General features: G+C 66.0%; 55 protein-coding genes and 1 riboswitch (2 of these 56 running past the window's edge). Of the genes, 21 read left to right on the top strand and 34 right to left on the bottom strand.

All coding sequences use genetic code 11. The annotated features are described in order from the left end of the window. Positions 1–46: the beginning of a magnesium and cobalt transport protein CorA gene (locus AC07XB_RS07270; protein WP_492376215.1), read on the bottom strand. 926 nt of this gene lie to the left of the window's left edge; only the first 46 of its 972 coding nucleotides appear in the window; it begins with the start codon at positions 44–46; the stop codon falls past the left edge of the window. Positions 47–190: 144 nt separating this feature from the next. Between AC07XB_RS07270 and minC the strand changes: the two genes are divergently transcribed. The 4 genes from minC (at position 191) to AC07XB_RS07250 (ending at position 3,592) form a co-directional block, all read left to right on the top strand. Beyond that, entirely contained in the window at positions 191–1,006 is an 816-nt protein-coding gene (minC, locus tag AC07XB_RS07265; protein ID WP_492831514.1) for a septum site-determining protein MinC, read from the top strand. 62 nt (positions 1,007–1,068) lie between these two features. Further along, positions 1,069–1,884 carry a septum site-determining protein MinD gene (gene minD / locus AC07XB_RS07260; RefSeq protein ID WP_043342744.1) on the top strand — a complete coding sequence of 272 codons (816 nt, stop codon included), beginning with the start codon at positions 1,069–1,071 and terminating at the stop codon, positions 1,882–1,884. A 15-nt stretch (positions 1,885–1,899) separates the two neighbouring features. Continuing rightward, positions 1,900–2,154 carry a cell division topological specificity factor MinE gene (gene minE, locus AC07XB_RS07255; protein WP_006164360.1) on the top strand — a complete coding sequence of 85 codons (255 nt, stop codon included), beginning with the start codon at positions 1,900–1,902 and terminating at the stop codon, positions 2,152–2,154. Positions 2,155–2,506: 352 nt separating this feature from the next. Then, positions 2,507–3,592, top strand: a complete 1,086-nt coding sequence (locus AC07XB_RS07250) for a porin (protein ID WP_492376213.1) — start codon at positions 2,507–2,509, stop codon at positions 3,590–3,592. A 93-nt stretch (positions 3,593–3,685) separates the two neighbouring features. On the opposite strand, the gene AC07XB_RS07245 is transcribed toward AC07XB_RS07250, so the two are convergent. Further along, on the bottom strand, positions 3,686–4,540 hold the full coding sequence (locus AC07XB_RS07245; protein WP_492376212.1) for a hypothetical protein: 855 nt from the start codon (positions 4,538–4,540) through the stop codon (positions 3,686–3,688). Further along, positions 4,537–5,235: a response regulator transcription factor gene (locus tag AC07XB_RS07240; protein ID WP_492376211.1), complete on the bottom strand. Its 699-nt coding sequence runs from the start codon at positions 5,233–5,235 to the stop codon at positions 4,537–4,539. Before AC07XB_RS07240 ends, AC07XB_RS07245 begins: the two co-directional genes overlap by 4 nt. 232 nt (positions 5,236–5,467) lie before the next feature. Between AC07XB_RS07240 and AC07XB_RS07235 the strand changes: the two genes are divergently transcribed. Next, positions 5,468–6,160 (top strand): response regulator transcription factor, encoded by a 693-nt coding sequence (locus tag AC07XB_RS07235; RefSeq protein ID WP_492831513.1) that lies wholly within the window; start codon positions 5,468–5,470, stop codon positions 6,158–6,160. Positions 6,161–6,177: 17 nt separating this feature from the next. Here the strand turns inward: AC07XB_RS07235 and AC07XB_RS07230 are convergent, their stop codons facing one another. From AC07XB_RS07230 to AC07XB_RS07220, 3 genes are all read right to left on the bottom strand, one after another. Then, on the bottom strand, positions 6,178–7,182 hold the full coding sequence (locus AC07XB_RS07230) for a Bug family tripartite tricarboxylate transporter substrate binding protein (RefSeq protein ID WP_492376209.1): 1,005 nt from the start codon (positions 7,180–7,182) through the stop codon (positions 6,178–6,180). 126 nt (positions 7,183–7,308) lie between these two features. Beyond that, positions 7,309–7,599 carry a hypothetical protein gene (locus tag AC07XB_RS07225; protein WP_150985467.1) on the bottom strand — a complete coding sequence of 97 codons (291 nt, stop codon included), beginning with the start codon at positions 7,597–7,599 and terminating at the stop codon, positions 7,309–7,311. Positions 7,600–7,665: 66 nt separating this feature from the next. After that, positions 7,666–8,673, bottom strand: a complete 1,008-nt coding sequence (locus AC07XB_RS07220) for an EamA family transporter (protein ID WP_492831512.1) — start codon at positions 8,671–8,673, stop codon at positions 7,666–7,668. A 121-nt stretch (positions 8,674–8,794) separates the two neighbouring features. On the opposite strand from AC07XB_RS07220, the gene AC07XB_RS07215 reads away from it, so the two are divergent. The 3 genes from AC07XB_RS07215 to AC07XB_RS07205 all read left to right on the top strand — a co-directional run bounded on the left by AC07XB_RS07215 (position 8,795) and on the right by AC07XB_RS07205 (position 12,053). Then, a complete protein-coding gene (locus tag AC07XB_RS07215) occupies positions 8,795–9,373 on the top strand; it encodes a MarR family winged helix-turn-helix transcriptional regulator (protein ID WP_492376207.1) in 579 nt (192 codons plus the stop codon). A 124-nt stretch (positions 9,374–9,497) separates the two neighbouring features. Further along, entirely contained in the window at positions 9,498–10,817 is a 1,320-nt protein-coding gene (locus AC07XB_RS07210; protein WP_492809310.1) for a M20/M25/M40 family metallo-hydrolase, read from the top strand. A gap of 171 nt (positions 10,818–10,988) precedes the next feature. Further along, complete coding sequence (locus AC07XB_RS07205; RefSeq protein ID WP_492831511.1) at positions 10,989–12,053, top strand: cache domain-containing protein; 1,065 nt, start codon at positions 10,989–10,991, stop codon at positions 12,051–12,053. A 156-nt stretch (positions 12,054–12,209) separates the two neighbouring features. Here AC07XB_RS07205 and AC07XB_RS07200 read toward each other — a convergent pair whose 3' ends face one another. Next, the gene (locus AC07XB_RS07200) at positions 12,210–13,466 is read right to left on the bottom strand and encodes an MFS transporter (RefSeq protein WP_492376204.1); all 1,257 of its coding nucleotides are present in this window, start codon (positions 13,464–13,466) and stop codon (positions 12,210–12,212) included. 109 nt (positions 13,467–13,575) lie between these two features. On the opposite strand from AC07XB_RS07200, the gene AC07XB_RS07195 reads away from it, so the two are divergent. Beyond that, complete coding sequence (locus AC07XB_RS07195) at positions 13,576–14,448, top strand: AraC family transcriptional regulator (RefSeq protein ID WP_492809308.1); 873 nt, start codon at positions 13,576–13,578, stop codon at positions 14,446–14,448. An 818-nt stretch (positions 14,449–15,266) separates the two neighbouring features. Here the strand turns inward: AC07XB_RS07195 and AC07XB_RS07190 are convergent. The 3 genes from AC07XB_RS07190 to AC07XB_RS07180 all read right to left on the bottom strand — a co-directional run bounded on the left by AC07XB_RS07190 (position 15,267) and on the right by AC07XB_RS07180 (position 18,522). Continuing rightward, a complete protein-coding gene (locus tag AC07XB_RS07190; protein WP_492833169.1) occupies positions 15,267–16,532 on the bottom strand; it encodes a M20 aminoacylase family protein in 1,266 nt (421 codons plus the stop codon). A gap of 422 nt (positions 16,533–16,954) precedes the next feature. After that, a complete protein-coding gene (locus AC07XB_RS07185) occupies positions 16,955–17,797 on the bottom strand; it encodes a fumarylacetoacetate hydrolase family protein (protein ID WP_492833171.1) in 843 nt (280 codons plus the stop codon). Then, on the bottom strand, positions 17,794–18,522 hold the full coding sequence (locus tag AC07XB_RS07180) for a GntR family transcriptional regulator (RefSeq protein ID WP_492376704.1): 729 nt from the start codon (positions 18,520–18,522) through the stop codon (positions 17,794–17,796). Before AC07XB_RS07180 ends, AC07XB_RS07185 begins: the two co-directional genes overlap by 4 nt. A 181-nt stretch (positions 18,523–18,703) precedes the next feature. Between AC07XB_RS07180 and AC07XB_RS07175 the strand changes: the two genes are divergently transcribed. From AC07XB_RS07175 to AC07XB_RS07155, 5 genes are all read left to right on the top strand, one after another. After that, positions 18,704–20,002 carry an MFS transporter gene (locus tag AC07XB_RS07175; protein ID WP_183035833.1) on the top strand — a complete coding sequence of 433 codons (1,299 nt, stop codon included), beginning with the start codon at positions 18,704–18,706 and terminating at the stop codon, positions 20,000–20,002. A 94-nt stretch (positions 20,003–20,096) separates the two neighbouring features. Then, positions 20,097–20,825 carry a maleate cis-trans isomerase family protein gene (locus AC07XB_RS07170; protein WP_416050134.1) on the top strand — a complete coding sequence of 243 codons (729 nt, stop codon included), beginning with the start codon at positions 20,097–20,099 and terminating at the stop codon, positions 20,823–20,825. Between the two features lie 13 nt (positions 20,826–20,838). Further along, the gene (gene hydA / locus AC07XB_RS07165) at positions 20,839–22,254 is read left to right on the top strand and encodes a dihydropyrimidinase (RefSeq protein ID WP_492376702.1); all 1,416 of its coding nucleotides are present in this window, start codon (positions 20,839–20,841) and stop codon (positions 22,252–22,254) included. Between the two features lie 377 nt (positions 22,255–22,631). Beyond that, positions 22,632–23,369, top strand: coding sequence for an aspartate/glutamate racemase family protein (locus tag AC07XB_RS07160; protein ID WP_416050132.1), 738 nt, complete (start codon positions 22,632–22,634; stop codon positions 23,367–23,369). Between the two features lie 76 nt (positions 23,370–23,445). Beyond that, positions 23,446–23,919 carry an isochorismatase family protein gene (locus AC07XB_RS07155; RefSeq protein ID WP_150985420.1) on the top strand — a complete coding sequence of 158 codons (474 nt, stop codon included), beginning with the start codon at positions 23,446–23,448 and terminating at the stop codon, positions 23,917–23,919. A gap of 8 nt (positions 23,920–23,927) precedes the next feature. Here the strand turns inward: AC07XB_RS07155 and AC07XB_RS07150 are convergent, their stop codons facing one another. Further along, positions 23,928–24,923: an NmrA family NAD(P)-binding protein gene (locus AC07XB_RS07150; RefSeq protein WP_492827374.1), complete on the bottom strand. Its 996-nt coding sequence runs from the start codon at positions 24,921–24,923 to the stop codon at positions 23,928–23,930. A 93-nt stretch (positions 24,924–25,016) separates the two neighbouring features. Between AC07XB_RS07150 and AC07XB_RS07145 the strand changes: the two genes are divergently transcribed. Further along, positions 25,017–25,910 (top strand): LysR family transcriptional regulator, encoded by an 894-nt coding sequence (locus AC07XB_RS07145; RefSeq protein WP_492375474.1) that lies wholly within the window; start codon positions 25,017–25,019, stop codon positions 25,908–25,910. A gap of 18 nt (positions 25,911–25,928) precedes the next feature. On the opposite strand, the gene AC07XB_RS07140 is transcribed toward AC07XB_RS07145, so the two are convergent. After that, the gene (locus AC07XB_RS07140; protein ID WP_492375475.1) at positions 25,929–26,840 is read right to left on the bottom strand and encodes a LysR family transcriptional regulator; all 912 of its coding nucleotides are present in this window, start codon (positions 26,838–26,840) and stop codon (positions 25,929–25,931) included. Positions 26,841–26,975: 135 nt separating this feature from the next. On the opposite strand from AC07XB_RS07140, the gene gstA reads away from it, so the two are divergent. Further along, complete coding sequence (gene gstA / locus AC07XB_RS07135) at positions 26,976–27,602, top strand: glutathione transferase GstA (protein WP_492827376.1); 627 nt, start codon at positions 26,976–26,978, stop codon at positions 27,600–27,602. Between the two features lie 21 nt (positions 27,603–27,623). Here gstA and AC07XB_RS07130 read toward each other — a convergent pair whose 3' ends face one another. From AC07XB_RS07130 to AC07XB_RS07115, 4 genes are all read right to left on the bottom strand, one after another. Then, entirely contained in the window at positions 27,624–28,415 is a 792-nt protein-coding gene (locus tag AC07XB_RS07130) for an oxygen-binding di-iron domain-containing protein (RefSeq protein WP_492375477.1), read from the bottom strand. Between the two features lie 262 nt (positions 28,416–28,677). Then, positions 28,678–29,316 carry a glutathione peroxidase gene (locus AC07XB_RS07125; RefSeq protein ID WP_441639140.1) on the bottom strand — a complete coding sequence of 213 codons (639 nt, stop codon included), beginning with the start codon at positions 29,314–29,316 and terminating at the stop codon, positions 28,678–28,680. Between the two features lie 75 nt (positions 29,317–29,391). Next, on the bottom strand, positions 29,392–30,882 hold the full coding sequence (locus AC07XB_RS07120; protein WP_492375479.1) for an MDR family MFS transporter: 1,491 nt from the start codon (positions 30,880–30,882) through the stop codon (positions 29,392–29,394). Positions 30,883–31,593: 711 nt separating this feature from the next. Further along, a complete protein-coding gene (locus tag AC07XB_RS07115; protein WP_492375480.1) occupies positions 31,594–32,043 on the bottom strand; it encodes a CBS domain-containing protein in 450 nt (149 codons plus the stop codon). Between the two features lie 256 nt (positions 32,044–32,299). On the opposite strand from AC07XB_RS07115, the gene AC07XB_RS07110 reads away from it, so the two are divergent. Continuing rightward, positions 32,300–32,947, top strand: a complete 648-nt coding sequence (locus AC07XB_RS07110) for a CDGSH iron-sulfur domain-containing protein (protein ID WP_492809304.1) — start codon at positions 32,300–32,302, stop codon at positions 32,945–32,947. Here the strand turns inward: AC07XB_RS07110 and AC07XB_RS07105 are convergent. After that, the gene (locus tag AC07XB_RS07105; RefSeq protein ID WP_492809303.1) at positions 32,922–33,641 is read right to left on the bottom strand and encodes a TetR/AcrR family transcriptional regulator; all 720 of its coding nucleotides are present in this window, start codon (positions 33,639–33,641) and stop codon (positions 32,922–32,924) included. The genes AC07XB_RS07110 and AC07XB_RS07105 overlap by 26 nt on opposite strands. Positions 33,642–33,703: 62 nt before the next feature. On the opposite strand from AC07XB_RS07105, the gene AC07XB_RS07100 reads away from it, so the two are divergent. Together AC07XB_RS07100 and AC07XB_RS07095 are read left to right on the top strand one after the other, a co-directional pair. Beyond that, positions 33,704–34,867: a DUF2855 family protein gene (locus AC07XB_RS07100; protein ID WP_492827378.1), complete on the top strand. Its 1,164-nt coding sequence runs from the start codon at positions 33,704–33,706 to the stop codon at positions 34,865–34,867. Positions 34,868–35,042: 175 nt separating this feature from the next. After that, positions 35,043–35,609, top strand: a complete 567-nt coding sequence (locus tag AC07XB_RS07095) for an acyloxyacyl hydrolase (RefSeq protein WP_492809301.1) — start codon at positions 35,043–35,045, stop codon at positions 35,607–35,609. A gap of 24 nt (positions 35,610–35,633) precedes the next feature. On the opposite strand, the gene AC07XB_RS07090 is transcribed toward AC07XB_RS07095, so the two are convergent. The 5 genes from AC07XB_RS07090 to AC07XB_RS07070 form a co-directional block, all read right to left on the bottom strand. Further along, complete coding sequence (locus AC07XB_RS07090) at positions 35,634–36,482, bottom strand: PA4780 family RIO1-like protein kinase (RefSeq protein WP_492375485.1); 849 nt, start codon at positions 36,480–36,482, stop codon at positions 35,634–35,636. Between the two features lie 64 nt (positions 36,483–36,546). Next, complete coding sequence (dbpA, locus tag AC07XB_RS07085) at positions 36,547–37,968, bottom strand: ATP-dependent RNA helicase DbpA (protein ID WP_492375486.1); 1,422 nt, start codon at positions 37,966–37,968, stop codon at positions 36,547–36,549. 79 nt (positions 37,969–38,047) lie between these two features. Next, positions 38,048–38,920: a DUF72 domain-containing protein gene (locus AC07XB_RS07080; protein ID WP_492827380.1), complete on the bottom strand. Its 873-nt coding sequence runs from the start codon at positions 38,918–38,920 to the stop codon at positions 38,048–38,050. 53 nt (positions 38,921–38,973) lie between these two features. After that, complete coding sequence (locus tag AC07XB_RS07075; RefSeq protein ID WP_492827382.1) at positions 38,974–40,128, bottom strand: WD40/YVTN/BNR-like repeat-containing protein; 1,155 nt, start codon at positions 40,126–40,128, stop codon at positions 38,974–38,976. Positions 40,129–40,171: 43 nt separating this feature from the next. Beyond that, positions 40,172–40,441, bottom strand: coding sequence for a MoaD/ThiS family protein (locus AC07XB_RS07070; protein ID WP_043342689.1), 270 nt, complete (start codon positions 40,439–40,441; stop codon positions 40,172–40,174). Positions 40,442–40,686: 245 nt separating this feature from the next. On the opposite strand from AC07XB_RS07070, the gene AC07XB_RS07065 reads away from it, so the two are divergent. Beyond that, entirely contained in the window at positions 40,687–41,238 is a 552-nt protein-coding gene (locus AC07XB_RS07065) for a glutathione peroxidase (RefSeq protein ID WP_492827384.1), read from the top strand. 87 nt (positions 41,239–41,325) lie between these two features. Here the strand turns inward: AC07XB_RS07065 and AC07XB_RS07060 are convergent, their stop codons facing one another. Further along, complete coding sequence (locus tag AC07XB_RS07060) at positions 41,326–42,807, bottom strand: M81 family metallopeptidase (RefSeq protein ID WP_492827386.1); 1,482 nt, start codon at positions 42,805–42,807, stop codon at positions 41,326–41,328. A 260-nt stretch (positions 42,808–43,067) separates the two neighbouring features. On the opposite strand from AC07XB_RS07060, the gene AC07XB_RS07055 reads away from it, so the two are divergent. Then, positions 43,068–43,562: a hypothetical protein gene (locus AC07XB_RS07055; protein WP_492375490.1), complete on the top strand. Its 495-nt coding sequence runs from the start codon at positions 43,068–43,070 to the stop codon at positions 43,560–43,562. Positions 43,563–43,640: 78 nt separating this feature from the next. Here AC07XB_RS07055 and AC07XB_RS07050 read toward each other — a convergent pair whose 3' ends face one another. The 11 genes from AC07XB_RS07050 to AC07XB_RS07000 form a co-directional block, all read right to left on the bottom strand. After that, positions 43,641–43,976 (bottom strand): nucleotide pyrophosphohydrolase, encoded by a 336-nt coding sequence (locus tag AC07XB_RS07050; RefSeq protein ID WP_150985404.1) that lies wholly within the window; start codon positions 43,974–43,976, stop codon positions 43,641–43,643. 149 nt (positions 43,977–44,125) lie between these two features. Next, positions 44,126–45,397 carry a DUF445 domain-containing protein gene (locus tag AC07XB_RS07045; RefSeq protein ID WP_492827389.1) on the bottom strand — a complete coding sequence of 424 codons (1,272 nt, stop codon included), beginning with the start codon at positions 45,395–45,397 and terminating at the stop codon, positions 44,126–44,128. Positions 45,398–45,532: 135 nt separating this feature from the next. Beyond that, a complete protein-coding gene (locus tag AC07XB_RS07040; protein WP_492827391.1) occupies positions 45,533–46,657 on the bottom strand; it encodes an ADP-ribosylglycohydrolase family protein in 1,125 nt (374 codons plus the stop codon). Positions 46,658–46,685: 28 nt separating this feature from the next. Next, positions 46,686–46,791, bottom strand: a riboswitch (SAM-I-IV-variant riboswitch). Between the two features lie 173 nt (positions 46,792–46,964). Then, positions 46,965–47,549 carry a helix-turn-helix domain-containing protein gene (locus tag AC07XB_RS07035; RefSeq protein ID WP_253929463.1) on the bottom strand — a complete coding sequence of 195 codons (585 nt, stop codon included), beginning with the start codon at positions 47,547–47,549 and terminating at the stop codon, positions 46,965–46,967. A 96-nt stretch (positions 47,550–47,645) separates the two neighbouring features. After that, on the bottom strand, positions 47,646–48,938 hold the full coding sequence (locus tag AC07XB_RS07030) for a M20 family metallo-hydrolase (protein ID WP_492827393.1): 1,293 nt from the start codon (positions 48,936–48,938) through the stop codon (positions 47,646–47,648). Between the two features lie 40 nt (positions 48,939–48,978). Then, on the bottom strand, positions 48,979–50,268 hold the full coding sequence (locus AC07XB_RS07025; RefSeq protein ID WP_492827395.1) for an amidase: 1,290 nt from the start codon (positions 50,266–50,268) through the stop codon (positions 48,979–48,981). Between the two features lie 12 nt (positions 50,269–50,280). Beyond that, a complete protein-coding gene (locus AC07XB_RS07020) occupies positions 50,281–51,006 on the bottom strand; it encodes an ABC transporter ATP-binding protein (RefSeq protein WP_492827397.1) in 726 nt (241 codons plus the stop codon). Next, positions 51,003–51,788, bottom strand: a complete 786-nt coding sequence (locus AC07XB_RS07015) for an ABC transporter ATP-binding protein (protein ID WP_492827399.1) — start codon at positions 51,786–51,788, stop codon at positions 51,003–51,005. Before AC07XB_RS07015 ends, AC07XB_RS07020 begins: the two co-directional genes overlap by 4 nt. Then, on the bottom strand, positions 51,785–52,978 hold the full coding sequence (locus AC07XB_RS07010) for a branched-chain amino acid ABC transporter permease (RefSeq protein WP_493688032.1): 1,194 nt from the start codon (positions 52,976–52,978) through the stop codon (positions 51,785–51,787). Before AC07XB_RS07010 ends, AC07XB_RS07015 begins: the two co-directional genes overlap by 4 nt. Positions 52,979–52,982: 4 nt before the next feature. Beyond that, positions 52,983–53,912 (bottom strand): branched-chain amino acid ABC transporter permease, encoded by a 930-nt coding sequence (locus AC07XB_RS07005; RefSeq protein ID WP_043342660.1) that lies wholly within the window; start codon positions 53,910–53,912, stop codon positions 52,983–52,985. A 135-nt stretch (positions 53,913–54,047) separates the two neighbouring features. Beyond that, a protein-coding gene (locus AC07XB_RS07000) for a branched-chain amino acid ABC transporter substrate-binding protein (RefSeq protein ID WP_150985396.1) crosses the window boundary here: on the bottom strand, positions 54,048–54,779 show its 3' portion. It continues 444 nt past the right edge of the window; only the last 732 of its 1,176 coding nucleotides appear in the window; its start codon lies off the right edge, out of view; its stop codon occupies positions 54,048–54,050.

The following is a 54,779-nucleotide window of genomic DNA, read 5'->3' as shown; positions in this document are numbered from 1 at the left end:
CGCGCTTGCCGCTGCGGTAGGCCACACTATTGACGATCGCGCCCATGACTGCTCCGTTGTTCAGATGGCGCAATCGTAACAAGGGCGCCATCAACGCGCCGCATCCGGCACTGGTCTCGGGTCATCCGGCATTTGTTACAGTTCTGCACCCAGACGAAGTTAGAATGTCCCATTTCCACGGTCACCGACTATGTCCCAGAAGAAATCGCCACGCTTCGAGCTGCGCAGTGGCAATGTCGACGCCCTCCTCCTCGCTCTCAAGACCACCGACATCGCAGCGCTGCGTGACGATCTCCTGTCCCGCTTCGAATCGACCCCCGATTTCTTCTCCAACGATGTGGTGGCCCTGGACCTGCGCCGGCTGGAAAGCGACGACCAGGTAGCCCTGGACACGGTGATTGAGACCCTGGCCCTGCTCAAGGCCCGCGCTATCGGCGTGGTGGCCCGCGAGGCGCAGCGGGGCTGGGCCGAGTCGTTTGGCCTGCCGCTGCTCGACAGCCAGAGCCGGCGCGGCGGCCGGGACGAAACCCCGCCGGCCGAGCCGGCAGGCCCTTCCCCGGCCGAAGCCCTGGCCGACACCCAGGCTGCGGCCCAGGCCGAGGCAAAGGCTGCGGCCGCCGAAGTGGAAGCCGCCGCCGCGGCCGCCATTGCCGAAGCCGCGTCGCGCAGCGTGCCCACCATGCTGATCGACAAGCCGCTGCGCTCCGGCCAGCAGATCTACGCCGCCGGCGACGTGGTGATCCTCGACCTGGTCAGCTACGGCGCCGAGGTCATCGCCGAAGGCAACATCCATATTTATGCCCCGCTGCGCGGCCGCGCGCTGGCGGGGGTCAAGGGCTACGCGCAGGCGCGCATCTTCTGCACCTGCCTGGAGCCCGAACTGCTCTCCATCGCCGGCATCTACCGCACCGCCGAACTGCCGCTGCCCGCCGATGTGCTGGGCAAATCGGCCCAGGTGCGGCTGTCGGGGGAGAAACTGATTCTCGAACCGCTCCGGATGAAGTAACACCCGCCGCAGAGCCCAAACCACAGCAGCGCAAGCTTCAACCATTACTGGATCCAAGAGCCATGGCAAAAATCATCGTTGTGACCTCCGGCAAGGGAGGCGTAGGCAAGACCACCACCAGCGCCAGCTTTTCCGCCGGCCTGGCCCTGCGTGGCCACAAGACTGCCGTGATCGACTTCGACGTCGGCCTGCGCAACCTCGACCTGATCATGGGTTGCGAGCGTCGCGTGGTGTACGACCTGGTCAACGTGGTACAGGGCGAAGCCAACCTGAACCAGGCGCTGATCAAGGACAAGAAGTGCGAAAACCTGTTCATCCTGCCGGCCTCGCAGACGCGCGATAAAGACGCGCTCACCAAGGAGGGCGTGGAGAAGGTCATCAATGGCCTGGTCGACATGGGCTTCGAGTACATCGTCTGCGACTCGCCCGCGGGCATCGAGTCCGGCGCCCTGCTGGCCATGTACTTCGCCGACGAGGCGCTGGTCGTGACCAACCCCGAGGTGTCCTCGGTGCGCGACTCGGACCGCATCCTGGGCATCCTGTCGTCCAAGACCAAGCGCGCGGCCGAAGGCGGCGACCCGATCAAGGAACACCTGCTGATCACGCGCTACAACCCGAAGCGCGTGCACGGCGGCGAAATGCTGTCGCTCACCGACATCCAGGAAATCCTGCGCATCAAGCTGATCGGCGTGGTGCCGGAATCCGAAGCCGTGCTGCACGCATCCAACCAGGGCACGCCGGCCATCCACCTGGAAGGCTCCGACGTGGCCGACGCCTATGGCGACCTGGTGGACCGCTTCCTCGGCAAGGACAAGCCGATGCGTTTCACCGACTACCAGAAGCCGGGGCTGCTTTCGCGCATCTTCGGCAACAAGTAAGGGGGGTCTACCATCATGTCGATTCTGTCCTTCCTGCTCGGCGAGAAGAAGAAGTCCGCTTCGGTTGCCAAGGAGCGGCTGCAGATCATCCTCGCCCATGAACGCACCGGCCATTCCGCGCCGGCCGATTACCTTCCCGCCTTGCAGCGCGAGCTGGTCGCGGTGATTTCCAAATACGTAAAGATCAGCGACCAGGATCTGCGCGTGAGCCTGGAACGCCAGGACAATCTCGAAGTGCTCGAGGTCAAGATCGAGATCCCACAGGGATAACCCTGAGCCGGGCCAGCACGCCCCGGCCCGCGCTTCAAGCGGCGGCGCTTCACCGTGAAACGCCCGCCTGGCCTGCCTCGGTGGCCGGAGCGCGCTCGCGCTGCCGGCACCATCCCCCACACCGTGGGGTGCGCGAGTAACGCTGGATTCATCTCGCGATGCACCATTATGTAAATTTGTCGCGGCGTCGCAACGTTTTTGCACCAATTGCCAGCTTAGAGGCTGCCAACGGCGTGCATTAGTGTCTAAATCTTTTCTGTTTTGTTAAATTTTCGCGGGCGTTTACACGAAACGTAAACTCGTCAGTCATCGCGATCCGACCGCTGACACTACAGAATAGAAAAGGAGCCACATGAAGAAATCAGCCCTGACCCTCGCACTTGGTACGCTGCTGGCCGGCAGCGCCTACGCACAAACGTCCGTGACCCTGTACGGCATTGCAGACGTGAGCATTCGCTACACGAGCAATTCCAACCAGGCCAACAACAGCCAGTTCCAGATGACCGACGGCGCTGTAACGCAAAGCCGTTGGGGCCTGAAGGGCAGCGAAGCCCTCGGCAACAACCTGAAGGCGATCTTCCAGCTGGAAAGCGGCTACAGCCTCGACAACGGCTCCATGAATTCGTCCGGCGTGCTGTTCAATCGTCAGGCTTATGTGGGTCTGGCAGGCGATTTCGGCACCGTCAAGCTGGGCCGTCAGTACACCGAAGGGTTTAACTTCTTCGGCGACTTCGATCCGCTGACCATCGGCAACTACCAAGCCAATGCCTGGCCGTTCTTCCTGACCCAGTTCCGCGCCAACAACGTCGTGAGCTACGGCGGCAAGTTCAGCGGCCTGGACGTGGGTGCCAGCTATGGCTTCGGCGAGCAGCCGGGCAGCCTGACCAAGGCCAGCTCCACCGGCAAGCCGTACTTCGGCGCCCGTGCAGCCTATACGGCTGGTCCGTTCGCCTTCGGTGGCGTGTACCAGGAAATCCGCGACACCTTCGGCAACAAGCAGCAAATGTGGGGCGCGGCTGGTAAGTACTCCATCGGCCCGGCGAAGGTATTCGTGGGTTATGTCGGCGGCAAGGACAAGACCGGCCAGATCGACACCAACTTCATGAACGTTGCTGGCAACCCGGTTCCGGTCGGTGGCAACGCTGTGAACAATCCCCGCAAGGATGCCCTCGGCTACCTGGGCCTGACCTATCAGGCAACCCCGGCCCTGGCGCTGACCGGCGTGTTCTACGGCGACCACATCAAGAACAAGAATGGCCTGTCCAACAACGCTGGCAATCGCTACACCGGCGTGCTGCTGGCCGAGTACTCGCTGTCCAAGCGCACCCAGGTCTACGGCACCGTGGACTACAACAAGGTGACTGGCGGCGTGACGACCGAACTGCCGGGCAAGAACAACCAGACCGGTGCGGCAGTCGGTATTCGCCACATTTTCTGATTGTCCTTGTCGGCATGCCCCGCGCTCGCGCGGGGTAACGTCTGACTGCAAGAAAGCACCTTCGGGTGCTTTTTTTGTTTTTCAGGGCATTTTTCAGAGCGACATGGGCAAGTGCAGATGCCAGGTGATCCTGCCATCGGCTTCAGTTCCGGCTTCGGCTTCGGCATCTGCGGCGCGATCCGCATCGAGCGCGCCGCCATGGCGCAACAGCACGCGACGGCAAAACTGCATCGCCGGCGTCCGGGCACGCGCGGCCCGCCACGCAACGTCATCAGCACCGGCATCAGGCACGAAGGCGATCGAAATCCGGCAGAGGCGGCCGTCGAGCCGCTGGCACACCCGCGGCGGCGTGCTCCCGGCTGCGGACATCATGGCCAGCGCCATCAGCACGCGCAGGGCTTCGGCCAGCATGGCGGCATCGCCTCGTATCCAGGCCTTGCTGCCAGCCAGGTCGAGTTCGGGCGCGGGCCCGGCATGCAGGCAGAGCGCGTCGGCGGACTCGCGCAGCAGCGCCGTCAGCTCCAGTATCTCCATGCGGTAGCCGTGGGCAAGCTCGCGCAACAACCGCGCGATGTCGTCGGTAAGCCGCAGCGACGCCTGCGCATAGCCTGCTGTCTGCGCCACGAACGCCGCGTGCGCGCATGCGGACGGCACGTCCTGGTGCAATTGCACCAGCGCCAGGATGGCACTCTGCGGCGAGCGCAAATCGTGCGACAACGCCCGCATGGCGGTTTGCCAGGATGCCAGCGCCGCGCTGTCGCAGGACGGCGCATCGACGGCGCCGCCGGCAGGTAGCATGGCGCGGATGGCGGCCATGCCCGCGGGCCTGTCTTGCCCGCCCTCTTCCATGCCCGCCCCCATCCTGTGGGCGAGACGCTCCAGGCAACGCGCGACAGCACGCAGGCCCGCGACCCAGCGCAGGATTTCACAACGCAGCCACGCCGTCATGGCGCCGCGCCGGTGAGTTCGAGACGGTAGCCATGCGTGTAGACCGGCAGCAGCCGCAGCCCGTGCTCCGGGTGCAGGGCAAGCTTGCTGCGCACACGCGACATATGCGTATCGATGGTGCGCGACAGCGGCGAGATCTCGCGCCCCCAGACTGCCGCCACGATATGGTCGCGCGACACGATGCGGCCTTCGTTGCGAAACAGCAGCACGGCCAGGTCGAACTCCTTGGGCGTCAGCCTGAGCGGCTGGGCGCGATGGGCCACCGTGCGCGCGGCGCAGTCGATGACATAGTCGGCCAGCGCCACCTGCGCGCCGCCGCTGCCCGGGTCCGGATAGGCGCGGCGCAGCAGCGAACGGATGCGCGCCAGCAGTTCGCCGCGACGCACCGGCTTGAGCATGTAGTCGTCGGCGCCGGTGGCGAAGCCATCGACGATGTCTTCTTCCTCCACGCGGCAGGTCAGGAACATCGCGGGCACGCGCCGGTCCAGGTTGGCGCGCACCCAGGTCAGCACCTCCTTGCCGGAAAGATCCGGCATCTGCCAGTCGAGCAGCAGCAGGTCGAAGTTCTCCTCGCGCAGTTGCCGCAGCAGGTCGCGGCTGCGCGTAAAGGTGGTGCAGGCATGCCCGGCCTCGCCGAGAATCTGCCGGATCAGGGCCGCCTCTGCGGGTTCATCTTCCAGTGATGCGATCTTCATACCCATGCAATTTGGCCGGAAAGGCTTGGACGCCTGCCGGTCTCGCGGTAATTGGCGCCGCCGGCGCCAGGGAGTGACCCGACGATGCGGGGCTATCCGTCATTAGAAGCCGCGAGAGAAGTCTTTCGGATGAGAAATTTCGCAATCTGCGGCGGCAGCCTCTATTAACGATCCACCACGCGGACCGCGACGCTAAGATGCCCTGGCAATACCGCGCACGAGGAGAAAGTTCATGCGAGTCGCAGTACTGGAGGACAACCCGGCGCGAGCCGTCCTGCTAGAGCAGACGCTCAGGCTCAGCGGCCATGAGGCGGTGCGCTTTCGCGAAGGGGGTGCGCTGATGCAGGCGCTGCGCAACGAGCCCTACGCGCTGCTGCTGATGGCCTGGGAGGTTCCCGGCATCCCGGCGCGCGACGTCCTGCTGTGGATACGCCGTACCCTCGGCGATGCGTTGCCGGTGATGCTGCTGAGCCAGCACAACGACGACGACCATATCGCCCGGTGCTTCGCCCATGGCGCGGATGCCTTCCTGCCGCCGCCGGTACGCCACGCCGAGCTGGCCGCGCGCGTCGATGCGCTGCTGCGGCGCATGGCGCCGGTAGCGCAGGCCTGCGGCGACCTTGAGCTGGGTGCTTACCGCTTTGTGCTGGCCGAGCGGCGCGCCTTCGTCAACGGCCGCCTGGTCAAGCTGGCGCCCAAGGAGTACGAGCTGGCGGTCTTGCTGTTTCGCCATGCCGGCCAGTTGCTGCTGCGCCAGACCATCGAGGAATCGGTCTGGCACCGCAGCATGCCGTCCGCGTCGCGCACGGTGGACAGCCACCTGTCGCGCGTGCGCACCAAGCTGGCGCTGGAGCCGCGCAATGGCGTGCGCCTGTCGGCGGTGTATGCCACCGGCTGCCGGCTGGACCTGATCGAGCAGCCGTGACGCGGCTGCCCAGCCCGTCAGTCCGCCTTGATGCCCGCTTCCTTCACGATGCGGGCGTTGTCGTCGTATTCCGCATGGATGGCCTTGGCGAATTGCGCGGCGGTGCCGCCGGTGGGGACTTCGCCGCCCTTGAGCAGGCGCTCGCGCACCTCAGGCTCTTGCAGGGCCTTGTTCAGTTCGGCATTCAGCCTGGTGATGATAGCCACGGGCGTGTGCGCGGGCGCGAAGATACCGAAGGTGGAGGTGAGGTTGGCCTTGGGGTAGCCCAGCTCGGCAAAGGTCGGCACATTGGGCAGCGACTCGATGCGCTTGGGTGCGCCCACCGCCAGCGCGCGCAGCCGGCCGGCCTGCATGTGCTGGGTCAGCATGGGGCTGGCGTTGGTGCTCATCACCTCGAACTGGCCGCCGAGGGCGTCGTTCATCTGTTGGCCCGCGCCCTTGTAAGGGATCAGGGTCAGGTCGGCCTTGGCCTTCGACTTGACCTGTTCCAGCATGACATGGCCCACCGTGCCCAGGCCCGACGTGGCCCAGCGCACCGAGCCCGGCTTGGCCTTGGCTTGCGCCAACAGGTCCTGGAACGACTTGCCGCCAAAGCTCGACGTGGCGATCACCAGCACCGGCGAATACATCACGCTCATGACCGGCGCGATGTCGCGCTGCGGATCGTAGTTGACGCGGCCCACGTGCGGGTTGAGCGTGAGCGGGCTGGTCGAGGCAAAGCCCAGCGTGTAGCCGTCCGGCGCGGCCTTGGCCACGGCGTCGATGCCGATGCTGCCACCCGCGCCCGCCTTGTTTTCCACCACCACCGAGGCACCCATCTGGGCCGACAGGCGCTCGCCGAGCGCGCGCGCCACGGTATCGCTGATGCCGCCGGTGGGATAGGCCACGATCAGCCGGATCGGGCGCGCGGGATACGCACCAGCGGCGCTGGCAGCGTCAGCGGCATTGGCGAGCGGGCTCGTCAGGGCGGCGGCAAACACGGAGGCAGCAGCCAGCAGGGGAATTCGGTGGGAAGCGGACATGGCGGGGGACGACGAGGACAACGGTTGGAAGACGGAACAACGGAACGACGGAACTGGCCGTGCTGGCGCCGCCGGGCGGCCCGGAACCGGGCGCTGGACCGTCAGCACGCAGGCAGGAAACAGGCGCTATTTTATCCGATCGGCGCCGCGGCCCAGCGCGCGGTCCGGCACCCACGAGACAAAGAGCTCGTTGGCGCGGTCATAGAGCCGCCAAACGGTGCCGCACTCGCGGCACGTGAACGTGAGCATGCTGAACGGCACGCCGGCGGCGCTCTGGCTGACCAGCGGCGCGGTGTGCTTGAGCACAAGCCGCTCATGCGGCTCGCGCCGGCGGGAATCCGCCGCTAGCGCCAGACAGTGATCGCAAGCGGGCCGGGATGAGGTGGGGGAAGGTACGGCGGACGTCATGCCCGCCATGATGCCGCAAAAACGGCGCGCCATTCACCCTGGTCGTTCACCTTTGCTTCGCCCTTGCGTTCACCCTTACCGCGGCGCCAACGGCGCATGGGCCTTATCTGAAGCCCCGGAGCCTCCGGCAGCGGCCTGCGCCGCCTTCGGCGCGCGCTGCCCGAGCCACACGCTGGCCAGCACCAGCAGCGCGCCGGCCATCTGCGCCGGGCTCAGGCTCTGGCCGAGCACCAGGAATCCCAGCACGGTGGCGCTAACGGGGCTGAGCAGGCCCAGCGCGGACACCGCCGCGGTCGGCAAGCGGCCAATGCCACGGAACCAGAGCGCATAGCTCACGCCGGCGCCGGCCACGCACAGCCACAGGTAGCCGAGCACGTTGGGCACCGTCAGCCGCGCCGGCAGCGTCTCGAAGGCCAGCGCGAAGGGCAGCAGGAACAAGGCGCCCGCGGTGAGCTGCCACGCGGTGAGCACCAGCGGCGAGACCGGTGCCCGCCAGCGTTTGGCGAGCACCGTGCCCAACGCCATCGACACCGCGCCGGCCGCCGCGGCCGCCACGCCCACGCCATCCAGCCGCGCGGCGGGTCCCAGCACCAGCAAGGCCACGCCGCCGATGCCCCCCAGCCCGGCCAGCCACGTAGCCGGACGCGGCCGCGCGCCCAGCAGCAGCCACGCCAGCACCACCACCAGCAACGGCTGGATCGCGCCCACGGTGGCCGCCACGCCGCCCGGCAGCCGGTAGGCGGCGATAAACAACATGGCCTGGAACAAACCAATATTGAGCACGCCCAGCACCGCCGCCTTCCACCACCAGCCGCCGCGCGGCAGTTGCCGGCCCCACGCCAGCATCGCCAGGCCGGCCGGCAGCGCGCGGATCACGCCCGACAGCAGCGGCTGTCCCGGCGGCAGCCATTGGCTGGTGACCAGGTAGGTGCTGCCCCAGATCAGGGGCGCCGAAGCGGTCAGCAGGACATCTGCCGTGCGTACCTGAACCTGCGGGGCAGGCGTGGAAGACGGCGAGGATGGGCGCGCTGCGGGCAGCGCTGGCGAGACGGGTTGGGGCGCGGGCTGCGGGTCGGGTTTCATGTTGTCACGGCTCCATTTTTCTTCACAACAATATTCTTGATATCAAGATATAAAATCCACTTTACGAACTGAAAGCCTTGATGTCAAGATTCTCGTCATCCAAGATCAACAGCAGCCCACCATGGCCACCCGCGGCAAACCCAAGGCAAGCAGCGCGACGGCGCCCTCCCCGAAAGCCGGCAACGACGAGGCACCCCAAGATGGGAGCGATCGCGTCGACCATATCCTGGCCCAGTGGGCGCGCGAGCGCCCGGACCTGGACGCAGCGCCGATGGGCATCATTGGCCGGGTCTGGCGCCTGGCGCGCCACACCGACCGCGCGGTGGAGTCCGCGCTGGCACCGACCGGCCTGAATACCTGGGAGTTCGACGTGCTGGCCACGCTGCGCCGCTCCGGCCCGCCTTATGCGCTGTCGCCGGGCGCGCTGATCGATTCGCTGATGATCACCTCGGGCACCATGACCAACCGGATCGACCATCTGGAACGCGCCGGGCTGGTGCGCCGCAGCCCCAACCCGGATGACCGGCGCGGGCTGCTGATCGAGCTGACCCAGCCGGGCCGGGTGCGCATCGACCACGCGCTGGAAGTGCACGTGGCCAATGAGCATCGTTTGCTGGAGCGGCTCTCGGCCGCGGAGCGCCAGCAGCTGGCAAGCCTGTTGCGGCGCTGGCTGCAGGGCTTCGAGGCAGCCGGCGAATGACGCGGCAGGCGAGGCGCGTCGCAGCAACGCATGCGCCTCGCCTGGCACGAACCCTGCAATCCGTCCTGCCTTTTCTCTGTTTCCCCCCACTGCGTTTTTCCTCACTGCATCACGGAGCCCCCACATGCGCTTGAACCTTAGCCCGCGCGCCAGCGCGCTTGCCCACCGCCGCCATGCGTCCTTGAAAGCGGCGGCCGCGCTCGCCGCCCTGCTCTGCGCCGCTGCCGCGCAAGCGGCGCCGGTGGAGCCCGCCTACCAGCTGTCCCAGCAAGAAAAGCCAGCGCTGATCGCCACCCTCAAGGACCTGGTCTCGATCGAGTCCGGCAGCAAGGACATCGAAGGGCTGGACCGCATCGCCACGCTGATCCGCGACCGCCTGGCCGCGATGGGCGGCGACGCGCAGCTGATCGAGCCCACCGAGGTCTACCGCATGGAAGACACGCCCAAGCAAGTGGGCAAGATGGTGATGGCGCAGTTCAAGGGCACGGGCAAGCGCAACATCATGCTGATCGGCCATATGGATACGGTCTACCTGCGCGGCATGCTGGCGCAGCAGCCGTTTCGCATCGACGGCGAGCGCGCCTACGGCCTGGGCATCGCCGACGACAAGAACGGCGTGGCCGTGATCCTGCATACGGTGGCCATCCTGCAGAAAATGGGCTTCAAGGACTACGGCACGCTGACCGTGCTGATCAACGGCGACGAGGAAATCAGCTCGCCGGGCGCGCGCGCCATGCTGACCAAGATGGGCAGCCAGCAAGACGCGGTGTTCTCCTGCGAAGCCACGCGTGTGACCGGCGACCGCCTGTCGCTGGCCACCAGCGGCATCGGCGCCATCTCGCTGACCGTGCACGGCAAGGCCTCGCACGCCGGCAGCTCGCCCGAGAACGGCCGCAACGCGCTGTATGAACTATCGCACCAGATCCTGCAGATGCGCGACCTGTCCAACCACGAGACCGGGCTCAAGGTGAACTGGACGATCTCCTCGGCCGGCACCAACCGCAACGTGATCCCGGCCACCGCCACGGCCCAGGCCGACGTGCGCGTGCTGCGCACCGCCGACTACGACAACCTGGAGCGCACGCTGCAGGAACGCGTGAAGAAGCAGCTGATTCCCGATACCAAGGTCGAGGTCAAATTCGAACGTCGCCGGCCGCCGCTGGAAGTCACCGACGCCGCGCGCAAGCTGGCCGCGCACGCGCAAGGCGTGTATGCGGAGATCGGCGAGAAGCTCGCCGTGTACGACACCGCCGAAGGCGGCGGCACCGATGCGGCCTTTGCCGCGGCAGCCACCAAGGCGCCCGTGATCGAGCGCTTCGGCCTGCGCGGCTTTGGCGCGCACTCCAACGATGCGGAATACGTCGACCTCAACTCGGTCACACCGCGCCTGTACCTGCTTACGCGCATGATCATGGACGTGTCGCAGGACAAGACCGGCCGCTGATCGGCACGCCCAGCCTGTCGCGCGTGCCGGCCTGATGCCGGGCTGGCACGCTTCTCGCCTATGGAGCACGACAGGAGCGACGCAGAACAAACATGGTGCGGACCGTTTTCAGCAATCGACAGCACACGCCGCGCTCCTGACGGGTCACTGGATCTGAATGGGAGATACCGTATGGCAAGTGCAGACCGCATCGTCGAGCTGTCTCACCACGTTGGGTTGATCGCGGACAACAAGATCTCCAGCATTGCGGAGATCAACCGGGAAACGAAGTTCCTCGCCCTGAACGCCTTGATCGAGGCGGCACGCGCCGGCGATGCGGGCCGCGGCTTCAGCGTCGTGGCGAACCAGGTCAAGCAGGTCTCCGAGCGCATCTCCGGCATCACCGGCGAGCTCACCACGGAGCTGGGCGGCTCCATCGCCGAGCTCACCCAGCTCGGTGACGCCATGATCCGGCAGATGCGCGGCCACCAGGGCCAGCGCCTGGCCGACATGGCGCTGAACATGATCGACGTGGTCGACCGCAACCTGTACGAGCGCTCCTGCGACGTGCGCTGGTGGGCCACCGATGCCGCCATCGTGGACGCGGTGAGCCACCCCGGCCGTGCCAGCGCCAGCCATGCGAGCGAGCGCCTCGGCGTCATCCTCAACAGCTACACCGTCTACCTCGACCTGTGGGTGATCGACGCGCAAGGACGCGTCGTTGCCAATGGCCGCCCGCACGCCTACCCCGGCGTGGCAGGGCGCAATGTCTCGGGTGTGGAGTGGTTCCAGCGCGCGATGGCTACGGGCTCTGGCGACGACTATGTCGCGCACGATGTCGCGGTATCGCGCTTTCTCGACAACGCCAGCGTGGCCACCTACGCCACCGCCATCCGCGAAGGCGGCCGCGCCACCGGCGAACCCGCCGGCGTGCTCGCCATCTTCTTCAACTGGGCGCCGCAGGCGCAGGCGGTGGTCAAGGGCGTACGCCTGTCCCCGGAAGACTGGCAGCGCACGCGCTGCCTGCTGGTGGACGCGAAGCACCGCGTCATCGCCGCGTCGGATGGCATGGGCTTGCTGGCCGAGACCTTCCCGCTGAAGGACGACAACCACCCCACCGGCTGGTACGAGGCGCCAGACGGCGCGCTGGTGGCGTTTGCCCGCACGCCGGGTTACGAGACCTATCCGGGGCTGGGCTGGTATGGCGTGATCGTCCAGCAGCCGGCCGGCGGCAGGCATGCGGCAGGACACGCTTGATGCGCTGACATGGCAGCCCCACGGGTGCGCCTGGCACCACGTTGGGTTGCTGCAATGTGGCGCATGGGCACTACTGCGGTGCATGAAATCGAACACCGATATCGCCACTGGCCGCTGCGCGCAGGTGCAGGTGCAGGTGCAGGTGCAGGTGCAGGCTCAGGCCAGCTTTTTTCGCCCGCCCAGGTCTGGCAGGAAAATGGCCAGCAGCCCCAGCAACGGCAGGAAGGCGCACAGTTGGTAGACCGATTGGATGCCGTGCGCATCGGCCAGCTTGCCCAGCACCGCGGCGCCGATGCCGCCCATGCCGAAGGCAAAGCCGAAAAACAAGCCCGACACCATGCCCACCTTGCCCGGAATCAGCTCCTGCGCAAACACCAGGATGGCCGAGAACGCCGAGGCCAGGATAAAGCCGATGATGAACGACAGCACGCCAGTCCAGAACAGGTTGGCATGCGGCAGCATCAGCGTGAACGGCGCCACGCCCAGGATCGACGCCCAGATCACGCGCTTGCGGCCGATGCGGTCGCCGATCGGGCCGCCCAGGATGGTGCCGGCCGCCACCGCGAACAGGAACACGAACAGGTAGAGCTGCGAGCTCTGCCGCGTCAGGCCAAAACGCTCCATCAGGTAGAAGGTGTAATACGTGTTCAAGCTCGCCATGTAGAAATACTTGGAGAACACCAGCGCCATCAGCACCACCATGGCCCGCACCACGGTGCTGCGCGGCAGCGGCGCGGCGGCGGCGACAGCCTTGCGCTTGCGTGTGGTGTGCGCCAGTTCACGGCCATACCAGCCGCCGATCCGCCACAGCACGGCAATCGCCAGCAACGCCGCCAGCGAGAACCACGCCACGCTGCTCTGCTGATGCACGATCCACGCCGCCAGCAGCGGCCCGGTCGCGCTGCCCGCGTTGCCGCCAACCTGGAAGATCGACTGTGCCAGCCCGTGCTGCCCGCCCGACGCCATGCGCGCCACGCGCGACGACTCCGGATGGAAGATCGACGACCCGGTGCCCACCAGCGCCGCGGCCACCAGCAGCACGCCATAGGTAGGCGCCACCGACAGCAGCAGCAAGCCGCACAACGTGAACCCCATGCCGATCGACAGCGACTGCGGCTTGGGATGCTTGTCGGTGTACAGGCCCACCACCGGCTGCAGCAGCGAGGCGGTGATCTGGTACGTCAGGGTCAGCAGCCCGATCTGGGTAAAGCTGAGGTTGAAGCCGCCCTTGAGCATCGGATAAATGGCCAGGATCAGCGACTGGATCATGTCGTTGAGGAAGTGCGAAAAACTGATCGCCCCCAGCACCCGGAAGCCGGTCCGCTCGGCGGCCTGCGCGGTAGTGGAAGTCTGGGCCAGGCCTTGCGGCGAGGCGTTCGCGCCGCCGGGCGCGGTTTCGATGCGGCTGCTCATGATGGAAACGGGGGGCTGAAAAGGCAATAGGGGAATCCTGGCGCTCATCCTAAATGGCACGATCCCGCCTGTCCTGCGAGAATAGGGCCAGAACCTTGGAGAAAAGGACATGCCCCGCCTCCCCCGCCCGATCGCACAGCGAAGCGCCGAAAACGCCGAAAGCGCCGCACCCACAGTGCCCTCCTCCCTGCCCGCCTCCCCCCGCGCCGACACCTACTCCAAGTCGCCCGCCTACCTGCAGTACGACCGCAGCGCCATGCCGGTCACCGCCATGGCCGCCGACTACGTGCCCGGCCACGTTACCAAGCCGCACCAGCATCCCAATGCACAACTGGTGCACGCGGTGCATGGCGTGATGGTGGTCGCCACCGCCGAAGGGCAATGGATCGTGCCCCCCACGCGCGGCATGTGGATGCCCGGGGGCATGGTGCACTGGATCCGCATGGTTGGGCACGTACGCATGCGCACCGCCTACATCCGGCCGGACGCCGCTGACAACCTGCCCACCCGCTGCACCGTGCTGGGCATCACGCCACTGCTGCGCGAACTCATCCTCGCCGCGATCGATATCCCTTCGCCCTACGCGGAAGCGTCCCGGGACGGGCGGCTGATGCGGTTGTTGCTGGATGAAGTCATGCTGGTGCCGACGTTGCCGTTGCACTTGCCGCGTCCTGCCGATGCGGGATTGCGGGAGATTTGCGACGCGATTGTCGGGGCGCCCGATACAGCGCTGACTTTGGCGCAATGGGGGGAGCGGCTGGGAGTGGATCCCAAGACCATTCAGCGGCGCTTTGCTCGGGAGACCGGGATGACGTTCGGGCAGTGGCGGCAGCAGGCACGATTGCTGTCGGCGTTGGAGGGGCTGGCCGCCGGGGCTAAGGTGGTGGATGTGGCGTTGGATCTGGGGTATGAGAGTCCTAGTGCGTTTTCTACTATGTTCAGGAGGCAGTTTGGGGTGCCGCCTAGTGGGTTTTTTCGGTGATTTTTTGGGGGCTCGAGGGGGGAACCGTTGGCTCTTGGTGCCGTGGTTGGGTTTTCCCTGTGCGGCGTTGGCCGTTGAACCCAAAAGCCATACGACATCCCCCTGCGGGGGCTGCCGGTCACTCTTCTTTGCGTCGGCAAAGAAGACTAACGAGAAGAAAGCCGACCCTGCCGGGAGCAGAGCAATAAGGCTGTTCAGCCTCGGTGGTTGTGTCGTACGGCCCGGAGTGTTGGCTGGCCTTTGCCATACCGGCTTTGAGGGCATCGCAAATGCATGATCCAATGGTCACGTGGTGGTGCCCCTGATCGCTTTGCCCGGTGCGCGTTCGACCATCTGCCGATACCGGCGCGGACCATCACGACACATCGCCTGCCAATGGTTTCGTGGTGGGGCGGGCGCGGTGGTCAGGGCCTTGGGTATATCAAGCCGGTGCCACCGCGCCCACGACGGAACCGGTGCGCCTGCAACTTCGTGGCCGGCCACGCCGCGAGCGACAGACGGCTTGAAGCAAGTGGTGCCTGCTACCGGGGGCCTCACCACGCATCCCGGAAGCTGGCAGGATCGTGGCCAGTCAAGCCGGTACCGGCAGAAGCCCGCAGAACCGCTGGCCATACGACGAAACCAGCACCCCTAGCACCCGCGATTGCTCTGCCCCCGGCAGGGTCGGCTTTCTTCTCGTTAGTCTTCTTTGCCGACGCAAAGAAGAGTGACCGGCAGCCCCCGCAGGGGGATGTCGTATGGCTCTTGGGTACAAAAACCGTCACCGTTCATATAAACACCAGCCAACACAGCAAAAGCCAACTGGTCACCCCCCCCTTTCAAATCTCCAAATACCTCTCCACCAACCTAGCCCAATAAGCCGCCCCAACCGTCAAATTCTCATCATTAAAATCATACCCAGCGTTATGCAGCAAAGGCTGCCCCGCCCCATTCCCCATCCGCACAAAACACCCCGGCCGCTGCTGCAGGAAGTAAGCAAAATCCTCGCTCCCGGCGATCAGCGGGAAATTCGCCACCACCTTGTCGGATCCCACCAGTTCCTCAGCCACCTGGCGGGCGAACTCGGTCTCGCGCTCACTGTTGATCAGCACCGGGTAGCCCCGGATGTAATCAATCTCCACGGTCGCGCCATAACCCTCCACATGCGAGGTCACCAGCCGCCGGATACGATCCTCCAGCGTGCGCCGCACATCGGGGCTGAACGAGCGCACGCTCAACTCCAGCTTGGCGCTCTCGGGGATCACATTGGGCGCATGCCCGGCATGCAACGTGCCGATGGTGACCACGGCGGTTTCGTTCGGGTCGATATTGCGCGACACGATGCTCTGCAGCGCCATCACCAGGCTGCCGGCAACCAGGATCGGGTCGATCGACTGGTGCGGGCGGGCCGCGTGGCCGCCCTTGCCGCGGATGGTGATGGCGACCGTATCGCAGGCCGCCATGAAGGGGCCGGCGCGGAACATGAAGGTGCCGGCTTCCACGCCGGGATGGTTGTGCAACCCGAAGATCGCGTCGCAGGGAAAGCGCTCGAACAGGCCGTCGGCGAGCATGCGCTCGGCGCCGCCGCCGGCGCCGATTTCCTCGGCGGGCTGGAAGATCAGGTTGACGGTGCCGTTGAAGTTGCGTGTGCGGGCCAGCTGGCGCGCCGCGCCGAGCAGCACGGTGGTGTGGCCGTCGTGGCCGCAGGCGTGCATCTTGCCGGCGTGGATGCTGGCGTACGCCAGGCCGGTGCGCTCATGAATGGGCAGCGCGTCCATGTCGGCGCGCACGCCGATGCTGCGCGGACCGTCGCCCTGGCGCAGCGTGCCGACCACGCCGGTGCCGCCAACGCTGCGCGTCACCGCGTAGCCCCAGCCTTCAAGCTGGGTGGCGACCAGCTCGGCGGTGCACACTTCGTCGAAGGCGAGCTCGGGATGCTGGTGGATGCTGTGGCGGATGGCTTCCAGCTCGGCGCGGCTGTCGACGGTGTCGGCCAGTTCACAGAATCGGGAGGCACGGGAAGTGGAGGTAGCGGCGGCGGCGGGTCGGGTCGCGTGCGAGTCGGCAAGAAGTGACTCGATCAGTTCGGGGGCGTGTTCTGACATGGCAGTACTCTTTTTCTCGATGCCCCTTTGCGAGGCGTAGGGCGTATAGAAAACAGTATTTCACGCTGGGCGCAGAGCGCAAACGGTTTAACCCTTTGTAGCGAAATCAGGGTAACAACTGTTGCGAACGGGGAACGTTCTCGCGTTCGTTGGGATCATGGGGAGATTTGCGGCCGTGGAGGCAGGTGTCGATAGCGGTACAGGCGGCAGGCACGACGCTGGATCTGCGTTGTCGTGCTCCCCTCTCCCGCGCGCGAGAGGGGTTGGGGGAGAGAGCGGGCGCTCGATACGCCGGCGTGCTGGAAAACACCACGGGCTTCGCTTTGCGTGGCTCCTAGCTAAGCCACCCCTCTCCCCAGCCCTCTCCCCATGAGGGGAGAGGGAGCGACAGCCGTCGTCATGGCGCGCGGTTTTGCCCGCCCCTACGCGTAGGCCACCACCGTCTGGCCCTGCTCGCCCAGGCCGTCGATGCCCAGGCGCATGGTGTCGCCCGCCTTGAGGAAGCGCGGCGGCTTGAAGCCCATGCCCACGCCCGGCGGCGTGCCGGTGCAGATCAGGTCGCCGGGGTGCAGCGTCATGAAGCGGCTGACGTAGCTCACCAGCGTGGCCACATCGAACACCATGGTGGCGGTGCTGCCCTTCTGCACGCGCTGGCCGTTAACGTCCAGCCACAAGCCCAGCGCCTGCGGGTCGGCCACTTCGTCGCGCGTGACCAGCCACGGGCCGACCGGGCAGAAGGTGTCGCAGCCCTTGCCCTTGTCCCAGGTGCCGCCGCGCTCGATCTGGAATTCGCGCTCGGAGACGTCGTTCACCACGCAATAGCCGGCCACGTGCGAGAGCGCATCGGCGAGCGCGACGTTGCGTGCCACTTTGCCGATCACCACGCCAAGCTCCACTTCCCAGTCGGTCTTCTCGGAGCCGCGCGGCAGCATCACCGCGTCGTTGGGCCCGTTGAGCGAGCTGTTGGCTTTCAGGAAGACGATGGGCTCGGCCGGCAACGCCATGCCCGCCTCGGCGGCGTGGTCGGCGTAGTTCAGGCCGATCGCCACGATCTTGCCGATGCCGGTCCAGGGCACGCCGAAGCGCTCGGCCTGCACCACCGGCAGCGTGGCCGGGTCCAGCTTGGCCAGGCGCGCCAGCGCTTCGGCCGACAACGCCTGCGGCCCGAGGCCGTCCAGCACGCCGGACAGGTCGCGCACGCGGCCTTCGGCATCGATCAGACCCGGGCGTTCCGCGCCCGGCTTACCCACACGTACTAGTTTCATCGTTTCCCCTTGGCTTCGGTGGCGATGTGGCCGGCGGGCTCGGAAAGGGTCCGCGCGACCACGGTCAGGACTTCTTTTGCAGTGTTCTCGGAATGCTGGCGCAGCACCTGCGCCAGCCGCGGCCGGCCCGGTTCGCGCAGCGCGGCCATGATGGCCTCGTGCTCCTCGTGCGACTCCTGCCAGCGCAGCATATCCGCATTGGCGGCGCCGCGCGCGCGGTGGACCTTGCTCATCAGCATGGCGTAGATGCCAGCCAGCACGAGGTTGGCCGCGCCGTCGATGATCAACTGGTGGATTTCCTGGTTGGTGCGGAAGTACTCGGTGCGACGCCCGGCGGCGTGAGCCTCCAGCATGGCCTGGTGCTTGCGTTCCAGCCGCGCCATGGCCACCTCGGACAGGCGCGCCGCCGCGAGTTCGCCGGCGGTGGCCTCCAGCCCGTGCAGCGTCTCGAAGGTGGAGCGCAGCTCATCCAGATCGAGCGGGGCCACGCGGTAGCCGATGTACTGCCGATGCAGCACCAGGCCTTCGGACACCAGCACCTTGAGCGCCTCGCGCAGCGGCGTCTTGGAGACGTCGAACATCTCGCAAAAGGCGCGCTCGTCGATGCGCGCGCCGGGGGGCAGCTCGCCCTCCTCGATCATGGTGCGCAGCCGCGCGGCGATTTCGGCCGACATGCCGAGGGTGCGCAGGCGGGTGGATTTAGGAAGCGTTTGAGTCACAGACATCACCGAGATGGGGAACATGCACCACAAGAAGGCTAACACATCCCAAAATTGTTCGTTCGCATAACAATAAAATCAATGACTTACGAGAGTTGTAATTACAGATTACGTATCCTATACTCCGTCCCAGTTGCGCGACACACAACACAAACCGCCTAACATTCCCCCAAAGGAGACAAGCGTCATGCAAACGACAAGCCGGGCTGCAGCGCTAACGGAGACGAAGAGCTCCGTGCGCTGGAAGATTTTCCTGATGATGTTGTTCCTCATCGCCATCAACTACATCGACCGGGCCTCGCTCTCGGTCGCGATGCCGCTGATCGCCAAGGAGTTCGATCTCAGCCCCACCATGCAGGGGCTGATCCTCAGCTCTTTCTTCTGGACCTACGCGGTCATGCAGATTCCCGGCGGCATGCTGGCGGACAAGTACAAGCCGCGCATCGTGATCGCCACCGCCACTGTCTTCTGGGGTGCGTTCCAGGCTCTGGCAGCCGTGTGCACCAGCGCCGGCGCGCTGTTGCTGACCCGGCTCGGGCTGGGCGCGGCCGAGGCGCCGATCTACCCGGCCGGCGGCAAGCTCAATGCGATCTGGATGACGCAGAACGAACGCGGCCGCGGCGCCACCCTGCTGGACGGCGGCGCGCCGCTGGGTGCGGCGCTCGGCGCCATCATCATCACCTGGCTGATCACCGCGCTGGGTTCCTGGCGCCTGGCCTTCGTGGTCGCTGGCGTGGGCACCGTGCTGGCCGGCATGCTGGCGTGGTACTACGTGCGCAACTCGCCGCGCGAGCACCGTGGCGTCAATGAGCTGGAAGCGAGCTATATCGAAGCCGCGCAAGCCAGCGAGCACCGCGCCGAGCCGGCCAACCTGTCGGGCCGCTCGCTCGACTTCCTCAAGTACCGCTCCGTGTGGTGCATGGCGACCGGCTGGATGTGCTTCAACAGCGTCTTCTACGGCCTGCTGACGTGGATGCCCAACTACCTGAACAAGGTGCACGGCTTCGACATCAAGCAGATGGGCGGCGCCAGCTTCATCATCTTCTTCTCGGGCTTTATCGGTGAACTCATCGGCGGCTGGATCGCCGACAAGTGGAAGGCCGCGGGCGGCGCGCCCAACCTGGTGATGCGCACCCTGTTCGGCATCGCCGCCGTGGTGGCTACCGTGTCGATCTTCTCGGTGGCGTACGTGAAGGATCCGGTGGTGGTGGTTGCCCTGCTCTCCTCCACGCTGTTCTTCCTGCGCTGGTGCGGCCTGTACTGGTGCATCCCGTCCATCCTCGGCACCCGCAACAAGGTGGGCGTGCTGGGCGGCATCATGAACCTGGGCGGCAATATCGGCGGCATCACCGTGCCCATCATCGTCGGCATGATCGTGCAGTTCACCGGCTCGTACTTCCTGGCGCTGATGTTCTTTGCCGCCGCCGGCGTGGGCCTGCTGATCTCCTCGACCGCGATCGACTACGAGAAGAAGCTGCCGGTCTGAGCGCAGCGCGACCTCCACAGCTAGCCATACAGTCGCACGCGCCGCGCCGGCACACGCCGGCAGCGGCGCGGCATCTCCTAAAGAGCATTACCCCATGACCAAACGCACCCTCCTCGGCATGCTCACGCCGTCGTCCAATACCGCGCTGGAACCCATCACCAGCGCGATGGTGAGCGGCCTGCCCAATGTCAGCGCGCATTTCTCGCGCTTCACCGTTACCGAGATCTCGCTGCGCGACCAGGCGCTGGGCCAGTTCGATCTCGACAAGATCATCGGCGCCGCCAAATTGCTGGCCGACGCGCGCGTGGACGTGATCGCATGGAACGGCACCTCTTCCGGCTGGCTCGGCTTCGAGAAAGACCAGGCGCTGTGCCGGCAGATCACCGAGGCAACCGGCATTCCCGCCACCACCTCGGTGCTGGCGCTGAACGAAATCCTGGAAAAGACCGGCGCGCACGATTTCGGCCTGGTCACGCCCTATCTCGACGATGTGCAGCAACGCATCGTGCAGAACTACAAGCGCAACGGCTTTAGCTGCACGGCGGAGCGCCACCTCGACCTGCACGTGAACTACAGCTTCGCCGAGGTGGAAGAAGACACCATCCGCCGCATGGTGCGCGAAGTGGCGCAGCACAAGCCGTCTGCCATCACCACGTTCTGCACCAACTTGCGCGCGGCGCACCTGGTGCAAGCGCTGGAAGCCGAGACCGGCATCCCCGTCTACGACACCATCTCCACCGTGGTGTGGAAATCGCTGCGGCTGGCTGGCGTGGATACGCGCGCGCTGCGCGGCTGGGGCCGCTTGTTTGCCGAAGTGGAATGAAGGAGCAGGGCGCATGAACACCGAACTTGATCTTGTCATCCGCAACGCCGAAGTGGTCACCGCCTCAGACCGCTTCACCTGCGACATCGGCGTGCGCGACGGCCGCATCGCCATGCTGGGCCATGACCTGCCGCGCGCCGCGCGCGAGATGGATGCCACCGGCCTGCTGGCGCTGCCGGGCGGCGTGGATGGCCACGTCCACCTGGACCAGCCCATGCCCGACGGCATGCGCATGGCGGATGATTTTTTCACCGGCACGCGCGCTGCCGTGTGCGGTGGCACCACCACGGTGATCCCGTTCGCGGCGCAGGAAAAGGGCGGCTCGCTCAAGGCAGCTGTGGCGGACTACCATCGCCGCGCCGAAGGCCGTGCGGTGGCGGACTACGGCTTCCACCTGATCGTGGCGGACCCCACGCCGGATGTCTTGCAGAATGAATTGCCCGAACTGATTCGCAAGGGCTACACCTCGTTCAAGGTCTACATGACCTACGACGATCTGAAGCTATCCGACCGCGAGATGCTGGACGTGCTCGACGTGGCCAAGCAAAACGATGCGCTGGTGATGGTGCATGCCGAGAACGCGGATTGCATCTCGTGGCTCACTGAAAAACTGGTCGGGGAAGGGCGCATCTCGCCGCGCTTCCACGGCATGGCCCGGCCTGCGCTGGTGGAACGCGAAGCCACGCATCGCGCTATCACCTTTGCCGAGCTGGTCGACGTGCCGATCCTGATCGTGCATGTTTCCGGCAAGGAGGCGATCGAGCAGATTCGCTGGGCACAGGGCAGGGGGCTGCCGATCCTGGCCGAGACCTGCCCGCAGTACCTGTACCTGACTGCCGAGGATATGGGCTTGCCTGGCGATGATGGCTACGAAGGCGCCAAGTGCGTGTGCAGCCCGCCGCCGCGCGATCCGGAGAATCAGGCTGCTGTCTGGCGTGCGCTGACCAATGGCGTGTTCAGCGTGTTTTCCTCGGACCATGCGCCGTTCAACTATGACGATCCGCAAGGCAAGAAGCTGGGCGGCACGGCCCAGCCGTTTGACCACATTCCCAATGGCGTGCCCGGGATCGAGACGCGCTTGCCGCTGTTGTTCAACGGCATCGCGCAAGGCCGGCTTTCGTTGCATCAGTTTGTCGAGCTGACTTCGTACCGGCCGGCGCGGCTCTATGGCTTGTATCCGCGCAAGGGAACCATCGCTGTTGGCGCGGATGCCGATATTGCGTTGTGGGATCCATCGCGGAAGGTGCGGATTGCTAATAGCGATTTGCATCATGCGGTGGATTACACGCCTTATGAGGGGATTGAAGTTACCGGGTGGCCGGTGCATTGCTTCTCGCGGGGGGAGTTGCTGGTGGAGGATGGGAGGTATCTGGAGCCGGTTCCGGGGCGGGGGAGGTTCTTGCCTGCGGGCGCGCCGTCGTTGGTTTGAGGCTTGGTGGTTTTGGTTTCGACTTCCACTGCTTAACTTCAAAGTCAGCTTCAAAGTCAGCTTCAAAGGCTCAAAGTCAAAGGCAGTTTCACCACCCCTGCGGGGCGGCGACCTACTTTCTTGTCTTGCCAAGAAAGTAGGCAAAGAAGGCGCGCCGGATGGGGCGACACCCCCTCGTCGTCAGCCAAAAAGAGCGGCCGGGGGCCAAACTCACATCGCCTTAAGGCGATGCTCAAACATGGCCCCCTCTTTTCCGCTCTTTTTGGCTGACGACGAGGCGCCCCATACGGCCTGGTACGCCTTTACGGCTCGCTTCGCATCGCTTGGTGGGCGGCCCCTGGGGGCCGGTTAGCGTGTCATTTTTTCCGGACGTGATCATGCGTATTCTTGTTGTTAATCCTAATATTTCCGAGAGCGTTACCGAGCTGATTCGCGCGGAGGCTTTGCGTACGGCTTCGCCGGGGACTTCGCTGACGATGGCGACGGCGCAGTTTGGCGTGGCTTATATCGAGACGCGTTTCGAGGCGCTGGTGGGGGGCTACGCTACGGCTTGCGTGGCGGCGGAGCATCAGGGGCAGTTCGATGGCCTGGTGGTGGCTGCGTTTGGCGATCCTGGGCTGGCGGGGTTGAAGGAGCTGTTCAATGTGCCGGTGGTGGGCATGACAGAGGCGGCGCTGGCCAGCGCCTGCCTGCTTGGGCAGCGTTTTTCCATCATTGCGATTTCGCATCGGATCGAGGCCTGGTACCGCGAGTGCGTGGCGGCTAACGGGCTGACCTCGCGGCTGGCCAGCGTGCGTTCGCTGCAGCAGCCGCTGCGCGATATCGGCAGCGTGCAGGAGGATCATGCGGCGCGGCTGGAGGAACTCAGCCTGAAGGCAGTGCGCGAGGATGGTGCGGACGTGATCATCGTGGCCGGCGCGCCGCTGGCCGGGCTGGCGCGTACGCTCAAGGACCGGATTCCGGTGCCGGTGGTGGATGGCGTGTCCAGCGCGATCCGGCATTGCGAGAGCTTGATTGCGCTGGCGCCCACTGGCGCGGCGCAAGGCAGCTTCGCGCGCCCGCCGCACAAGCCGAATCGCGGCTTGCCGCCGACGCTGGCGGCGATGCTGGACTAAGTTGCGCGGCCGGGCGCAGGCCGTCTCTTATAATCTCCCGGCTTGGCATTTCGATGCGATCTCCGGAGAGAATACCTTGCGACAAGCCCTGTTGATCGTCGACGTTCAGCCCACCTTCTCGCCGCCACAATGGCTGATCGATGGCCTGTTGCCACTGATCGGCCAGATGCCTTCGGTAGCAACCGTGGAGCACCATGACGAAGCGCGCACGCCGTTCATGCGCCAGCTCGGCTGGGCGCCCGGCACGGGCGACCAGTCCCTCATACCGGCGGATCGCGTGTTCGTGAAGCATGGCTACCTGCCGTGCGCCGAGGCAATTGCGTATCTGCGTGAGCTGGCGCCAGAACGTGTGCTTGTTGCCGGCATCCAGACCGAGACCTGCGTGCTGGCAGCGGGCTTCGCGCTGTTCGATGCGGGCCTGCAGCCCACGCTGATCTCCGATCTCACCGTCGGGTCGTCTCTCGATCCTTCCGGTGCGCTGGGAGAGACGCTGTGGCGGCATCATTTCGGCAGCGTGGTGACGCGCGCCGACATCATTGGGCAGGCCTGACGCCACACTCAGGCGGCCACTCGCAAACCCAGTTCGCCCAGGCTTGCGCGCAGCGCTTGCTTGAGCGGCGTGCGCGGCAGCTCGCCCACCAGGGCTTCCAGCGCCGTGCCATCGAGCGCATGTGGCATCTTCCACAAGTAAGCCATCTCGGCCAGCTCGCGCCACATGGGCACCACCGCGCCGCCTGCGCGGATCAGCCACCATGGCATGCCGCCCACGCGCGGTGCGTGCGCCATGCCGCTGGCTTCGGCCAGCGCGCTCACCAGTTCATCGCCCGTTAGCGTATGCCCCGCGAAATGCAGCACGGCATGGCCGCGCAGATCGGCGTGACGGCCTGCCACCGCAACGAAGGCCTGCGCCAGGTCGGGCAGGTAGGCCCAGGCATGCGCGCGGTCGCGCGGGCCGGGATAGACCACCTTGCCTTGATCGAGCGACTTGGCGATCGCCAGGTCCATCCATGCGCCGCGCCCCGGGCCGCCGAAGAAATCGCCCGCGCGCAGGATCACGCTGCGCAGCCCGGGCGCACGCTCGCGCAGCCCGGCCTCGACGGCGTGGCGGATCTCGCCCTTGCGCGCGCTGGGCCGCTCGGCGGTATCGGGGCGCAGCAGCGGCGGCATCGACTCGCCGAAGTTGTAGACGTTGCCGGGATAGAGCAGCAAGGCGTCCAGCGCTTGCGCCACCTCCATGCCGCTGCGCGCCAGTGCTTCGGCGTGCTGCTCCCATTCGGTATAGACCGGGTTGAGCGCGTTCACCACCACGCTGGCGCCGCGCGCGGCGGCGAGCAGTTGCGCGGTGTCGGCCACATCGATAGCCAGGCTGCGCACGTTGTGCGCTGCCGTGCCCGCCAGCGGACGGCGTGCCTGCGCCAGCACCGTCCAGCCGGCCGCCGCGAAGGCATCCACCAGGGTGCGGCCTAGACGGCCGTTGGCGCCAAGTATCAATACGGTGTCGCGCATCATGTTCTCCTGCATCACGTTCTCCTTGCGGTATCGCCTGAAGACCATTGTGGGCAATCCTTCGCTACGCCACAATTGCATGAATATGCAACACGCGAATTCATTTTTGAATATAACGCCAGGCAAGGAGCGATGGAGAAAATGGCCGAAGCATTCGACTGGACGCTGATGCGCTCCTTCCTGGCCGTGATGGAGGCCGGCAGCCTGCTGGGCGCGGCGCGCCAGCTTTCCAGCAGCCAGCCCACGCTGGGGCGCCACGTGGCGCAACTGGAGGCGCAGCTCGGCGTGCCGCTGTTCGAGCGCACCGGCCACGGCCTGCAGCCGACAGAGGCTGCGCGCGCCATCGCCGGGCATGCGCGGGTGATGCAGCAGGGCGCGGACGCGGTCGCGCGCACGCTCGCGCGCGACCAGGCGGGCATTGCGGGGACGGTGCGCATCTCCGCGAGCCGCGCGGTGGCCAGCTACCTGCTGCCGCCGCTGCTGGCAGACCTGCGCCTGCGCGAGCCGCAACTCGCCATCGAAGTGGTGTCGTCCAACGCCGTCAGCAACCTGCTGCGGCGCGAGGCCGATATCGCCATCCGCATGGTGCGGCCGGTGCAGGCATCGTTGATCGCGCGCAAGGTGGCGTCCGTGGCGCTATGTGCCTGCGCCCACGAGGACTACCTGCGGCGCAAGGGCGTGCCGCGCACGGCGCAGGACCTGCCGCGCTTCGACCTGATCGGCTATGACGGCGACGACACGATCCTGCGCGGCTTTCGCGCCATGGGCGTGGAGATCACGCGCGAGGCGTTCGCGGTGCGCAGCGATGACGATATCGTGCTGTGGCAGTCGATCCGCGCCGGCCTGGGCGTGGGCTTTGCGGCGCGCTATATCGCCGCCGGCGATGCGCGCGTGCGCACGGTGCTGCCCGCGCTGTCCATTCCACCACTGCCGGTCTGGCTCACCGTGCACCGGGAAATCCGCGGCAGCGCGCGTATCCGCGCGGTCTACGATTTTCTGGCCAGCGCCATTCCCGCCGCGCTGGCGGCGCCGTGAGCGCACGTTCTCAACGCCCTACGCGTCCAGCCTGACATGCTCCGCCAGGTGGCTGACCACGGTGGCGATGCGCCGCAGATGCCGGGACTCCGGATGTGTCAGCAGCCACAGGTCGGTGTCGCACTCGTCCAGCGTGCCGGTGAGCGCCACCAGCTTGCCGCTGCGCCGCCCGATCATCAGCGAAACAATGCCGGCGCCGAGCCCTGCCTCGACGCCTTCCAGCACGCCGGCGATGCTGTTGACGCGGTACTGCGGCACCACGCGCGGCAGGTGCTTGCGGCGCCAGCGCACCGACGGGTGATCGGGCATGGCCTCGTCCGGCGCGATCCACGGCAGTGTGGCCAGCGCGGCAAGGTCGACGGCGCCGCCGTGCCCGGGGATCGCGATGCCGGCCGCCTCCACCAACTCCCGCGCCGCGAACACCGCCACGCGCAAGGGGCCGAGGCACTTGCCGATCAGGTGATCGGGTGGATGGCGCGTGGCGCGCACGGCGATGTCGGCGTCGCGCCGGGTCAGGCTGACCAGCTCATTGGTGGCGATCAGCTCGAAGCTCAGCCCGGGATGCTTGCGCCCGAGCGGCGCCAGTGCCGGCAGCACCATGCCATGCAGCACGGTATCGGTGGTGGTGATGCGCACCAGGCCCGACACCGTGCCGGCCGACACCGAGGCATGCGCGCGCGCCGCCTCCAGCTCGGCCTCGATGCGTTCGGCATGCTGTGCGAACTGCTGGGCAAGTTCGGTCGGCAGGTAGCCCGCGCGGCTGCGCTCGAACAGGCGCCGCCCCAGCCCTTTCTCGATGCGCTGCAGCGCGCGGAACACGGTGGAGGCATCAAGCCCGAGCCGGCGCCCGGCTTCGGCCAGCGTGGCGCAACGCACCAATGCCAGCACCACGTCGAGATCGGGGGAAGAGAGTTGGTAGGGTATGTTCATTGCAGATTTGCAGCCATAGCTTGCGTCAGTGCGCATTGTGATTGCGCTTTCGCAATCCTAGACTGCCTGCACTGCCACCACAAGGCGTGGCGGCAAACCCTGAAAAACCGAACCCAAAACAGCGAGGACTACCCGATGAAGCTCTACTACTCCCCTGGCGCTTGCTCCCTGGCCGTGCATATCGCACTGCGCGAAGCCGGCCTGCCGTTTTCGCTCGCCAAGGTCGACCTGGCCCGGCACAAGCTGAGCGAGCCGGAAAACGGCAGCGACGACTTCTACGCGGTGAGCCCGCGCGGCTACGTGCCGATGCTGCAACTGGACGATGGCTCGCGCCACACCGAAGCCGCATCGCTGCTGCAATACGTGGCGGACCTCGCCCCGGGCAAGGCGCTGCTGCCGGCGGCCGGCACCCAGGCGCGCCTGGAAGCGGTGGGCTGGCTGACGCTGGTCTCCACCGAGCTGCACAAGGTCTTCAGCCCGTGGCTGTGGCACAAGGAAACCGCGCAGAGCACACGCGAGGATTGCCTGGCCAAGGTGGCCCTGCGCTTCGCCGAGCTGGACCGGCACCTGGCCACGCGCGACTACTTGTGCGGCACGCAGTTCACCGTGGCCGACGCCTACTGCTTCGCCGTCGCCAACTGGGCCAATATGCTGCACATGCCGCTCAACCCTTACCCCGCGCTGCAGGCCTACCTGTCGCGCGTGGCCGCGCGGCCGAAGGTGCACGAGGCGCTGGTGGCCGAGGGGCTGGCGCGCGATTGATCGTGCAACCGGTGCCGGGCGTCAGGCTGCCGTTGTGGTGACGGGCGGCAGCCTGTAGTTGTCCTGGCTAAGCAGGTCCAGCCCGCACTCCAGCGTGGAGACCCAGTCGATGAACTGCGCCACCATCACCTTGCCGCGAAACGACGGGCCGTGCTGCGGCACGATCCACTCGATATCCAGCCCGCGCGCCATGTTGGCCCACAGCCGGCAGGCGCGGTTGCCGCTCATGTAGCGCTGGTGGAAGGGCAGCATGGCGCGGGTGTGCGCGGCAAAATCGCTCACCACCGCGCCGGCTTCCCGCGCGCTGGTCATGGCCGCGCCCAGGTCGCCGGAGAACAGGATCTTGCTGATGGGATCGTAGAACTGGAAGTTGCCCTCCGAGTGCAGGAAATGCGCCGGCACCGCCAGCAACGTGCAGTTGCCCAGCGCGATCGGCATGCCGGCATCGGGGATGGTGACGATGCGCCCTTGCGTCTTGCCCGCCTGGCAGAAATGCGGCAAGAACCGCGCCCAGACGCGCGAGATCAGGATGCGGCTATCGGAGGCGGTCAGCCAGCGCCCGACCGAGGCCACGATATCCGGATCGGCGTGCGACGCCAGCACGTAGTCGAGCTGCTTGGGCGGAAAGTAGCGGCTGATGGCGAGGTACAGCTCGCCGTAGGTCATGTGCCCGCCAGGATCGATCAGCGCGCCGTGGCCGGCGTCGACGATCAGGAACTGGTTGGTCTGCACCACCTCGCCGTGCTCCTCCTCGACCAGGTCCGAAAACAGCAGGCAGGTGTGCCCGCCGGCATCGTATAGCGTGATGGCCATCGTCTGTCTCTCCCCAAAGCGGCGAAAGTAGCGATGGCGGCGCCCCGGCGGCTTGACGCTGGTCAAGAAGCCAGCGAATCGTGCGCCGATGCCATGGGCGCGGCCACGTTGAAGGGCAGTGTGCGCGGCGCCACCTGGGCGCTTGGCGGCTGGCAGGCGGTGTGCCTGGCCGGGATCGGCTTTACCGCGCTCAACCTGGTGGCGCACGGCTTCACGGCTGCGAAGCCGTGCGGTGCCGATGGCAGCTTAGTAGCCCGGCGGCTTAGCGCGCGCCGTCCAGCAGTTGCTCGATCTTGCTCACGAACTGCTTGTCGTCGGGCTTGGTCATGCTGTTATAGCTGCCCACCACCTGGCCGTTGCGGTCGATCACGTACTTGTAGAAATTCCACTTGGGCGTGGTGCCGGACTGCTTGGCCAGCAGCGCGTACATGGGATTGGCATCGCTGCCGCGCACGTGCGACTTGCCCAGCATCGGGAATTTCACGCCATAGGTGTTGTAGCAAAAGTCGGCGATCTCCTTGGAGGAGCCCGGCTCCTGCGAAAAGTCGTTGGACGGGAAGCCCAGCACCACCAGCCCGCGTTCGCGGTACTTGGCGTACAGCGCCTCCAGCCCTTCGTATTGCGGGGTAAAGCCGCAATAGCTGGCGGTATTGACCACCACTACGACCTTGCCGGCGTACTGGCAGAGGTTTTGCGGCGCTTCGTCCTGCAGGCGGGGGAACTTGAAGTTGAGCGAGGCCGGGCAGGCGCCGGCCGGCTTGGCGGCGGTGGCTGCCGGGGTATCGGCGGCTTGCGCAAGACGCGGCGCGGCGACAACAGCGGCGGCAGCGGCCAGGACCAACGCGCCGGACAAGGCGATGCGTTGCAGGGCGCGTGAGCGCTGTTCGGGAAGGCTGCGCATGTAGGAAACTCCGGAGATGGTCTATCCGTAGTTTACGCCGTTGGGCGTGAAATGGATGCGCAAGCCTCCTCCCGCTTACTCCATGGCCAGCGTGGCCGCGTGCTCGGTCACGCTGCTGCGCAACTCCACGTCCGGCATGCGGCGCACGATCACCAGCGCCAGCAGGGCGGCCACGGTGCCCACGGCAAAAATCAACCGGAAGCCCGACTCCACGCCGCCCGTCAGCACGTCCCGCACTGCGGGAGAGAGATGGGCCAGCGCCTCGCTGCCGTGGCGCAGCGCGCCCAGGTCCAGCGCCTGCGTCACGCCGGAAGCGTGCAGGGCATGGCGGAATTCCAGCGTCAGCAAGGTGCCGGCCAGCGCGCCGCCAAAGGCGCTGCCAAGCGAGCGCAGCACCAGCAGCGCGCCGGTGCCGGCGCCGGTATCGCGGCGCTCCAGCACGTTCTGCACCGTCATCAAGGTGCCGACCATGGTCATGCCCAGCCCCACGCCGGCCACCATCATGGCCAGCAAGACCAGCGCCAGCGGCGTGGACGGCGAAACCGCCACGAGCGCCAGCAAGCCCAGCGCCGCGGCAATGAATCCGCCGGTCAGGATGCCGCGCATCCGCCCCAGGCGCGGCGCCAGCCCGGCCACGATGAAATTGCCCGCCACGGTGGAGAGCAGGAACGGCACCACCAGCAAACCGGACTCCGACGCATCGGCGCCGCGCACCAGCTGGAAATGCAGCGGCAGCGCGAAGATGCACAAGAAGATATTCAGCGCAGCCATCGCGGACGCCGCCACGCCCAGCACATAAGCGCGGTTGCGGAACAGCCGCGGCGGCAGCATCGGGTCGCCCGCGCGGCGCTCCTGCCAGACCAGCGCGGTCACCGCCACCAAGGCCAGCAGCGCCAGGCCAGCGATCTCCGGCGAGATCCAGTCGTAGACATCGCCCCCCCAGCTCATCGCCAGCAGGAAGGCCACAATGGAAACCGTCAGCAGCAGCGCGCCGCCCCAGTCCACCCGCGCCGAGCCGCCACGCACCTGCAACTGGCTCAAGCCCCGATAGCACATGAACATGGCCAGCAACCCCAGCGGCACATTGATCCAGAACAGCCAGCGCCACGACAGATGATCTGAAGTCCAGCCCCCCACCAGCGGGCCGGCAATGGAAGCCACCGCCCACACGGTCGCCAGGTAACCCTGGTAACGCCCACGCTGGCGCGGCGCCACCACATCCGCAATCGCCGCCTGCGCCAGCGACATCAAGCCGCCACCGCCAATGCCTTGCAGCGCACGGAACAGGATCAGCTGCTCCAGCGTAGCCGCCATCGCGCACGCCACCGAGGCCAGGATGAACAGCGCGATCGCCAGCATCAGCAGCCGGCGCCGGCCATAGGTATCCGACAACTTGCCGTACAAGGGCGTGGAAACGGTGGAAGTGATCAGGTAGGCCGTCACGATCCACGACAAATGGCCAAACCCGTTCAGGTCATTGGCAATCGCCGGCACCGCCGGAATCACCACGGTCTGGTCCAGCGCGGACAGCAAGATGCAAAGGATGATCCCGCCGATCACGCGCATGATGGCCTGGTGGCTCAGGGCAGGGGTAGCAACCGCAGAAGAAGCAGATGAAGCAGAAGTGGAGGAAGACATCGGAGGCAGCAGGGCGCGTAGTCATAAGCAACCAACGTTGCGCCCAACCGCCAACAAACCACCTCGTTTGTCAGCCTATATCGGGGAACATGGCCACAAAATTGAAATCAACCGATTGGACGCGTACCCAGCGCTGCGCGAATCGAGAACTGCCACGAGCTGGCAGATGCCGCCTGCACGGCCCGGGCGGGCCTAATTCAGTGAATGCATAATTATATGCGGATACCAAATATGGAGTGCGGCACTAAGTTGGTTTCTGATGCGGCGCAAACGCGCCTTTTGCCTGAACGTGCGTACTTCTGTTCAGTACGAGCGGCCATCTGCCAGCAAGCCGACACGAAGCAAAATACGGAATTTTGTGGTTTTTTTGTTGCCGCAGGGACGGGAGCGTACCCAATACAGCGGGGCCAGATTGGGCTGGCCCCAACAAGCCACCCGTCACACGCAGCGAAGCGAGACGTGAAGATGTGCCAAGACCGTATGGGGCGCCTTCCTAGCCTGCCCTTTTGGGAGACAGGAAAACAGGCCGGCGCCCCGCAGGGGTCATGAAACTGCCTTTGACTTTAAGCTTGTGACCTTAAGCCCTTGAACCTGCGGTAAATCAGCTTCCATTTACCAGGAATCACCGGGGCAATGAGATCAGAGCTTGGGATGGGGCGTCCCGCTAATGTAGTGCTCCAGTTGATCGATGATAAATTTCTGCTCGGAAATAATATCCTTGACCAGGTCCCCGATCGACAACATGCCCACCAGGGCATCGCCGTCCATCACCGGCAAGTGCCTCAACCGATGCTGCGTCATCAACGCCATGCACTCATCGGTACTCTGATCCCCGCGCACATAAATCACCGCCGACGTCATGATGTCGCGAACAAAGGTCTCCCGGGAAGTCCGCTGCATCAGGATCACCTTCCGCGCATAATCCCGCTCGCTCAAAATACCAACGATATCGCCGCGTTCGATCACCAATAACGCGCCAATGCCTTTTTCCGCCATCAGTTGCAGCGCAGCATAAACCGTGGCGCCAGGGGGAATGCTGTAGATAGCCTGAGTCGGTTTGGACTCAAGAACCTGTCGTGCAGTTTTCATCACCCACTCCTTGTTCGATCCCAACGGATTGCAACACGACCCGCGCAAAGGCGGGAGCGCCTGGCAGGGCACCTGCGCACCGCGCCGCTGCCTATCGCCTTCAGATTAGCACCACGCGCGCACGCCTTACAGGGTGACGCACACGAATCTTTGCAAAAAAACCAAGCCGCTGAAAAGCACTGCGCAAACCCGCCGGCAAGCGCTATAAAGGAAAGGGAGCGCGCCACCTGGCGCGCAATGCGCAGGAGGGCCAGCCATGGCCACCGAGTCCGTTGCCGGCAAGCGCGTCATCGTGCTCTTCGACGACAGCCGCTGCATCCATTCGCGCCACTGCGTGCTGGACCGCCCGGACGTGTTCGTGCCCGGCGTGCAGGGCGAGTGGATCCACCCCGACAACGCCAGCGCCGAAGAAATCGCGGAGATTGCGCACAACTGCCCATCGGGCGCCATCAGCTACCAGAACGTCGACGATTCCCCCGGCGAGGCGGCGCCGCTGGTCAATGTGGTGCGCGTGCTCGAGAACGGCCCGCTGGCGCTGCGCGCCGCCATCACCATCGATGGCCAGCCCGCCGGCTTTCGCCTGACGTTGTGCCGCTGCGGCGCTTCGCGCAACAAGCCCCTGTGCGACGGCAGCCACGCCAGCGCGGGTTTCGTCGCCACCGGCGAGGCCGCCACCGTAGCATCGGAGCCGCTGGCGCAGCGCGATGGGCCCCTCGATATCCATCCCATCCCCAACGGACCGCTGCGCGTCAAAGGCAATCTTGAAGTCATCAGCGGCACCGGCAGAACCATCACCCGCATGACCGAGGCCTGGTTTTGCCGCTGCGGCCAGTCGGGCAACAAGCCGTTCTGCGACGGCACGCACAAGAAGGTAGGGTTCAGGAGCGACGCGCAGGATCCATAAAATCCATAGGATCCGAAGACAACGGCGCGGCCCCCAGCGCCAGCAGGCAAAGCCGCTCCATCTGCGCCACCCATGCCGCCCGCGAGGACTCGGCAGCCTGCAGCAGCAGGCGATAGCGGCGCGCGCCCCAGACCGCCTCCAGCAGGCTTCGCACCATGGCGGGGTCCGGCGCGCCCGGCAAATCCGGGCATGCCGCCAGCGCGCGCTGCCAGGCCGCGTACAACTCATCGAACACACGGCGGTGATGCTTGGTCTCGGCGATGCGCGCTTCCAGCATGAGCATCTCGTGTTCGAAGCCCTCCAGCGAGGCATCGTCGGCGCCGCAGGTCAGCCGTGCCAGGCGCTGGACGCGCGTGCGCCAGTCCAGCCCGGGTACGGCCGCCACTTCGGCCTCGATGCGCGCCAGCAGCAGCTCGATGGTGTGCCGCACATAGCCGGAGAGCAGCGCCTCCTTGTTAGGGAAGTACTCGTACAGGGTGCCTACGGAGCATCCGGCCTCCAGCGCCACGGCGCGCGTGGTCACGCCGTCCCAGCCACGCGCCCGCCATATCCGAACAAACGCCTCGTAAATGGCATCCACGGTAAAGCGCGCGCGCTGCTGCGACGGGCGTTTCAGCGGCCTGGCAGGCGCTTGCGCCGGCTCGGCCGCGGCACCCGCGTTTCCGAACCCGGCGGCCTGCTTGCGGCGATACATTGGTGGCATCGACCTCGACGGTGAGAAAGGGACAGAAAATGGGACAGACGATGGATCAGACGATGGATCAGACGAAGCACAGCGACCATGGCAGCCACCAAGGCAGTCACAACGACAGCGCCGAACAATCGCTCACGGTCACCCGACTGCTGACACGCAAGCATGCCCTAAATGAAAGCCGGCTGGAAGCGCGCCAGGAACGCACCGACGCCGCCCCCGGCGAAGTCCTGCTGAAGATCGACCGCTTCGCACTCACCACCAACAACATCACCTACGCCGCCTTCGGCGACGCCATGAATTACTGGCAGTTCTTTCCCACCGGGCAACAAGAATGGGGCCATATGCCGGTGTGGGGCTTTGCCGATGTGGTGGACTCCAAGGTGCCCGGCGTGGCGGCGGGCGAGCGCTTCTACGGCTACTTCCCCATCGCCAGCCATATCCGCATGCAGCCCGAACGCGTGACCGAGCGCGGCTTCTACGATGCCATCGAGAACCGCCGGTCCCTGACCTCCGCGTACAACCAGTACACCCGCGTGACCAACGACGCCGCCTACGCACCCGAGCTGGAGAACTACCAGATCCTGTACCGGCCACTGTTCATCACGTCGTTCATGCTGGCCGACTTCCTCGAAGACAACCGCTTCTTCGGCACGACCCGGCTGGTAGTGTCCAGCGCCTCCAGCAAGACCGCCTATGGCACCGCCTTCTGCCTGCGCGACATCCCCGGCATCTCGCTGGCCGCCATTACCTCGGAGCGCAACCGCGCCTTTGTCGAAGGCCTTGGCTGCTACGAGGAAGTGGTCAGCTACGACGGACTGGAAACGCTTAGCACCGACGTGCCCACGCTCTACGTGGACTTCTCCGGCGACGAAGCGCTGCGCGCACGCGTGCACCATCACTTTGGCGACGCGCTGGTGTACGACTGCTTTGCCGGCTCGGCGCAGAACACGGGCTTTTTGCGCGATACCGGCCTGCCCGGGCCCAAGCCCGAGTTCTATTTCGCACCGGTGCAGATCCGCAAGCGCAATGCCGACTGGGGGCCCGAAGGCGTGAACCGGCGCTTCAACGCAGCGCAGCGCGCGTTTATCGATTATGTGAAAGAGCCGGCGAACGGCTGGCTGACGCTGATCGAAGCGCGGGGCTTCGGCGCCGCGCAGGAGAGAATCGCGAGCCTGGTGGCAGGTGGAAGCGAGCCGAAGGCGGGGTACGTGGTGCGGCTCGGTTGAGCGCCGCATGCCTGTTGTTGCCAGTGCGCGGACGGGGCTTGCACGCGAGTGGCCGCGCCGGGCTCCTCGCTGACGAAAGCCCGGCGAGCCTGACTGCCAGTGTGTATGATCAAACGAAGAGCCGGGCAGCCACGCGTTGGACGAGAGCCCTGCAGTCCGTTGCGAGGATCTCTCGATGCGCGTCTCTTCGTTTGCCGGCGTACTCGCACTGCACGGCGCCTGTACCTACGCCCAGGCAAACCCGCCGCCCATCGCCGACGCTGGCTGGTTCGAGCCCGCTCGCGTCGGCGTCTCGCTTGGCATCGCGCCCGAAGCCAACCTTGGCCGCCTCGAGTTGCGCTGGGACCTGAGGCAGGACCTGTGGGACAGTGCCACGCGATCGGTCAGGCTGCGCCTGGGGCTGGAGATTTCCGCGGGCGCCTGGGATCCGCATGGCGGCAGCAGCGGCGCAATGGGCGACATCGGCCTGACGCCCGTCTTTCGCTTGCAGGGTGGGGGCAACGCGACAGCCTTCGTGGATCTCGCCATCGGCGCCCACCTGCTCTCGCGCACCCGCATCTCGGATACGACCGTGTTCTCCACGGCGTTCCAGTTCGGCGACCGCATCGCCATCGGCTACCACTTTGACGATGCCATGCACTCCGAAGTCGCGCTGCGCCTGCAGCACTACTCCAACGGCAGGATCAAGCGGCCCAACCCCGGCATCAACTTCCTGCTCGTACAGTACTCGGCGCAGTTCTGAGCGCAGCGCGGCCGCGCTGCCGCCTTACTCCGCGCTTTGCAGGTAGCGCTGGCGCGCCTCTTCTTCCAGGATCACGTCTTCCACTTCCGCCAGCACGGCGTCCACGTCCACCGGGGTGTCGTCCACGGCAACCTGGCCGGTCAGCTTCACGCCAGGATGCAGCAAGCCGGCCTGGTAAAGCGCCCAGATTTCCTTGCCGTACTGCGTACCATTGAGCGCCGGCGCAAACTGGCCGAAGTAAAACGCGAGGTTATCCACATCGCGCTCCAGCATGGCGCTGGCTTCGCTGTTGCCGGCGGCATCCACCGCCTGCGGCAGGTCGATGATGACCGGGCCGTCGGCGTCCACCAGGATGTTGAATTCGGACAGGTCGCCGTGCACCACGCCGGCGCACAGCATCAGGATCACCTGCTCGATCAGCGCGTCGTGGAATGCCACCGCCTGCTCCGGGCTCAGCGCCACGTCATTCAGGCGCGGCGCGGCATTGCCCTCGGCATCCACCACCAGCTCCATCAGCAGCACGCCCTCGAAGCACAGGTGCGGCGTGGGCACGCGCACGCCGGCGGCGGCAAGGCGGTATAGCGCATCCACCTCCGCGTTGTGCCAGGCTTCTTCTGCCACCTTGCGCCCGTAGCGCGTGCCTTTTTCCATGGCGCGCGCCTGCCGGCTGTTCTTGACCTTGCGCCCCTCCTGGTAGGTCGAGGCCTGGCGGAAGCTGCGTTGCGCGGCATCCTTGTAGACCTTGGCGCAGCGGATCTCGCCACCGCTGCGCACGACATAGACGGTGGCTTCCTTGCCGCTCATCAACTGGCGCAACACCTCGTCGACCAGGCCGTCTTCGACCAGCGGCTGGAGCCGCTTCGGCGTTTTCATCGGGCAGCACCAAGTGGGCACGGCGAGCCCGCCATGCGCGGGGACAGCAGCGTCGCGGCCACCGTTATTCCGTCAGCATGCGCACTTTCACGCGCTTGCCCTTCACTGTCCCGTCATTCAGCTTGCGCATCGCCTCGCGCCCGATCGAACGCTCGACCGCCACGTAGGTGGACATGTCCATCACGTTGATCTTGCCGATCTGGTGCTTGGCGTAGCCTGCGTCGCCGGTGAGCGCGCCGAGGATGTCGCCGGGGCGCATCTTTTCCTTGCGCCCGCCAAGGATCTGCAGCGTGACCATGGGGGGCAGCAGGCGCTCATTGCTGGCGGGAGTCAGGTCGGACAGGGGCTGCCACTCCATCTCGGCGCCCATGGCCTGCTCGATATTGCCCACGCGGCCCATCTCGTTCATGCTCGCCAGGCTAAGCGCCCAGCCATCCTGGTCCGCGCGGCCGGTGCGGCCGATGCGGTGGACGTAGACCTCGGGGTCGGGCGTGACGTCGACATTGATCACCGCTTCGAGCTGGGCAATGTCCAGCCCGCGCGCGGCCACGTCGGTGGCGACCAGCACCGAGCAGCTGCGGTTGGCGAACTGCACCAGCACCTGGTCGCGCTCGCGCTGGTCCAGCTCGCCGTGCAGCGCCAGGGCTTCGAAGCCTTGCGCGCGCAGCAGGTCGACCAGGTCGCGGCAGCGGGCCTTGGTATTGCAGAAGGCCAGCGTGCTGACCGGGCGGAAATGGTTGAGCAGCAGGCCCACGGCGTTCAGGCGATCGCTGTCGGCCACCTCGTAGAAGCGCTGGCGGATCTTGCTGTCATCGTGCTGCTCTTCCAGCTTGACCTCGCGCGGCTTGCGCAGGAACTGCTGGCTGAGCTTGGCGATGCCTTCGGGATAGGTGGCCGAGAACAGCAGCGTCTGGCGCTCCTTGGGGCAGTGGCTTGCCACATAGGCGATGTCGTCGAAGAAGCCCATGTCGAGCATGCGGTCGGCTTCGTCCAGCACCAGCGTGTTGAGCGCATCCAGGTTCAGCGTGCCGCGCTCCAGGTGATCCATGATGCGGCCGGGCGTGCCCACGGCGATATGTGCGCCATGCGCCAGGCTGTCGGCCTGGGGGCGCATCGGCGAGCCACCGCACAGCGTCAGGATCTTGATGTTTTCTTCCGCGCGCGCCAGGCGGCGGATTTCCTGCGTGACCTGATCGGCCAGTTCACGCGTGGGGCACAGCACCAGCGCCTGCACGTCGAAGCGGCGCGCATCGAGCCGGTTCAGCAGCGCCAGCGCGAAGGCGGCGGTCTTGCCACTGCCGGTCTTGGCCTGCGCGATCAGGTCCTGGCCGGCCAGCGCGATCGGCAGGCTGGCCGCCTGGATCGGTGTCATGGTCTGGTAGCCGAGCTGCTCCAGCGTCGCCAGCGTGGCGGGCGAAAGGGGCAGTTTGGAGAAAGAGGCGCCGGCAGCGGCGGGCGCTGCGGATTGGGTAGGGCTTGAGGTCATGCCGGATTATACCGGGCTGGCTACCGCGCTTCTGTCGTCAATTTGTCGCCTCCCGTCGCCTCCCGTCGCCTCCCTGCGTCTATTTACCCCTGGCGCCGGCTTCCCAGGGCGGCGCCTGCCATCCCAGCCGCGCCAGCAGCGCCTGCGCCGCTGCCGGCGCGCGCTCCTTGGCGCCGCTGATAAAGAACACGAAGACTTCGCGCTTGCGCTTTGCAGGTGCGCTGGCATCCACTTGCGGCAGATCCTCCGGCCTCCCGCCCGCCGCCCAGGCCTGCACGCGCTCGCCCCACGCATCCAGCGCCTTGGGCGCGTAGCCACTCCTCAGCGTCTGTGCGCTGCGCATCAGCCGCGCATAGACAAAATCCGCGGTGAGATCCGCGAAGGACGGAAACTTGTCCGAGTCCGTGAAGACGGTGGCCGCCTTGTACTTGCGCGCGAGCTTGAGATAGGCTGGCGTCATGAAGCTCTCGTGCCTCACGTCGAGCACATGACGCAGCTTGCGTCCTTCGACCGATGCCGGCAGCAGCGCCAGGAAGGCCTCGAAATCTTCCGGGTCGAACGGCTTGGTGGGCGCGAACTGCCAGACGATGGGGCCGAGCTTGTCGCCCAGCTCGGCGATGCCGCTGTCGAGAAAGCGCGCGATGGACTCGCCGGACTCCGCCAGCACGCGGCGGTTGGTGGCAAAACGCGATGCCTTGACGGAGAACACAAAGCCATCCGGCGTCTCGTCGCGCCATTTGGCAAACGAAGTGCGCTTCTGGGTGCCGTGGTAAGTGCTGTTGATCTCGATGGCGGTGAGCTGGCGGCTGGCGTATTCCAGCTCCCGGCTTTGCGTCAGTCTGGCGGGATAGAAGTTGTCGCGCCAGGGGGCGAAGTTCCATCCGCCGATGCCGACGCGGGCGATGGGCGCTTCGTGGGATTTGGTTGTGCTCCTAGCGCTTGCTTCAGCCATGCGTTCGCGTCCTGTCCAGGTGAATCGATGGGCCCTGAGCGCGCGCGGACAACTCAAACAAAGCGCACGCAGTAAATCGGCGGCAGATGTGCCGAGAACAGCTTCCAGCGCTCCCCGCCGCTCTCCGATATCCACAGGCTGCCGGTGGTGGAGCCCATGGCAAGCCGCTCGCCGGTATGGTCCACCGCCAGCCCGTGCCGGTAGATCAGGTCATACGACGGCGCCGCGGGCAGCCCCTCGGAGAATGCCTCAAAACTCACCCCGCCGTCACGCGTGCGGGTGACCACCAGCTTGCCGTCCACCGGCACGCGGCATTCATCCTTGACTGCCGGCACGAACCACGCGGTATTGGGCCGGCGCGGATGCGCCGCCACGGCAAAGCCAAAGCTCGACGGCTTGGCGTGCAAGCGCTGCCAGTGCATGCCCGCATCGCCGGAGCGAAAGATCCCGCCATGGTGCTGCACCCACATTGCATGCGGATGGCCGGCACATTGCGCCAGCCGGTGCGGATCCTGGATATTGCCATCCTCGCGCCGCTCCGGTGGCATGTAGTCGGCCACCATGCCGCTCGCCGTGCAGGCCCAGCTCCTGCCACCGTCCCGCGTCTGCCACACACCGCCGCACGACACGGCCACGGTGACGTGGCGGCTATCGTGCGGATCCACGCAGATGGAGTGGATGCCCGGCACATCGTAGCCGCCGCCGAACCACTCGCTGCGCTCGGGGCGGTCCCACAGCGGCCGGTTCAGCGCCCAGCTGGCGCCGCCGTCGCCCGAGCGGAACAAGCCACCCGGCAAGGTGCCGGCCCACAGCACGCCGGGCTCATCGGCCCCGCCGGTTTCCATCGACCAGATCTGCTGCAAGGACCACGGCACCGGCGGCGCGGCGACCGCGGGTTCGCCGGTTTGCGCAGGGATGGGTACGCCCGGCACGGCCGCGTCCCGGGGCGGATCCGGCTCCGGCTGGGGCGGATAAACCGGCACCGCGCAAGCCTCCCACGCCACGCCGCGCGCCCTGCGCCGCCATAGCTTCACGCCAAAATGCCCAAGGTTGAGTGCCGCATACAAGGCACCGTCACGCGGATCGCCCAGCACCATGCTCACGGGCTCGCCCAGGAAATGCACCGACTCCTGCAGCCAGGTGAGCGCGCTGTCGCGCCGCAGCATCAACAAGCCCTTGCGCGTGCCAATGAGAAGTTGATCGTTCATGCTGACCTCCACGCTTGAGCGCCGAGCCTTCAGCGGCAAGCCGTCAACCGCCTGACAGCGCCTGCACCACAAAGATCTGGCTGCTGGCGCCCACGCGATCGCTCATGCGCCGGCGGTCGCGAATGGCCGAGCCATCCACAAACACCGCCAGGTGCCGGCGCAACTGGCCCTGGTCATCGAGGATATAGCCGCGCAGCTCCGGCTGCTCCCGAAACGCCATCTCCAGCGCGGCGCAGACGGTAGCCGCGGGCACTTCCCGCTCCGGGCTCGGGATATGGCGCTGGATCGCAGAGGCAAAGACAAGGCGCGGCATGGCGGAAGGGCCAGCGCGGGGACCGCTGGCCGTGATGGCGAGTGTCTTGCAGTTTAGGAAATACTGCGGGGGAATGGGTGTGCGGTTGCGCGCAGTGGCAACAATCAGGGCTGTGGCGCAGCCGTGGCGCTTTGACGCTGCAACGCAGCATGCGCGGGAAGCCGGGACGCCCACCGGCAAGAAACCTCCAAGGCCTGCATACTGTCGGCTCCATGGCATCCATACCACTCACGTAAGGACGAAAGATGGCAAGCACCTTGTACGACATTCCCCTGAAACGCATCGACGGCACCGACAGCCGGCTCGCGGATTTTCGCGCTCGTGTGCTGCTGGTTGTGAACGTGGCATCGAAGTGCGGCCTGACGCCCCAGTACGAAGGGCTCGAAGCGCTGTACCAGGCCAAGCGCGCCGAGGGCCTGGAGGTGCTGGGATTCCCGGCCAACAACTTCAAAGGCCAGGAGCCGGGCGACGAGGCGCAGATCCAGGAATTCTGCAAGCTGACCTACGACGTGCACTTCCCGATGTTCTCGAAGGTCTCGGTGCTCGGGCCGGACCAGCATCCGCTGTACGCGGCACTGACGCAAGCCCAGCCGGCCGCCATCGGCGACGGCCCTTTCCGTGAACGCCTGAAGGGCTACGGCGTGAACCCGGAGAACACCACCGATGTGCTGTGGAACTTCGAGAAGTTCCTAGTCGACCGGGAAGGCAAGGTGGTAGCGCGCTTCGCACCGGACGTCGCCGCGAACGATCCGCGCCTGCTGGAGGCAATCGATGCGGCGCTGGGCCAGGGCCGCTGACCGGTAGCCGTTGGCTAGCGGCGCGGCGGCGTAGCAGCGGCACGAGGAGGGCATCAGGACTTGCCCACTCCGGCCGCCACCCGCTAGCTACGCGCCCAAGGTCACGTCCGCCTCCAGCGGATACACCGGCCGCGTCAGACGCGCAAACGGGAACTGCGTGTAGCGCGAGCTCGTCACGCCACCGCCATCACACTCCACCACCGCCTTTGCGATCGGCACGAACACCGGCCGGCAGTACATGCGCGACTTCAGCAACAGGAAGCGCTGCGCCAGGGGATCCACACCGATATGGGTAAAGATGCCCAGGTCCCAGTGCTCCTGCGGTGTCTCGGTCACCACCACCTGCGCCGCGCCGATATCGAGCAGCACGGTGCGGCCCATGCGGATGCGCGCGCCGGTGTAGGTCGGGCCACTGATCACGTATTCTCCATTGCTGATGGCGGCCACCCGGCCGGTCAGGGTCAGCGGCGTCGGGTAGATGCCAAGCTGGGTCAACGGCACCTTGTTGCCCACCGGCAACGTCACGCGGGCATCCACGCCGGCCTCGATCATCGCGGCTACGGCCTGCGGGTCGCATACCGGCCCCACGGCAATGCCGGACAAGCCTTGCCGCAAGGCCTCGCGCAGGACCTGCATATCGTCGCAGGTGCCGCCCGACATGCAGTTGTCGCCGTGGTCCAGCAACAGCACCGGCCCGCTGCCACCTTGCGCGGCCAGTTGCGCGGCGCGCGCAATCGATTCCGCCAGCGGCTCGCTCTCATAGACAAAGCCGGCGCGCTCCGCCCAGATCTGCGCGGCAAGCTTGTCGGCCGCTGCCTGCGCCGCAGCCTGGCCGCCGTCGGCCACCACCAGCACGCTCAGGCAAGGCGCCGCGATATCCGCCAGCCCGAAGCCGGCCAGCACCGACACCGCCAGCATGCCGTCGGCCTCGGCCTGCCTGGCCGCCGCCACCGCGCGCTGCATCGCGCCTTCGCCGGTATTGCTGCGCAGTGTGTGCGTGACCATCGGCAGGCGCCGCCAGGCCAGCGCGGGCCGCGCCTTTTGCTCGAGCATGCGCATCAGCAGGCGGCCGGCGTGCTCGCCAGTCTCGTACATGTCCACGTGCGGATAGGTCTTGAAGCTGACCGCGATATCCGCGTGATCGATCATGGCCTGCGTCACGTTGCCGTGCAGGTCCAGCGCAACGGCAATCGGCGCGTGCGGCAGCACTTCGCGCAGGCGCGCCAGCAACTCACCCTCGCCGTCGTCGCTGTTCTGCGCGACCATGGCGCCGTGCAGGTCGAGCATCACGGCATCGCACCCGGGCGCCGCCTTGACGATGGCATCGCACAAGGCCGCATACGCATCGGCCGCGACGCGTCCGCTCGGGTTGGCGCTGGCCGTGACCGGCACCACCAGCTCCGCGCCTGCCGCCTCGGCCAGGTCGATAAAGGCACCGATGGCCGTGCGCGTGCCCTTGCTCGCCCGATACGCGTCCTCGCCGTATTGCGGATGAAAGGACGACAGCGGCGTCGCCACCGGCGAGAAGGTATTGGTTTCGTGGTTCAGTCGTGCGATCAGGATCTTCATGGCGGTGCGGGGGCTCCAGCATGGAAGTGGCCGGGAATGTCCGGCCGGAACGGGGGATGGGGACCAGCGATGCGGCATCGGCGGCCAATGACTGGCATGACCTCGATGCAACGGCCAAAGTCTACCGGCATGTGGCCCAGGATGGAACGGTGAGGAAGAGGGGCACCGGAATTGCATCGCGCGGCGTGCGGCCGTGCTGGACACGATGATGCAGCCATGATGGACAATATCGCGCCAATCTCAACCTCGGAACAATGACAATGAAGAAGCAACTGCTGCGCCTGGGCGCTATCCTGCTGGCCATCGGCGGCCCCGCCATCTCCCACGCGGCCAACCTGCCACCGCTAGCCGCCCTGCTCGACTGCAAGGGCGAAGCCAGCGGCGTGGCCGCCTACGTCGATGCCCTGGAAGACGGCGGGCTGCCCGGGTGGAGCAAGAACGACGAACTGAGCGGCTTTGCCTCCGCCGTGTATCGCACCCCCAAGCCCGTCAGCGTTGCCGGCCTGCCCACCACCGACGTGCGCTTCGGCGACTACCAGCTCGGCAACTACACGGCCTATGGCATCACCAGCGCCACCGACCTCAACGCCGTGGCCAGCCAGCTCGGCCTGCGCGGCGTGGCCGGCCGGGGCCTGGCCCGCGAGAGCGCGCGCGGCGCGTGGATCGTGGCACGCGAGTACAAGGGCCGGGTCGAGCTGGGCTGCGAATATCCCAATCCGCGGCTTGGCGGGCAGAAGGGTGCGCCAGCGCGCTGAAGACTCTCCGGCGGCGCCGCTGCCCTGGCGCCGCTCACCTGGCCCCCTCACCTGGCCCCCTCACCTGGCCCCCTCACCTCAATCCGTGCCGCCCGTCTTCGCCGGATACTTCACCGCATTCATCTCCATCTTGGCCTTCACCGCCGCGTTCAGGTCAACATCGAGCGCGGTCAGCAACTGCGCCAGGTAGATCGTGATGTCCGCCAGCTCCTGCTCCACGTGCGCACGCTCGTCCGTGGACATGACGGCGCGCGCCTCCTCCTCCGTCTTCCACTGGAAAATCTCGACCAGCTCGGCCACTTCCACGCTCAGCGCCATGGCCAGGTTCTTGGGGCTGTGATACTTGCCCCAGCCGCGGGCCTCGCCAAATGCGGCGGCCGCTTGCTGGAGCGTCTTGATGTCGATCAGGGTCATGATGGTTCACTGCAAAAATAAGCACCGCGCCTATTGAACCACGAATGCAAGCGGCTCGCGGCGCGCAACATGCAGAGAAACATTGGTTTCATGTGCGCGCATACACCGAGCCGGACGACCTGGTCAATGGCGCGCGATCCTGCTGGCGCCTAGCGGCCAAGCCACGCCGGCAGCTGCGCGATCAGGTACAGCGCCGCGCCGATCAGCCCGCCGACCACCGTGCCGTTCATGCGAATGTACTGCAGGTCCTTGCCTACGTTCAGCTCGATCTGCCGGGACATATCGCGCGCATCCCAGCTGCGGATGGTGTTGCTGATATGCCGCGTGATGAACTCCGCAAAGTCCGGCGCCATATTGCGCGCCGCATCGCGCAGGTGATCGTTGAGCGATGCGCGCAGGGACGCGTTGCGCGCCAGCTCCGCGCCGATCCACTGGCCCGCCGCCGCCACCTTGCGGTGTGTGGCGGAATCCTCGCGCGCCAGGTCGCGCTTGAACCAATTGCGCCACTCGGCCCAAAGCCCCCCGACATAGGCGTTCAGCGCCCCATCCTGCTTCAGGTGCGCCTTCAGCGCCTCGGCCTTGGCGTGGAAGGTGGCATCGTGCTTCAGCCGTTGAATCAAACGCTGCACGGCCGCATCGAAGCGCTTGCGCAACTCGTGATCGGCATCGCCCTCGATCTGGGTCAGCACGCGGCTCAGCGCCGCGGAAATCATGTCAGCGCCATTGCTCCCGATCCACTCGGTGGGAAGCAGCCGCTCCTTCCTGGGGTGATCGCTCTTGAGCCACTCCACGATCCGCTCCGAGATAAAAGCGCGGGCGGGCGGCTCGTTGAGCAAGGCGATCAACTGCGCGATGGTCTCGTCGAGCAGCGCCTGGTGCCGATCGTTCCTGGTCAGGCTGTCGAGGATGGTCGCTGCGGACTCCGACAGATCGACCTTGTCGATCATCGTATCCACCGCCCGCTTCAGCAGCGACTGGATGTTGCGCTCATCCATCACATCCAGCATGCCGCTCGCGAACTTCACCACCACATCACCGATCTGCCGCGCGTTGGCGGGCGACTCCAGCCAGCGGGTGACCACCAGCGCCGGATTGTGCCGCTCGATCAGCGCAACCACGGACGGCACGTCCAGGAACTTCTCCTTCACGAACACCGCCAGGCCGTCCGCGATATCGTCCCGCTTGCGGATGATGATGTTGGTGTGGCGCGCAAAGCCCGGCAACGGAATCCGCCGGAACAACGCCGCCACCGCAAACCAGTCCGCCAGCCCGCCAACCAGCGCCGCCTCCGCCGCCGCCCGCACGCCATCCGTCAAAGGCGCGCGCGGCAGGAGCACGGTGGTGACGAAAACGGCAAACGCGAACAGCAGCAAGGCCAATGCCTTGCGCTTTGCGACCCTGAGTTCTTCTTCCTGATGCATGGGATACCGGGCCCCGCTGCTGGGCTTGGAGATGGGAGCGCCATCATAAATCGCATTCCGGACAAGGCAATGTCCGGTCCCGCTATCGGCTATCGGCTATCGGCAATCAAACGCTGCTGCCGTAGCGCGCAACATTCAAAGCCCAGGATACTTCGTCCGGATGCGCCGAACCAGCGCCTCGTCTGCCGGGGCGATGCCCAAGTCCCACTCGGGGAACACGCTCAGGTCATCAGCCAGCTCGGTGATCACTTCGCGCAGCTCCAAAGGCGCCAGCCACTCCGGCGGAATCGCCTCCACGCCAAGCAACGTGCCCAGCAGGTTTCCCGTGATGGCGCCCGTGGAATCCGAGTCGCCATCGTGATTCACCGCCAGCACTACCCCGTGACGAAAATCACGCGCGACCAGCGCGCAGTAAATGGAGATTGCCAACGCCTCCTCCGCCACCCAGCCCTCGCCCAGGCGCGCGATGGCATCATCAAAGGCCACGCCGGAGTCGGCCAGCGCCTGCGCATGCAGGATGGCCAGGAGCGTCTGCTCGTGATCCGGCCGCGTGGACAAGCACGCTTTGGCGCTCGACAAAGCATCAGGCAGCGCAGCACCGTCGGCCAGCTCGCGGATCAACACCGCCAGCACGCCGCCCGTCAGCGATCCGCTTGGATGTCCATGGGTCAGCGCGGCCAGCTCCGTTCCCAGGACAAAGGCATCCTGAGGCGATCGCTGCCCGGCGCGCCGCCACACAAACAGGCCAGCCGGCGCCACACGCATCACGCCCCCGCAGCCCTTGCTATCGTTGCGCGCGGGCTCTCCCAGCTTGAGCATCGCCTCCAGCGCCGACAAACAAGTGTTTCCCGGCGCGCGCCGGCTATGCAGTGCCGCCTGCTGGTAAAGCCATCCCGGCTGGTCCGACAGCACATCGCGATGAAACGCCGGCTGGATCCCCTGCGTCAGCAACCAGCGCAGATAAGCGCGCGAGGCCACGCCAGGCACACTGCCGACGCCCCCGCTCGCCTCGCCCACCCACGCCCGCAGCAAGCCCTCCGCCGTGAACAACGTCATCTGCGTGTCGTCGGTGATGGTACCGACGCCACCGCAGGCCGGGGCGTAGCCGGTGATGCCGTCCTTGCCAAAGCGCTCGCGGATCTCCGCGAGCGACAGGAACTCCACGGGAGCGCCCAGTGCATCGCCAACAGCGCCGCCCAGCAGGCAGCCCTGGAAGCGGCTGCGTGTGATCTCGCAATCCATGACCGAAGCAGAAAACAAAAAACCCTCCGTGCAAGGAGGGTCGACGCATGGCCCGTTTGGTTGCTCCTCAAGGAGCCACATCCGCTTTCGCGATCCACCTTGCCCGGGAAGGCAGGTTGGCTTGGGCGTCGACCCAAATCAGAATGTGGGCGGATTGGAACATGGGGGGTTGGGGGGTGTCAAGGGTGGGGCAAGCAGGGTCAGCCGCATGATCGTGAGCCGGATCAACGGTGTTTGCTATTTCCAGCGGACCGATATTGTCCGCCTTGCACCTGTTCAAGCCGGCTTGAGGCGCGTGCTTGCCGAGATACCTGTGAGCAGGCAATCAGAAGGTCGCCGGTGAATTGACCCACAAAACCCGCGCCACGCCGGTGCCGGCGTTACGGTAACCGTGCGGCACGCTGCTCGGGAACGTGAACGCATCGCCCACGCCAACTGTGTAGCTCATGTCGCCCAGCGTCAGCTCAAGCGTGCCTTCAAGCACATAACCGACTTCCTCGCCGACATGCTCGATCTGCCCATCGCTGGCTTCGCCCGGTGCCACGATGTGGATATTGGCCTGCAGCAAACCGCCACGCTTGGCAAGCACAATGCGCTCCAGCGCGATGCCGCCCGCCTTGATGACCGGACGCTCGCCCTGGCGCTTGATGGGGCTTTCGCTGGGGTTGTCCTCGCTCGTCAGCGCGGCGATATTGGTGTCGAGCGCAACCGCGAGCCGGTGCAGCATGGCGAGCGAGGGGGAGGCCAGGCCGCGCTCCAGCTTGGAGATCAGGCTTTCCGAGCAGCCAGCCTTCTGCGCCAGCTGCAGCAGCGTGTAGCCCGACACCAGGCGCGCATGGCGCAACCGCACGCCCAGGCTGGAGGCAGGCGTCTTCTTGTCGTTCGGGTCGCTTTGATCTTCTGAGTCGATCTGGTCAACCGCCAGGGCGCTTTTGGCTTTCAATTCACGTTCCGTGCAAGACAAGTTGAAGATGAAGAACCCAGGAATACCCAGACTGAACCCAGGTTATTGGTTCGCCAGCGCGGCCACGGTATAGGCCAGCGCTTGCGCCCCAAGGAAGAGTTCGTGCGGCGCTGTTTCCTCTGCCGCGTTATGGCTGATCCCACCTTTGCTGGGCACAAAAATCATGGCCGTGGGGCAATGCTCCGCCAGGTACATGGCATCGTGGAACGCGCCGGATGTGAGGTGCAGCGGCTTGCCCTGCGATGCCTGCTCGCTGGCCCGCGCACAGGCCCGCTCGATCAGGTTCAGCATGGCGGCGGGAAAGTGCGTTGGCGGGCGCCGGAAAAAGCATTGGTACGTGATGCCGCCCTGGCGCGGCCGAGCCTGCGCCACCACAGCAGCCAGCATTGCCTCGAAACGCGCCAGCACTGCCTCGTCCACGCAGCGCACATCAATCGTGAATTCTACCTTGCCCGGAATCGTGTTGACGGAATTGGGGCCGACCTGCCAGCGGCCCAGCGTCAGCCGCAACTGGCTGGCGGCCTCGGCGGCGGCGTAGGTGTACAACTGGTGGGCAATGCCAACGGCGGTAGCCATGGCATCGCTGCGCTCGTCCATGGGCGTGGTGCCCGCATGCGCCATCACGCCGGTGCATTCCACGCGGTACCACCGCACACTCTGGATGCCGGTGACCACGCCCAGCGGCACGGCCGCGCGCTCCAGCACCGGGCCCTGCTCGATGTGCAACTCCACGCAGGCGGACATCGGCCGCTGCATCGGGCGGCGCGGCACATCGTTCGTGGCGGCAAGCGCGGCATCCAGCGCATCGCCGAAGCGGATGTTGGCGCCGTCCACCGACGCGCGATACGCGGGCAGGCAAGCCGGGTCCACAAACGCGCTCGACCCCATGGCCCCGGGCCCGAAGCGGCTGCCTTCCTCGTTGGTCCAGGCCACCACTTCGATCGGGCGCAGCGTCTGGATGCCGGCTTCATTGAGGGCCGCGATGACTTCGAGCCCGGCCAGCACGCCGTAGGCGCCGTCCAGCTTGCCCCCGACCGGCTGCGTGTCGGCATGGCTGCCGGTCAGCACGGGCGTAAGGTCCGCCTTGCCAGCACGGCGGAAAAACAGGTTGGCGCAATCGTCCGTGCTCACCTCGCAACCCAGCGCGCGCGCTTGCTCGATCAGGTAGCGCCGCGCGGCAAGGTCGATATCGGTCAGCGTTTCACGGGAGACGCCGCCATCGTCCCGACCGCCGAAGGCGGCCAGCGCGGCAATGGCCGCCTGCAAGCGACCGCTATTGACATGGTCCTGCGCCTGTTCTGCCGCGTGCTGCGCCAGCGGATCTTGTTGAGTCAATGGATTCTCCTCGGATTCAGATCGGTCATATCACCGCGCTTCAAGCCACGCAGCGCTCAAGCGCCTGCGCAGCCGCAAGCACGCGCGCATCGCCCCGGTGCGGGCCGATCAGCGTCACGCCCACCGGCATGCCGTGCGCACCCGTGCCGGTAGGCACATGGACGCAGGGATTGCCAAGCAGCGTCCACATGCGGTTGAACATCGGATCGCCCGTCGCGCCCAGGCCGGCCGGGGCCTCGCCCGGCGCGCTCGGTGCGAGGACGATGTTGACGGACTCGAACATCTGCTCGAAGGCCCTGCGTGCGGAACCGGCAAGCGCCCGCGCGGCAAAGAAGCGGCTGCCATCGATGCCGCGGCCCGCCGCCAGCAACGCGGCAAAGCCACCGCTGAAACCATCGGGCCGCGCGCGCATTTCCGGCGCGAAAGCGGCTGCGGCTTCGTACGCCATGATGTCGATCTGGGCCTGCGTCAGTTCGTCGAACTCCACCGGCAGCAGCAGGTCGCTCAACACGGCGCCACGGCCCTCGAGCAAGCGCGCGGCCGTGTCCAGCGTACGCCGGCTGTCATCACCTGCGCGCTCCCAATGCGGCGTGCGGCAAATGCCAACGCGCAACGGCATCGCCTGCCCGGTCTGCGGCGGCGTGAGCGGCAGGCGCGCCATCGCGCCGATGAAGAAGGCAGCATCGTCGACGCAGCGCGCCAGCACGCCCACAGTATCCAGGCTGGGCGAGAGCGACTTGATGCCAGCCGACGGCAGCGTGCCAAAGGTCGGCTTGTAGCCGACCACACCGCAATAGGCAGCAGGACGGATGATGGAGCCGGCAGTCTGCGTGCCGAAGGCGATCGGCACCATGCCGGCAGCCACCGCCGCCGCCGATCCGCTGGACGAGCCACCCGGTGTGCGCGGGGCATCGGCGGGGGCGCGCGGGTTGCGCGTGGGCCCCGGCTGGAAAGTAGCGAACTCCGTGGTCACGGTCTTGCCCATGACCACCGCGCCCGCGGCGCGCGCCATTGCCACGCAGGCGGCATCCATGACCGGCCGATGGCCGGCGTAGATCGGCGAGCCATAGGTGGTGGGCATGTCGGCGGTGTCCATCAGGTCCTTCACGCCGATGGGCAAGCCGTGCAACGCGCCCAAGGCAGGCCCCGCATCCAGCAACCGTGCCTGCTGCAATGCCTGCGCCCCATCGAAATGCTGCCAGGCCAGAATACCGGCCTCGGCGGCATCGATGCGCGCGATGTACGCGCGTACCAAGGCCTGCACGCTGAGCTCGCGCCGCGCCATGCGTGCCGCCAGCTCGCGCGCCGGCAGTGCCAGGAAATCATTCATGCCTGTTCTCCGTCAGCCGAAATACGCCGAGCGCACTTCGTCGTTGCTGGCCAGCGCTTCGGCCGTGCCCTGGGCCACCACGCGCCCTTGCGACAGCACGTAGCCGTAATGCGAAATGGCCAGCGTCTGCCGCGCGTTCTGCTCGACCAGCAGCACGGTGATGCCCAGTGCGTTGATCTGCTTGATGACCTTGAAGTTCTCTTTCACATACAGCGGCGACAGCCCGAGCGACGGCTCATCGATCACCAGCAGCTTCGGCTCCGCCATCAAGCCCCGGCCGATCGACACCATCGCCTGCTCACCGCCCGACATCGTCCCCGCCAGTTGCGCCGCCCGCTCCTTCAGGCGCGGAAAGATATCGTAGACCTTGGCCAGGCGATCGCGCACCCGCGCCGCGTCGGTCTCCAGGTACGCACCCAGCGCCAGGTTCTCCGCCACCGTCATGCGCGGAAAGATCTTGCGCCCCTCCGGGATGCAAGCAATGCCGGTGGCGATGATGTTGTGCGTCTTCTCGCCAGCCAGGTCCTTGCCATTCCACAAGACCTGGCCCTGGCGCGGCGGCGTGAGGCCGAGGATGGCGCGAATCAGCGTGCTCTTGCCCGCGCCATTGGCGCCGAGGATGCAGGTGATCTTGCCAGGGGCTACGTCAATGGAAACGTCATGCAGCACGTTGACCTTGTCATACCCGGTGGTGAGCCCTTCCACGCTGAGCGTGCCGGGGGAATCGAGCGTGCTCATGCGGCTTCCTCTCCAAGGTAGGCGGTCTGCACATTGGCGTCGGCGGTGATTTCCGTGTAGGTGCCCTCGGCGATCTTCTTGCCATAGTTGAGCACCACGCAGCGGTCGGTAATGCGCTCGATCACGTTCATCTCGTGCTCGATCAGCACCACCGACAAGTTCGGCAGCTTGCCGCGCACATCCAGGATGTCGCTCATCAGCGCATGCGTTTCGTCGTGCGTCATGCCGGCGGAAGGCTCATCGAGCAACAGCAGGCGCGGCTGGCTCATCAGCGCCCGGCACACCTCGATGCGGCGGCGATCGATCATGGTGAAGGTCTCCACGGGCTCGAACAACCGCGCCACCAACGGCGGGCTGAAGATATTCAGCAGCCCCTTCACCTTCTCCACATAGGCGTCGTACTCCGCGCGAAACGCCTTGCGCCGGAACAGGTTGAACACCAGCCCGTGCTGCATGTGCTGGTAGTCGCCGATGACGATGTTATCGAACACCGTGAGCGGCAAGGACAAGCGCGAGCGCTGGAACGTCCGCGCCAGGCCGCTGCGGTAGATGTCCTGCGGCGTCTTGCCGATGACGTTCTCGCCGTTGTAGGTGATGGTGCCGCTGCTCGCCTTGTACAGGCCGGTCAGCACATTGAAGAAGGTCGTCTTGCCCGAACCGTTGGGCCCCAGCAGCCCGAGGATCTCGCCCTCGCGGATTGTCATGTCCAGGCTATCCAGGGCGGTCAAGCCGCCGAAGCGCATGGTCAGCCCCTTGACTTCAATCATGGTCTTGTCACTCATCGCGAAGTCTCCCGGCCAAAGAACAAGCGCGTCTTGCGCGGCAGCAGCCCATCGGGGCGGAACAGCAGGATGGCGATCACCAGCGCCGCATAGAAGAGGAAACGGTACTCCTGGATGAACTGCAGCTTCTCAGGCAGCACCAGCACGATGATGGCCGCCGGAATCAGGCCAACCGCATTGCCCAGCCCGCCCAGGATCACGATCGACAGCATCAGCAGCGAATCCGAGAACGTGAAGTTGTTGGGCGCCACGAAGCCGGTGATCATCCCGTACATGCTGCCCGCGATGCCTGCGAAGAAATTGCCCAGCATGAAGGCCACAACCTTCCAGCGCGCGATATGCAAGCCGAAGGTGGCGGCGGCCGTCTCGTCCGTGCGCACCACGTCCATGCTCAATCCCACCCACGAGCGCTCCAGCGCCTTTACCGTCGCAAAGACACCGGCGCAGATGCCGAGGCTGATCAAGGCATAGCTCACGTAGAACGACACGTCGACACCCGCCACCGTAAAGCCATCGTTCAGCGCGTAGCCAAAGACGGTCATGCCCGGCACCTGCAGGCCTTGCGGCCCGCCCAGCACATCGTTGACCTCGATGAACGTCTTGAACAGGATGCCGAAGGCGATGGTCACCAAGGCCGCATAGTGCCCACGCGTGCGCAACACCGGCGTGATCAGCATCGAGCCGACCAGCGCCGCGATCACGCCCGAGATGACGATGATCAGCAAGTGCGGAATGCCGGTGTGCATGGCCATCACGGCAGTGGCATAGCTACCGATGCCAAAGAACGCCGCGCCCGCGAAGTTGGCCACGCCAGAGAAGCCAAACTGCAGCGTCAGGCCGAGGCATGCCGTGGTGTAAAGCAGCACGGAGCAGATCATCAGCAGCGCGAAGTGCGCATCGTAGAACGCGGCGATCAGCGCCAACGTGCCGCCCACCGCCCACAAGCGGGCCAGGCCCGGGCGGCTGACGCCGGCCTCCTCGAGCGCGCGGTTGGCGCCCAGCTTCCGGCCGGCAATGACCGCCACGATGGCAACGGCCAGCAAGATGGCCACGCTGAGCTGCGACTCCGCATGCAGGAACAACCACATGTAGACGGTCAGCGCGATGCCGGCCAGCGCCAGCACCACAGCGGGATTGCGCGTGCCTGATGTGTGACGCTTCGGGGTGTTGATGGTGCTCAAGGTGTTCATGGTGTCAGACCCGCTCACTGGATTTTTCTGCGATCAGGCCGGTCGGCTTCCAGGCCATCAGCACGATGACAACGGCAAAAGCGAAAACGTCCTTGTACGCGCTCGGGATATCCGGAATCAGCGCAGGCAATGTGGCGCTGCCAAGCACCTGCAGCGCGGCAAACAGGAAGCCGCCGAGGATGGCGCCGTAGATGTTCCCCAGCCCGCCGAGAATGGCCGCCGCAAAGCCGATCACGCCAAGCAACAGCCCCACATTGAAGTTGATCTCGTTGTAGTACAGCCCGTTCATCACGCCCGCCAGCGCGGCCATGCCCGAGCCCAGCGCGAACGTCAGCAGCACCACCGCCTCGAAGTTGATGCCCATCAGCCGCGCCGTTTCGCCATCCTGCGCCACCGCGCGGATCGCCATGCCGAAACGGGTACGCGTAATCAGCAGATGCACGCCGACGATGATGGCGATGCCGGTAGCCAGCAGGATCAGGTTATCCGCACGCAGCGACAAGCTGCCCAGCTCGATGGAAGCCGTTGGCAGCAGCGCCGGGAACGGCTTGGGGTTGGAGCCATCGGGATAGAACAGCCGCACGGATTCGCGCATCACCGTGCCCAGCATCAGCGTGGCCAGCAATGTATTGAGCGGTGCCGCCTTGCGCAGCGGCAGGATCAGGAATTTAGCAATCGCCGCGCCCAGCAGGCCGGTCACGCAGATCGCGCACAGCACCACCGCCAGCAAGCGGATCCAGGGCGACTGGATGTCGAGCATCAGCACGCCGGTGGACGCCGCAAGGCCAGCAAACGCGCCGACCATCAGCGTATCGCCATGCGAGAACTTGATCACATCCAGCACGCCGAAAAACAGCGTAAATCCCACGGCGACCATGGCATAGATCATGCCGAGCATCAAACCGTTGAATACGTATTGGCCAATCACACTCATCGAGTTCCCCCCCCATCCAGACAAGAAGCCAGACGCCACGCGCACTCGGCCACGGGCCGCCGCGCCTTGCGGTCGCGGGCCCGTGGATTCGTGGGATCGTGGAATCGCGCTTTTCTGGTTTAACGCTTCAGTGATTTACAAGCCGGCGAGCTTCTTCTTGCCCTTGCCGTAGGTGCTGTCCTCCCAGATCACCCACTTGCCATCCTCGACCACATACTTGGTCACCAGCGGCACGATGTTCTGGCGATGGTCGTCGAACGTCACCTTGCCGATGATGGTGTCGGCATCCTTGGTCGCATTGAGCGTGTCGCGCACCTTCTTGCGATCCGGCCCCACCTTCTCCACCGCATCCATGATCAGGTTGGCCGCGGCAAACGCAAACGGACCGTACGCCTCAGGCGGATCGCTGTACTTCTGCTGCGAATACTTGCCCGCGAAGAACAAGCCGCCGGGCAGCTTCTCCCACGGCGCGCCCTCGATAAAGGCCAGCGAGCCCTCGGCCTGCTCCTTGCCCGTACCCTGGATATACGCATCGGACTTGATGCCCGACGTCCCCTCGAACTGCGCCTTGATGCCCAGCTTCTCCATCTGCGTGCGGATACGCACGCCCAGCGGCGTGAGGCCGCCAAAGTAGACAACGTCCGGCTTCAGCTCGCGGATCTTGGTCAGCTCCGTCGTGAAATCCTGCTGGTCGGCCGTCACACCGAACGTACCCAGCACCGTGCCACCGTCCTTTTTCAGGAACTCGCTGAAGTACTTGTTATGGCCTTTGCCGTAATCGGTGGTGTCATGGATGATCGCCCACTTCTTGTAGCCCAGGCCCGTCATGAACTTCGCCGCAACCTCGCTCTGGTTGATCATCGTGCC

This window comes from Cupriavidus sp. GW821-FHT02F09, from assembly GCF_059421605.1.
Note: the sequence above shows the minus strand (reverse complement) of the source record. Positions and strands in the feature narration are given on the sequence as shown.

What these genes read in the sequence shown, in the direction of transcription:
- minC (WP_492831514.1), top strand. Translation starts at nt 191, where the DNA reads ATGTCCCAGAAGAAATCGCCACGCTTCGAGCTGCGCAGTGGCAATGTC.
- minD (WP_043342744.1), top strand. Translation starts at nt 1,069, where the DNA reads ATGGCAAAAATCATCGTTGTGACCTCCGGCAAGGGAGGCGTAGGCAAG.
- minE (WP_006164360.1), top strand. Translation starts at nt 1,900, where the DNA reads ATGTCGATTCTGTCCTTCCTGCTCGGCGAGAAGAAGAAGTCCGCTTCG.
- AC07XB_RS07250 (WP_492376213.1), top strand. Translation starts at nt 2,507, where the DNA reads ATGAAGAAATCAGCCCTGACCCTCGCACTTGGTACGCTGCTGGCCGGC.
- AC07XB_RS07245 (WP_492376212.1), bottom strand. Translation starts at nt 4,540, where the DNA reads ATGACGGCGTGGCTGCGTTGTGAAATCCTGCGCTGGGTCGCGGGCCTG.
- AC07XB_RS07240 (WP_492376211.1), bottom strand. Translation starts at nt 5,235, where the DNA reads ATGAAGATCGCATCACTGGAAGATGAACCCGCAGAGGCGGCCCTGATC.
- AC07XB_RS07235 (WP_492831513.1), top strand. Translation starts at nt 5,468, where the DNA reads ATGCGAGTCGCAGTACTGGAGGACAACCCGGCGCGAGCCGTCCTGCTA.
- AC07XB_RS07230 (WP_492376209.1), bottom strand. Translation starts at nt 7,182, where the DNA reads ATGTCCGCTTCCCACCGAATTCCCCTGCTGGCTGCTGCCTCCGTGTTT.
- AC07XB_RS07225 (WP_150985467.1), bottom strand. Translation starts at nt 7,599, where the DNA reads ATGGCGGGCATGACGTCCGCCGTACCTTCCCCCACCTCATCCCGGCCC.
- AC07XB_RS07220 (WP_492831512.1), bottom strand. Translation starts at nt 8,673, where the DNA reads ATGAAACCCGACCCGCAGCCCGCGCCCCAACCCGTCTCGCCAGCGCTG.
- AC07XB_RS07215 (WP_492376207.1), top strand. Translation starts at nt 8,795, where the DNA reads ATGGCCACCCGCGGCAAACCCAAGGCAAGCAGCGCGACGGCGCCCTCC.
- AC07XB_RS07210 (WP_492809310.1), top strand. Translation starts at nt 9,498, where the DNA reads ATGCGCTTGAACCTTAGCCCGCGCGCCAGCGCGCTTGCCCACCGCCGC.
- AC07XB_RS07205 (WP_492831511.1), top strand. Translation starts at nt 10,989, where the DNA reads ATGGCAAGTGCAGACCGCATCGTCGAGCTGTCTCACCACGTTGGGTTG.
- AC07XB_RS07200 (WP_492376204.1), bottom strand. Translation starts at nt 13,466, where the DNA reads ATGAGCAGCCGCATCGAAACCGCGCCCGGCGGCGCGAACGCCTCGCCG.
- AC07XB_RS07195 (WP_492809308.1), top strand. Translation starts at nt 13,576, where the DNA reads ATGCCCCGCCTCCCCCGCCCGATCGCACAGCGAAGCGCCGAAAACGCC.
- AC07XB_RS07190 (WP_492833169.1), bottom strand. Translation starts at nt 16,532, where the DNA reads ATGTCAGAACACGCCCCCGAACTGATCGAGTCACTTCTTGCCGACTCG.
- AC07XB_RS07185 (WP_492833171.1), bottom strand. Translation starts at nt 17,797, where the DNA reads ATGAAACTAGTACGTGTGGGTAAGCCGGGCGCGGAACGCCCGGGTCTG.
- AC07XB_RS07180 (WP_492376704.1), bottom strand. Translation starts at nt 18,522, where the DNA reads ATGTCTGTGACTCAAACGCTTCCTAAATCCACCCGCCTGCGCACCCTC.
- AC07XB_RS07175 (WP_183035833.1), top strand. Translation starts at nt 18,704, where the DNA reads ATGCAAACGACAAGCCGGGCTGCAGCGCTAACGGAGACGAAGAGCTCC.
- AC07XB_RS07170 (WP_416050134.1), top strand. Translation starts at nt 20,097, where the DNA reads ATGACCAAACGCACCCTCCTCGGCATGCTCACGCCGTCGTCCAATACC.
- hydA (WP_492376702.1), top strand. Translation starts at nt 20,839, where the DNA reads ATGAACACCGAACTTGATCTTGTCATCCGCAACGCCGAAGTGGTCACC.
- AC07XB_RS07160 (WP_416050132.1), top strand. Translation starts at nt 22,632, where the DNA reads ATGCGTATTCTTGTTGTTAATCCTAATATTTCCGAGAGCGTTACCGAG.
- AC07XB_RS07150 (WP_492827374.1), bottom strand. Translation starts at nt 24,923, where the DNA reads ATGGTCTTCAGGCGATACCGCAAGGAGAACGTGATGCAGGAGAACATG.
- AC07XB_RS07145 (WP_492375474.1), top strand. Translation starts at nt 25,017, where the DNA reads ATGGCCGAAGCATTCGACTGGACGCTGATGCGCTCCTTCCTGGCCGTG.
- AC07XB_RS07140 (WP_492375475.1), bottom strand. Translation starts at nt 26,840, where the DNA reads ATGAACATACCCTACCAACTCTCTTCCCCCGATCTCGACGTGGTGCTG.
- gstA (WP_492827376.1), top strand. Translation starts at nt 26,976, where the DNA reads ATGAAGCTCTACTACTCCCCTGGCGCTTGCTCCCTGGCCGTGCATATC.
- AC07XB_RS07130 (WP_492375477.1), bottom strand. Translation starts at nt 28,415, where the DNA reads ATGGCCATCACGCTATACGATGCCGGCGGGCACACCTGCCTGCTGTTT.
- AC07XB_RS07125 (WP_441639140.1), bottom strand. Translation starts at nt 29,316, where the DNA reads ATGCGCAGCCTTCCCGAACAGCGCTCACGCGCCCTGCAACGCATCGCC.
- AC07XB_RS07120 (WP_492375479.1), bottom strand. Translation starts at nt 30,882, where the DNA reads ATGCGCGTGATCGGCGGGATCATCCTTTGCATCTTGCTGTCCGCGCTG.
- AC07XB_RS07115 (WP_492375480.1), bottom strand. Translation starts at nt 32,043, where the DNA reads ATGAAAACTGCACGACAGGTTCTTGAGTCCAAACCGACTCAGGCTATC.
- AC07XB_RS07110 (WP_492809304.1), top strand. Translation starts at nt 32,300, where the DNA reads ATGGCCACCGAGTCCGTTGCCGGCAAGCGCGTCATCGTGCTCTTCGAC.
- AC07XB_RS07105 (WP_492809303.1), bottom strand. Translation starts at nt 33,641, where the DNA reads ATGTATCGCCGCAAGCAGGCCGCCGGGTTCGGAAACGCGGGTGCCGCG.
- AC07XB_RS07100 (WP_492827378.1), top strand. Translation starts at nt 33,704, where the DNA reads ATGGATCAGACGAAGCACAGCGACCATGGCAGCCACCAAGGCAGTCAC.
- AC07XB_RS07095 (WP_492809301.1), top strand. Translation starts at nt 35,043, where the DNA reads ATGCGCGTCTCTTCGTTTGCCGGCGTACTCGCACTGCACGGCGCCTGT.
- AC07XB_RS07090 (WP_492375485.1), bottom strand. Translation starts at nt 36,482, where the DNA reads ATGAAAACGCCGAAGCGGCTCCAGCCGCTGGTCGAAGACGGCCTGGTC.
- dbpA (WP_492375486.1), bottom strand. Translation starts at nt 37,968, where the DNA reads ATGACCTCAAGCCCTACCCAATCCGCAGCGCCCGCCGCTGCCGGCGCC.
- AC07XB_RS07080 (WP_492827380.1), bottom strand. Translation starts at nt 38,920, where the DNA reads ATGGCTGAAGCAAGCGCTAGGAGCACAACCAAATCCCACGAAGCGCCC.
- AC07XB_RS07075 (WP_492827382.1), bottom strand. Translation starts at nt 40,128, where the DNA reads ATGAACGATCAACTTCTCATTGGCACGCGCAAGGGCTTGTTGATGCTG.
- AC07XB_RS07070 (WP_043342689.1), bottom strand. Translation starts at nt 40,441, where the DNA reads ATGCCGCGCCTTGTCTTTGCCTCTGCGATCCAGCGCCATATCCCGAGC.
- AC07XB_RS07065 (WP_492827384.1), top strand. Translation starts at nt 40,687, where the DNA reads ATGGCAAGCACCTTGTACGACATTCCCCTGAAACGCATCGACGGCACC.
- AC07XB_RS07060 (WP_492827386.1), bottom strand. Translation starts at nt 42,807, where the DNA reads ATGAAGATCCTGATCGCACGACTGAACCACGAAACCAATACCTTCTCG.
- AC07XB_RS07055 (WP_492375490.1), top strand. Translation starts at nt 43,068, where the DNA reads ATGAAGAAGCAACTGCTGCGCCTGGGCGCTATCCTGCTGGCCATCGGC.
- AC07XB_RS07050 (WP_150985404.1), bottom strand. Translation starts at nt 43,976, where the DNA reads ATGACCCTGATCGACATCAAGACGCTCCAGCAAGCGGCCGCCGCATTT.
- AC07XB_RS07045 (WP_492827389.1), bottom strand. Translation starts at nt 45,397, where the DNA reads ATGCATCAGGAAGAAGAACTCAGGGTCGCAAAGCGCAAGGCATTGGCC.
- AC07XB_RS07025 (WP_492827395.1), bottom strand. Translation starts at nt 50,268, where the DNA reads ATGAATGATTTCCTGGCACTGCCGGCGCGCGAGCTGGCGGCACGCATG.
- AC07XB_RS07020 (WP_492827397.1), bottom strand. Translation starts at nt 51,006, where the DNA reads ATGAGCACGCTCGATTCCCCCGGCACGCTCAGCGTGGAAGGGCTCACC.
- AC07XB_RS07015 (WP_492827399.1), bottom strand. Translation starts at nt 51,788, where the DNA reads ATGAGTGACAAGACCATGATTGAAGTCAAGGGGCTGACCATGCGCTTC.
- AC07XB_RS07010 (WP_493688032.1), bottom strand. Translation starts at nt 52,978, where the DNA reads ATGAACACCTTGAGCACCATCAACACCCCGAAGCGTCACACATCAGGC.
- AC07XB_RS07005 (WP_043342660.1), bottom strand. Translation starts at nt 53,912, where the DNA reads ATGAGTGTGATTGGCCAATACGTATTCAACGGTTTGATGCTCGGCATG.